The sequence below is a fragment of the Nonomuraea antimicrobica genome, assembly GCF_039536965.1.
Lineage (GTDB): Bacteria > Actinomycetota > Actinomycetes > Streptosporangiales > Streptosporangiaceae > Nonomuraea > Nonomuraea antimicrobica.
The window spans coordinates 1-55,590 of record NZ_BAAAZP010000013.1 but is presented as its reverse complement, the minus strand read 5'-3'; the positions used below and the strand labels follow the sequence as shown (position 1 = coordinate 55,590).

Genomic DNA, 55,590 nt, shown 5'->3' with positions numbered 1-55,590 from the left:
CGCCGATCTCGGCGACGGTCAGCGGGTCATCGGCGATGTTGAGAACCCGCGCGGCAGGGTGCTGCGCACAAAGCAATATCAGCTCGGCGACATTCGCGACCGCCGACGTGGGGAACCGGCTCCGCCCGTCCTGGGCGAGCACGACGTACGGCCGCCCGTCCAGCGCCCGCTTGATGAACGACCAGTGATCCAGCGACTTGCCGTACGGGCCGTGCAGCACGCCCGTCCGCAGGATGCTGACCGGCAGGCCGGGCGTCGCGAGCAGGCGGCGCTCCAGCGCCGCCTTCCCCGCCGGATAGTCGTGGGTGTCGCGCTCGACCGTCGGCCACGTCTCCGGGATCGGCACCGGCAGGCCGGGCGCCTGGTAGACCGCTCCCGACGAGATGACCACCAGCGAGCCGACGCGGCCGGCCAACTGGGCGAGCTGCGCGCCGTGGTATGGCGTGAACGCGACCGTGTCCACGACCAGATCGTGGCCATCGAGGGCCTCGAGCAGCGCCTCGGTGTCGGCCCGGTCGACCTGGACCGAGGCTGCCCCCTCCGGCTCCGCGGCGTCCGGACGGGGCCGGCGATGGCCAAGGGTCACCGCGTACCCGGCCGCCATGAGCCGGGCGGCCGTGGCCCGGCCGATCTGCCCCGTGCCCCCGATGATAAAGGCGCTTCGGCCGTGAACCGTCATCAACCGATCTTAACTCCCGACCGGCAGATGATCACCTGGATGGCGGAGCGTCAGCCCATCGCCGTCAGGTTGTCACGCAACCGGCGCAGGTCCCGCATGCGGGCCTCGTACGTCGCCCCGGCCACCACGAGCAGCAGCCCGCCCACGGCGATCGGCACCCAGCGCGGCACCGTGAGGAGCATCTCCGACACGTACGGAGCCAGCTCCCGCACCGCGACCCCGGCGACCACGAACGCTCCGATCACCGTAGGCGCCTGCAGCCGGACCCGGACCCCGGCGAACAGCACCGCCAACGCCAGCACGCCGAGCGCCAGAGACCGTTGCCATTCCGCGTCCGAGTAGACCGCGACCAAGCTCGGCAGCATCGTGAAAGACAGGCCCGCGCCGTAGGCCGCCCAGGACGAAACCGCCGCGCCGCGCCGCCGCCACCAGCCGACTCCCAGCAGGACCAGCGAGCACGGCACCGTGTACGCCTCGACGACGGTGACCTCGTCGGCCCCCAGCCGCAGCCACGAGGCCAGCAACAGCAGCACGACGCCGGTGTACCTGAGGCCCTTCCCGGCCGTACCCGCCCGCAGCGACATGAGCAGCACCAGCACCCCGGCCACGGCGAACCCCACGCTCATCGCGACCAGGACGCGCAGCCCCAGCGAAAAACCGACCGCCACCGCCTCCAGCCCGAAGAACAGCGCGGCGGAGCCCATCCCCCAGACCCGCAACTCCTTCAGCCCGGCCACCAGCGCCATGGCGGTGGCGGCCACCGCCAGGATCGGCAGCACGATCAGCGTCGCCTGCTCACTGCCGAACGCGTACGCCGCCGCCCGCACCGAGGCAGAACCGGCGACGATCGCACAGGCCACCGCCCACCAGGGCACCCGGCCACCCAGTGTGGCGGCCGCTGCCGTCGCGACGGCCAGCACCACCTGCACCGCCACCGCGGCCGGGTGGGGCGCCGCGAAAGCTTGGGGGGCGACCGCGACCATGAGTGCCCCGGACACCAACGCACCGGACGCCGCCGCCTTCACCGGCGACCCGCCGGTGCCGCGCACAGCCGCCACCAGAAGGGCGGCCGCCACCGTGCCCAGCACCACCACATCCGTCGGCGACGCCATCTCGGACGGCTGCCACTCCCCTCCCGTCCACGTGCCCGTCCAGAGCACGTCCAGCCAGGCGAGCGGCGCCACCAGAGTGGCCGCGAGCCGAGGCGCCGCCGTCAGCGTGGTCAACAGCGCCACCAGTCCGCCGATGGCCATGCCCGCCAGCCGTACCCTCCGCCAGGGCAGCCAACCGGCGGCGAGCGCCACCGCGAGCGCGGGGACGACGTAGGCCAGGGGACGCCAGCCCGTGCCCAGGCCGTCCAGCGCCGGCTGCGCCGGCGCGGCCACCACGGCGATCAGCGTGAGAGCGGTTCCGCCGGCGACCCCGGCGGCCCAGATCTCCCCCTCGGCCTTGCCCGGCCTGGCCAGCAGCCACGTCACGAACCCGCCGAGCAGGGCCAGCGCGACCAGCGGCGCCGACCTGACCAGGGCCTCGCCGACCGACGGAGACCCCAGCGCGTACGGCACGCCGCCCAGCAGGGCGAGGCTCGCGACCCCGCTGCCGACCAGGGCGGCCGTCGCCCTCACCGCTCCCCGGCCGTAGCGGACCAGCGCGACGTCCAGCGTCGCCGTCGCCACCAGCATGGCCACCAGCCAGGTCCCCGGTAAGTCGCCGGCCAGCAGCGGCAGGATCGGCTGCGCCAGCACCACGGCGACCGGAGCGGGTCCGCGAAGCCGGGTGAGCCGGGCATAGGCCGCCAGGATGAGCGCGGTGAGCCCGAGCACCCCCGCCGTGTAGTGCAGCGTGTCGAGGGCGTCGACCCCGAGGAATCCCACCTGCCTGGCCGCGTAGCCGTCGAGCAGCAGCAGCGCGACCGCGAACCCGGCCACGGTCTCGGCCGTCGCGGTGAGCCTACGCCGGATCAGCACGACCGGCGCCAGCATGACCAGCGTGGTGAACGCGGCCAGCACGGCCGCGCGCCCGCCGATGCCCAGCCGCCCCCAGCTCACCACGGTGAACACCACCGCCGCCACCGTCAGCAGCAGGCCACCGAGGATGAGCAGGACATTCTTCGCGGCACCCGAAGACACCTCCCGCCCCGCGCCACCGTGCCCCGCACCTCCAGGCCCCGCAACTCCGGGCGCACCCACATCAGGAGCCGCCGCAACCGCGGCACCCGCGCCTGCGACCCCCTGACCCGCCGCACCGGCGCGCAGGACGCCGAGCAGTTCCGTACGGCGAGCCTGCAGCTCCGCCTGTCGATCCCTCAGCCGGGCGAGAGTCTGGTCCACCTGCCACAGCTCGCGCGCGGCGGCCTCCCGCAGAGGCAGCGCGCACCTCGGGCACCTGGACTCCGGCTCCTGGGGCCCGGTAAATAGCGCACCGCAGTCCGGACATCTCATACCTTCACGCACCGGCACTCCGCTTCAGTCTGTCGAGGAGACCCGTATATCACCGCGGCATCCTTGCGAACCACTGTCGCCGGGAACCACAAGCGACGGCCTGGCCGGGTAAGGGCGTGGCCACCGTGGCGCGAGCGCCTACTCCCGGCTGATCGACCGAGCCGACGTTCCGGGGACGGTGGCGAGGATGTCGCGACAGTCGATCAGGCCGAGTTGGCGGGAGTCCTGCGAACGTGGGTTGTCCCCGACCACCGCCACAAACCCGTCCGGTACGTGCGACACGTCCGGCAGTACCGGCACGAGCCAGTCCGGCAGCGGGTCACCGGCGATCGCGGCGACCCGCTTGATCCGGTGCGGCAGTTGCTCGTCCGCCACCCGGAACACGATCACCTCGTGGCGCCGGGGCGCCCGGCGCCGCCGCCGCGCGAGCAGGCGCTGGCCGTCCCGGAGGGTGGGCGACATGCTGTTGCCCCGCACGGTCACCCTGATCCACCCGATCATCGCACCCTCGCATCCTGGTAGCCGCCGGCCTGGAGGCGGAACAGCCGGGCGTACTCGCCGCCCGCGTCCATCAGCTCGTCGTGACTGCCCTGCTCGGCGATCCGGCCGTCGACGAGCGTGACGATCAGGTCCGCGCCGCGCAGCGCGGACATCCGATGGGAGATCAGCAGCCGGGTACGGCCCTGCGCGTGCCGGAGCAGGGTGCTGTGCACACGGTGTTCGCCCTCGGCGTCCAGCCCCGAGGTCGGCTCGTCGAGCACCATCAGCTCGGCGTCGGTGCGCATCAGGCAGCGGGCCAGGGCCACCCGCTGCCACTGCCCGCCGGACAGCGTCACACCGGCCCGTTCGCCGTCGTCAGTGTGGGTCCTGGACAGCACGGTGTCGTACCCGTTGGGCAGTGCCGCCACCGTGTCATCGGCCCGTGCCGCCCGCGCCGCCGCGACGATCCGCGACCGGTCGTCGAGCTGCTGGACCTGCCCGATGCCGATGTTCTCTGCCGCGGTCAGGTCGTAGGTCATGAACTCCTGGAACACCACGCCGATCCGCGCGCGCAGTGCCGCGAGGTCCAGCTCGCGCAGGTCCACGCCACCCCAGGTGATCGTGCCGCGCTGCGGGTCGTAGAACCGGCACAGCAGTTTCACCAGCGTGCTCTTGCCCGCGCCGTTGACGCCGACGAGGCCCACGGCGGCGCCGGCGGGGATGGTCAGGTTCACCCCCTGCAGCACCCACGGGCCGTCCTCGCCGTACCGGAACCAGACGTCCCGCAGCTCGATGGCCGCCGACGGTGCCGGCGTGCCCGTGCCGGGCGGCAGGTCGTCGCCGGTGTCGAGGACGTCGAGGTAATGCCCGAACAGCCGCACCGCGCGGCTGGCCTCGCCGAGTTGGAGCACCACGGCGGTCAGCCCGTTCTGCACGCCGCCCACCGCGCCGAGGAACAGCACCAGGTCGCCGACCGACGAGCCGCCGGTGACCACGTTCGTGGCGACCACGACCGTGCCCACCCCGGTGACGGCGGCACCGAGCAGCGCGAGCCCGCTCTGCACCAGTGCGCCCCGGCGTGCCACCGACAGCCGCGCGTGCGAGACCGTCGCCAGCGAGTCGATCATCCTGGTGTGCAGCAGCGTGCCGAGGCCGAACAGCCGGATCTCCTTGGCGGCGCGCACATCCGTGAGCAGCGCCCGGTAGAACAGGCGGCGTCGGTCGGTGGCCACCCACGCCTCCTCGGTGGCCGCCTCGCGCCGCGCGGTCGCCAGCCTGGCGAGCACGGCCGTCAGCACCGATGCGAGCAGCAGCAGGCTCATCGGCGGCCACACCACCAGCAAGGCGCCCGCGAAGCTGGTGAGCAGCACCACCGAGCGGACCAGCTCCTGCGCGAACTGCGAGACCGTGCCGGGCGCTTCCTGCGCGGCCTGCTCGGCGAGCCGCAGCCGGTCGTGGAACGCGGGATCCTCGATGTGCCGCAGCCCCGGCAGGGCGGCGACCCGCTGGAACAACCGGCTCTCCACGGTCAGCGTGACCCGCTGCTGGACCACTTCGCCGAGGTAGCCGGCGAGGTAGAGCAGCGCGATGGCGAGCCCACCGGCGACCGCCGAGGCGATGGCGAGGAACACCGCCCGGCCCGTGCTCGGCGCACCCGAGGTGAGCTCGTTGACCAGCAACATCGTCAGCCACGCCCCGGTCGCGGGCGCGGCGCCCGCGAACACGGTGAGCGCCAGGGCGATGGTGGCGCTCACCGGCGCGGACCGGAACGGCAGCGCGAGCGCCGCCACCCCCGCGCGGGAGGCGGATCGGGTCATGCCACCTGTGCCGGGGCGCCGCTGGCGTTCGCGAAGTCGTCGAGCCGGGTGCCGGACGCGGTCACCACGCCGCTGTGCGTGTACAGCAGCGTCGGGTACGCGACGACCTCGAACGAGGTCAGCACGGGGTCGTCGACGCCGATGACCACGACCCGGCCGAGGCCGCCGACCTTGGCGATCAGCCGCTCGGTGGCGTCGGGGGCGTCCGGGTCACCGTTCACGATGGACACGAACCGGGCCTTCGGCGGGGCGCTGACGAGCGCATCGGACAGCATCCGGCACGGCCCGCAGCCGACCTGGAAGAACCCGACCTGGACCGGGCCGTCGAGGTCGGCCTCGGTGATCGTGGCGCCGTCGGTGTCGGTGACCGAGAACGGGCGGACGACCGTCCCGGGCTTCGGCACCTGCGTGTTGTGGACGTGGGCGCCGCCGCCGCCGTTCTTCTGCAGCTCCCGGAGCCTGGCGACCAGCCCGAACGTGAACAGCAGGTGCACCGCGACCACGACGGCCAGCAGGACGACGGCGGTGGTGAGCAGGGTCAACGGTTTCTCCCGGCGGGAACGAGGAGGAACGCGACGTCCTCCCAGCGGGTCGTGAGCAGGCCGAGGAACGCTCCGGTGACCAGGGCCACCAGCGTGGCCTGGGCGGAGGCGGGCACGTCACCGGCGAGCGCGCCGGCGACGGAGACGGCGACCAGCAGGCCGTTGCGGACGAGGTGCTGCGGGCCGAGCAGGCCGCCGCCCGCGCCGAAGCACTGGCAGCGTACGGACTGCCTGGCGAGGACCGCGCGGGCGATACCGGCGCAGAACACAATGAGGAGCAAGGCCGCGAGGGCGTAGCCGGCGAGCCGCGTGCCGGGGACGGCGAGCAGCACCACGGTGGCGGCCTCCCCCGCGACGACCGCACCGGCGGCGGGACCGGCGGGCAGCCACTGCGGCCCGACTGCCGCGACAGAGTCGCGGAACTCGGCGAACCCCTGCCGGGAACGCATCTTCCCCACGACCGCCGCGAAGAAGACGACGGCGAGCAGCACGCGAGCAAGCAGGTCGAGCACGGCAGCCTCCGGGCGGATGTGAAGGTCGGCGGGGCACACGGTGGCCTCCCCGCCGACCACTGCGATCAGTGGGTGTTCACGGGCAGGACGACGACTTGGAGGAACAGCTACCGAGGCAGTTGAAGCGGTAGCCCTTCCTGCAGCACTGGCCGTTCTCCGGCACGCACGCACCGGCCTCCACCTTCGGCAGCACCAGGCCGACGAGCCGCTCACCCGCACGCTGCGCAAACTGCTTCATTCCAGCTCCTTTCGTGATCAACAACTCGGACGCGGACTAGGAGACCACAACGCCACGGCCACGGCAAGAGTTTTGACCGGAATGTCTTACTGCCTCCCCTGGAGGCGTCAACGGGCCCGTCTTGACCCCGCGGACGGCGCCGCGTGGGTCGGGGCCGGGGACCGGGGGCAGCACCCGCAGCGGCGCCACTCGTCGACGACCGACACGCCTGCCTCGAACTGATCGGAGACCTCGTGGGAAAACGGCGATGAGGCTCGCCGGTCATCGGGTTATGTCGACGGCCGGAGATGCCCTTCGTGATGGAGGTCGTGTGCGATACCGAGGGCCGCTTCCCAATCGAGCGATCAGCCGTTTCAACCCGCGTGTCCTGACATTGCGCTCCGCTTCTCGACGGGCCGCGTCACCGTCACCGTCCATCTGCACGGCCAACTCGCCGTACGCCCATGGAGTGGTGGATGTCCCTCCATGGTCAGAGCGCAACTCGGTCGGGCGGTGACGGCGTCGCACTGGAAACTGCGTCGGGAATAGAAGGTGCGCTGCGCCGCCAGACAGCCCGGGAGGCAGCGGCTTATCGTCGGGCCCGGCAACGTCGAACGGGTGGTTCTCGTCGAGCGCCTTCTGCCACAGGGCTCCGGCGATCTGGCCGGCCACCGGAATGCGCAACAGACATGGCCCCGTTCGCGCAGGTCAGGCAGCACGTCAATAGCTGTCGGGGCTTCGCTGAGCCGTGTTCTCAGTGAATATGAAGCGAGAATGGCCAAGAGACGCCGGCCACCCCATGGATGCCCGCCGGAACCCCAACCTGGCACGGCACCGAGCGACATTCCTCGGCATTTGGAAAGCGACATTCGCGGACAGAGCAGCACTTTGCGCCATAGCTACGACTTGGGGCGTGCTGCTCAATCAACTCGAGCTCGTGAGCGCGTTCAGGAGGCGCGACGATGTTTGTCGAGGAACCGGCGGATGGCGGCGCGGACTTCGAGGTCTTCCGGAGTGGCTCCGCCGAACCCGCCGTGCGGCATGGCTTCGAAGACGTGCAGTTCCGTCTCCGCTTGGGCCGCGAGCAGTTTGCGGTGCATGCGGATGGCATTCGACAGGAAAAGGTCGCGGGTGCCCGCCTGTAGGAAGGTGGGCGGGAATCCGGACACGTCGGCGAACAGCGGCGACAGGTAAGGGTCGGCGAGATCGTGGCCGTTCGCGTACAGCAGGTTGACCTGCATCAGACTGGACAGCCCGCTGTCGATGCCGTCGAGGGTGTGGAAGGTGTCGCCGGATTCGGTGAGGTCGATCTCGGGGGTGGTGAGCACCAGTGCGGCAGGCATCGGCAGCCCCTCGTCCTTGGCGCGCACGATCAAGGCCGCGGCCAGGTTGCCGCCCGCCGATCCGCCGCCGACGAAGATGTCGCCCGGATCGCGTAGTTCCAGCGCCGCGCGGTAGACCGCCAGGCTGTCGTCCAGCGCGGCCGGATAGGGGTGCAGTGGAGGCATCCGGTAGTCGACGGCCCAGGTGAGCATGCCGTTGGTCAGCGCGGTCACGCTGCCCATGAGCCGGCACAGGTCGCCGCCGCCGCTGATGAGCGCGCCGCCGTGCAGGTTGATGTAGATCGGTGTGGTGTCGTCGTCGGCGACGCCGTCGGCGCGCACTACATAGGTGCGGACGCCGGCGATCTGCTGTTCGTCGGCCGTGACGGGCAGGTCGAACCCCTCGACCCGCCGGCGGATGGCCGTGTCCGTGGCCTCTACCAGCTTCAGCCACCCTTCGGTGTCGTCGAGGGCGGGGTAACCGATTGCCGGGGCGGGCGGGAGCGCCAGGTATGCGCGGGCCGCTTCGCTGATGCTCGTGGGGATCGGGCGCGCTGGTCGCAGGGTGTCTGTCATGGGTCTCACCTGCCAACTATTTACGAGACAATCTGTCTCGTAAGAGGTCTCAGTGTACGGGCGTTGTTAGGGTTGTCAACATGTCCGAGCCTCGACGTGGCCGGGTCCGCAGCGAGACCGCCCGCCGGGCCATCTTGGAGGCCACCCGCGACCAACTGGCCGAACACGGCTATGACAAGCTCTCCATGGACCGCGTCGCCGCCGCCGCCGGGGTGGGCAAACAGACCGTCTACCGGTGGTGGCCGTCGAAGAGCGCGGTGGTCGCCGAATGCGTGCTGGCCGGTTACGTCCTGGCCGACATGCGCGTCGTGGCCGACACCGGCGACCTCCGGAGCGACGTCCGCGCCTGGTTGATGGCGTTCGTCGACTTCGTCGACCGCGATCCGGCGGCCGGGGGCCTGGTGCGCGCCCTGGCCTCCGCCGCGGCCGAGAGCGACGCGGTGGCCACCCACCTGTACGACCGCTTCACCGCGACCGCCGAATCGCACCTCGCCGCCCGGCTGGCCGATGCGGAGCGGCGAGGGCAACTTCGCGATGGGATACCGGCCGTCATGGTGGCCGAGATGCTCTTCGGCACGGTGCTCTACCGCTTTCTGGTCCGGCAGGACATCACGCCCGAGTTCGTCGACCGCCTATGTGACGCGATCTTCAACGGAATCGCCGCACCGCGATGACGGTGCGCGCACGGCGGCCTCCGGGGGAGTTCTCCAGAGGAGAGCCCGACACCCTGTGGATGGGGGCCACTGAGCGGAAACGCCACCGGCCTGCGACAACGCCCAGACCGTCGCGCCGGACGGCGTGTGGACGGCGCGGCGATGGGGCCGGCGTGGAGGTCCTAACGTGGAGGTCCTGACATGGCGGGCCGCTCTTGTGGGGCGCTCTGCGGTGAGCGGGCTGTAACGTATCCGCATGTGAGTGATTACACAGTGTCACCGCCGGTCGAGGGGAGGTCCCGGCGCCGGTGGGTCGTGCTGCTGCTCTGCTGGGCTTCGCTCACCATGACCTCCGTCGACCGCTCCACCTGGGGCCCGGCCTCGCTCCAGGCGGGGGCGGAGCTGGGAGTGTCGCTGGCGGGTCTGGGAGCGTTCGCGACCGCGTACTACGTCGGCTATGTGCTGTCCAATCTCGGTGGCGGGCTGCTCGGCGACCGGATCGGAAGCCGGGTCGTCCTGTCGGGATCGCTGTTCACGGCCGGCGGGTTCATGGTGGCGTTCGGGTCCGTGTCGTCGGCCGGCGCGGGGATCGCGGTGCAGGCGCTGATCGGGCTGTGCGCGGGGGCCGACTTCGCGGCGGGCGTCAAGCTCGTCGCCTCCTGGTTCGCCGAGCGGGAACGCGGGCTGGCGATGGGCGTGTTCACCATGGCCTCCTCCCTCGGCACGATGATCGCCAACGCGATCGTGCCCCGGCTGATCCAGGTGTACGACTGGCGTGCCTCGTACCAACTGTTCGGCATCGTGTCGATGGGGCTCGCCCTGCTGTGCCTGGCGCTGCTGCGCGACCGGCGCGGGCCGTCGGAGCGGCCACCGCCGCTGCGCCGTCTCGTACGCGAGCGCGACCTGCTGCTGCTCGGCCTGGCCGGTTTCGGCGGGCTGTGGGGCACGTACGGGTTCGTGACCTGGTCCAACGCCCTCATGGTCAACGGGCACGGAATCGACCCGGTGGCGGCGGGGACCGTGGTCGTGGTGTTCGCGGCGGCGGGTGCGGTGGGCAAGCCGGTCATCGGTCTGGCCACGGACCTGGCCGGAGTCGGCCGCAAACGACCGGCGCTGGCGGTGCTGGTGGCTTTCGCCGGATGCCTGCTCGTGTTCGGCGGCCTGACCTCGGAGTCGGCGTTCCTGGTGATGGCGGCGTTCGCGGGGCTGGGGGCCTACCTGTACACGCCGCTGCTGGTCGCCATGGTGGCGGGGCTGTCGGGAACGGCGCTGGCAGGCTCGGCGGCGGGCGCGATGAACGCGACGGCGCAGTTGGGCAGCGTGGCCGTGCCGGTCGTGGTGGGAGCCGTCTACCAGGCCACCGGGTCTTTCGCCGCCGCCTTCGCCACCCTGGCCGCGGGTCCACTCGCGGGCGCCGTGGCCCTGTCGTTCGTCCGCGAGGCCGCGGCCTCCGCCCGCCCCCGCTCCCCGCAGAGCGCCCGCGTCTGACCATCTCGGCGGCCTGGCCGGGTGGACCGCCGTGGGCCTCCTCGACGGGCTTCAGAGCCCGAGCGCGTCGCGGAGCTGCGCCCGCGAGGAGATGCCCAGCTTCGGGAAGATCCGGTACAGGTGCGTGCTGACCGCTGGCCCGCAAACCGGTCATCATCGGCCACTCCTTCGGCGGCCTGCTCACCCAGATCCTCGCCGGCCCCGCGCGCCGCTGTTCCAGGCGGCGGTGGCCACCTTCAACCCGTGGAGGGGCCCGCTGGCGCGGCTCGGTGACAGTCCGCCTCGGCGTCCGGAGGGGTGGGATCCCGCAGCTCGCCTGCTTGGGTGCGGGCGACGTACTCCGCGTAGGCCTTGACCTTGTATCTGATCACGTCCAAGCATTCGTGAAGCTCATGAATCTGCGCCTCGACCCGCTTTTCGTGATCGTGCAGCAACGCCAGGCGCTCGTGTTCGTTGCCGGGCCCCTGCCGCATCAGCTCGACGTACCGCCGGATCGCCGCCAGCGACATTCCCGAGGAGCGCAGTCTGGCGCAGCTCGCCAGCCACTGGAGGTCTTCCTCGCGGTAGATCCGCTGCCCGCCGGGCGTGCGGCGGATGGGGTTGGCGAACAGCCCCTCCTTCTCGTAGAAGCGCAGCGCGTGGACGCTCAGCCCACTGCGCTTAGACACCTCGCCGATACTCAAATCCACGAGCGACTCCCGTCACACCGCCGCCGACACCGCTTGATCTAGAGCCGACTCTAGCTAATAGCGTTGAAAGGTAATCGATCGAGCGGATGAGGGAAGATCATGGGTGTTTGGTTCGTCACCGGAGCGTCGCGGGGCCTCGGGGCGGAAATCGTGCGCGAAGCACTGTCCCGGGGGCACAGTGTCGTCGCCACGGCTCGGGACGGGAAGGCGGTGCTCGGAGCACACCCGCAGAAGCCCGCCGGGCTGCTGGCCGTGACCGCGGACGTCACCTCTCAGGAGCAACTGCAGGCCGCGGTCGACGCGGGGGTGGCCGAGTTCGGCCGGATCGACGTTGTGGTCAACAACGCCGGGTACGGGCTGGTGGGTGCGGTCGAGGAGGTGTCCGACAAGGCGGCACGCGACCTGTTCGACGTCAACGTCTTCGGCGTGCTGAACACGTTGCGCGCGACGCTGCCCACGCTGCGTGCCCAGCGGTCCGGGCACGTGCTGAACATCAGCTCGGTGGCCGGGTTCGCGACAGCCCCGAGCTCGGGCTTGTACGGCGCGACGAAGTTCGCCCTCGAAGGCATTTCCGAAGCGCTGCACGGCGAACTGGCGCCGCTCGGCGTGCGGGTCACCATCGTCGAGCCGGGCGGCTTCCGCACAGACTTCCTCAACGGCGCGAGCCTTCAGGTCCAGCCCGCGTCCATCGCGGACTATGACGCCGGCGCGGGCCCGACCCGCGCGGCCGTGGCCGCCAACGACGGCCGTCAACCAGGCGACCCGGCGAAGGCCGCCACCGCGATCGTGGACGTCGTGGCGGCCGACCATCCTCCGCTGCGCCTGCAACTCGGGGCGGACGCGGTCGAGCGTGTGACGGCCAAGCTCGATCTCGTCCGCCACGAGCTGGACCGATGGCGGCCCATCGCCCTCTCGACCGGCTTCTGAACGCCCTCTCACCAGGGAAATCGAAGCGTCCCTCGATCGCTTTGCGCGCACGCTCGGCGGCACCGATCGCACCGGACGGCGTGATGTCCGATTCGTACAAGACTGCCACCGTCTAGCGGAATACGTTGACGTGAGTGAACGTATCTCCGAGCCGGATCTTCCGGCCTGGCGAGCACGCATATGACGCCGAGCGGATGGGGCTGAACCGGGCCGTGGAGTCGCGGCCCGCGTTCGTGGTCGGCGCGGCCGGCTCGCGGGACGTGGTGGCCGCCGTACGGATGGCCGCGGCACAGGGCCGGGCCGTCGGCGTGCTGGCCGGCGGCCACAGCCCGTCGGTGGCGGCGGACGGCGCCGTGCAGGGCTTCTCGGGCGCCGTTTCGGCTTCGCCGCGGACCACGTACGGCGGCTGCGGGTGGTCACCGCCGACGGCCGTCTGCGCGAGGTCTCCCCCGGCAGTGACCCCGATCTGTTCTGGGCGGTCCGCGGAGGCAAGGACAACTTCGGCATCGTCGTCGGCATGGAGATCGCGCTGTTCCCGGTCTCCCGGCTCTACGGCGGCGGCCTGTACTTCCCCGCCGACGCCACCGCCGACGTCCTGCACGCCTACGCCGAGTGGAGCCGTGCGCTGCCGCGGGAGATGGCCTCCTCGGTGCTCCTGGCCCGCAACCCGGACCTGCCGATGGTGCCGGCGCCGCTGCGCGGCAGGTTCGTCGCCCACGTACGGATCGCCTTCAGCGGCGCCGAAGGCGGTGCGGAGTTGGTGCGGCCACTTCGGGAGATCGGCCCCGCGGTGATGGACACGCTGCGGGACATGCCCTACGCCGAGGTCGGCACCATTCACCACGAGCCCACCGACGCCCCGTACCAGGCGTATGACCGCAACGTGCTCCTGCGCGAGATCGACAAGGATGCGGTCGACACGCTCCTGACCCACGCCGGCCCGGACGCGCAGCCGCCGTTCATCGCGGAGCTGCGGCATTTCGGCGGCGCCTACGCCCGTCCGCCCGAGATCCCCAACTGCGTCGGCGGCAGGGACGCGGACTTCTCCCTGTTCGTCGGCGCGCCGCCCGCCCTCGAGAGCCGTGAGCGGCGCGACCGCATGCCGGCGGACCTGCGCCCCTGGGGCACCGGCGGCATGAACCTCAACTTCGCCGGTGTGGAGGACATCGACCCGGCCTTGGTCCGCACCGCCTACCAGCCCGGCGACTACCTCCGTCTGACCGAGCTCAAGGCCGTCCACGACCCCGGCAACATGTTCCGGATCAACTTCAACATCCCTCCCGAAGAGGACGCCGGCGCGCGCGTACGGCCTTGACGAGCTGCCGCCGAGGCCAGGAGCAGTTTCGGGCCCGCTGGTCGCACTGGCCTCCAGGACAGTTCCGTTGCTTGCTCTCAGGCCGTCGCGTTCGTACTCGTCGGTCTGCCACACGCGCACACCGGATGATCGGCCGACAGGCGACCGTATGAGACCGGTCCACGCGTGTCAGATCAGGCGATCGTCGATGCTTCCCTGGAACATGGCGAGCAGTCCCTCCTCCAGCCCCAGGGTGTGAAACTCGTTGGCGCCGTACAGAAGACCTTCCTGGACGTTTTCCGCCACGGCGAAGTCCTCCTGGTCGAACACGGTGTCGTTGGTGAACTCGAAACGCTTGGCGAGGCCGTCCTGGCCGTTTTCGTCGGCGAAATCCGGCGCACGGTAAAGCATCTCGTGCGTCCAGATCGTACGGTCCGGGCCCTCCGGGTAGAAAATGTTGATGGAAACATAGTCCGGATGCATGATGAAGAACGTGTTCGGGAAGAGCACATAGTACACGGACGCGTATTCGAGGATGCGCCATGACTCGGGGTCGAGGGTTAACGCGTCCTCGATGTTCGTCCTGGCGGCCACCATTCGGATGTGCGGGCCGTGCTCGAAATGCGACAGCACGCCTTTTCTGAACATCTTCGACAACGTGGTGCGATGCAGGTAGGGCACATGATAGCCCTCAAGATAAGTCTTGATCAGGAGCTTCCAGTTGGCCTCCTTGATCACTTTCGTCTTCCGGTACCGCACGAGTTCGTCGACCCGGAAATCGACCAGATCGTTCAGCATGTTGCCGAGATAGGACTCGAGGTCGATCTCGGCGTCGGCCGTCGGGTAAATCCAGACGAGGCCGCCCGCCTCGACGACCGGGAGTTCTTTCAGCCCGTATTCGCTGCGGTCCAGGTCCGGAAAATTGTACTCACGGGTGACCGACAGCAGCGAGCCGTCCAGGTCGTACGTCCAGTTGTGGAACGGGCACACGAACGCTTTGAGCCGCTTCTCGTCGCCCGACACCAGTCGCGCGCCACGGTGGCGGCACTGGTTGAGAAAGCCGCGCAGCTTTCCCTGCTTGTCACGGACGACGACATAGGGGAACTTGTTCCAGTCGCTGAGCAGGTACGAGCCGGGTTCGCGTACGTTCGAGGCATGGCCGGCCACGATGGGGTGGGTCCGGAAGATCCGCGCCATCTCCCGATCGAGGATCTCCTGGGACGTGTAGTTTTCCACCGGCACCCGGACCGTCTTGCCCAGCATTTCTTTGTTGCGGCCCTGTTCCCGTAGCGCGAACAGTTCTTTCATGAGGTCGATCTGTTCCTGCTGTTTCATCGAATGCTCCCACCGAATCAGTGACAATTCGCTACCGGGTGGTCGGGACAACCCCTGAATGCCGGCATCCGGCGCGCCGTCCAGCAGGTCGCCGGGCACACCCCGCTCGTCGCCCCAGTTGTCGCCACATGGGGTTGGACATGGTCAGACATCCCCTGACACTACCGGCCGGTACGGCACGTAGTGTATGATCTTGCGTGATTGAACCATGGTTCGCCGGTCGCCGTCAATGGATATTCCGCGCGCCGCCCCGCGATCATGTGGCCATTGCTTCGACTCCGATCCGAGACCCGGCCCTCACTCACGGGAGTACGAATGGACCTGCAGGAGTTCGCGCGCGGCGTATTCGATTCGCAGCCGTTCAGCCAGTTCATCGGGGCGCAGCTCACCGAAATAGGCGCCACCAGCGCGGAAATAAGAATTCCCATCGCCGACAACCTGAAGCAGCAGCACGGGTTCGTCCACGGCGGCGTGATAAGTTATGTGGCGGATAATTCCATCACTTTCGCCGGCGGACTGGCGCTCGGCGGAAACGCGCTGACGTCCGAGTTCAAGATCAATTACCTGAAGCCGGCGGTCGGCGACGTGCTTGTCGGCCGGTCCTCCGCGAAGAGCGTCGGAAAGCGGCAGGCGGTCTGTCAGTGCGAGATCTACGTCATCGCCGACGGCCAGGAAAAGCTGTGCGCGATCGCCCAGGGCACCGTGGTTCCCTCCGGATCATGAGACGGGCGGCTCCGCGCCCGCCGAAAAGAGTGCGAGCATTCGTGCAGGACTCCGCCGAGGCCGGTCTCGTGCGGTGACGCACGAGCACTGGAGACCGGTTGCATGCGTGCCGGGTTCCCGGATTGGATCACCGGCATGACGGATTCCCCGCCTCCGGCCTGGACCGACGACCTGTTCCGGTTCGCCACACCGTCCGCGTTCGCCGCGCTCGTGGAGATCGCGTGGCAGGCGAACACACAGGACGAGTACTACGACACCTGCATGATGCAGACCCACTACGACTTCATGTTCGATCTGTGGGCGATCCCCCGGCCACCCCAGGGTTGGGAAGACCAGGAGGGCTCGGAGTTCGTCGACGTGCCGCCCGAGCCTCCGTTCTTCGCCACGCCGGAGTTCGTCCCGTTCGGCTCGTTGGGCGACGGGACCTGTATCGGGTGGGCGGTGCCCGCGCCGGAGCTGGGTGGGGCGGATCACCCGGTCGTCCTGGTCGGCCCGGACGAACCCGGAGCCGTCGTCGTCGGCCAGGACACCAGAGCGGGTCTGGAGTTCATGCTCTCGCGCACTCTCAGGAGATGGCGTGAGCGGCCACCGAGCCGCGACGACCGTGAGCTCCTCGACCGGCTCGTCGCCGAAGTCGGCCTGCGGCCGGACCCGGATCGCGAGCTCGCGACGGACGCGCCGATCCCGTTCGAGGTGCCGGCGGGATGGCGGCACGAGAGCAGCGCCGACGGGATCGGCGTGCTGGCCCCGGACGACGCCTTCACAGATGAGGGAGCCGTCGTCGCGGACGTTCCGTGGGGAAAGCCGTGGGCGCTGGAGCCGGTGCTCGACGATGCCTCCCAACTGCTCGACGCGGGCTATCCGGCGACCGCCCTGCTGGGTCTGAGAGACACGTTCCACACGTCGTATCCGTACTTCAGCGAACTGCGGCCGTTGTGGGCCCGCGCCTATCGGGATCTCGGCCGGCCGCAGCTCGCCGAGGACCTCGACCTGATGACGCCGGTGTACGAGCGGGTGAGGTGACGCGGGCCGGTGCGCCGGACGGCTGCGAAGCCGCTACTCCCCCTTGGGCACCTGGTCTTTGACCTCGTCGTAGCCGATCTTGGTGGGTGCCTCGGTCGGCGAGTAGATCACGCGGATCACGCCCGTCGGAAACACCTCCGTCGCCACCACCTTCAGGTGGTACGGCGCATCGCCGTCATCGAACAGCCTGCGGCCCTTGCGCGCCGCCACTGGATGCACGAGCAGGCGCAGCTCATCGACCAGCCCCGCGGCGAGCAGTTGCTGCACCACGGAGATCGAGCCGGGGATCAGGATGCCTTTGATGCCGGCATCGGCCTTGAGCGTGGCAACGGCTCCGAGGAGGTCGCCCTTGATCAGCTCGGAGTTGCGCCAGGAGAACTCCAACGGCTGGCGCGAGACGACCACCTTGCGCACGTCACCGAGTTGCTTGGCGAACGATGCGTCGTCCCCGCCCGCCGCCTCGCGGTCGGGCCACGCTCCGGCGAAGCTGTCGTAGGTCTCGCGGCCGATGAGCAGCACGTCGGAGGTGTCGTAGTCCTCGCTGACGGCGCGGCCCATGTTCTCGTCGAAGTACGGGAAGTGCCAATCGGGGTCGATCTCGGCCACGCCGTCGGCCGAGATGAACAGAGTGGAGATGACCTTTGCCATCGCGATGATCCCTTCGAGTTCGGGTGGTGTCGGTAGGTGGACTGGCGAAGCATCCAAAACTCGTCGCCCGGCTACGGATCCGTCTCAGACGGCGATCCCGGCCACGCTCGGCGGCGGCGCTCAGCGGCGGGAACGGCTCAGGATCGGGTTCAGGATCGGGTTCAGGATCAGGCGAATTTCCGCGCGACACTCTCCAGTCGGCTGCGGTAGCTCTCCCACCAGCCCTGGTCGCCCGGCGGCATGTTGTCGTTGCCGTCGCGCAGCCCAGCGGCTCCGTCGATGAGTTCCCGGACGATGTCGGCATGGCCGGCGTGCCGCTGGGTCTCCGCGGTCATGTGTACGAGGATGCGGTGCAGGGTGACCTCGCTCCGGTCCGCCTCCCACCACGGAACGCGGCCGATCGCGTCCAGCGGCAGCGCGTCGATCGTGGCATCCGAGTGCGCCCAGACACGGTGGTACAGCCCGATGATCTGCTCCCGCGACTCCTCGGCGGTCACCCACATGTCGGCGTTCGGTTCGGCGTCGTCGTCGAACCACGGCAGCGGCTCGCCGAACGGCCGCCCGAACGTCTCACCGAAGTATCCCGCCTCAACGCTGGCCACGTGCTTGACCAGCCCCAACAGGTTGGTGCCGGTCGGCACCAACGGGCGGCGGACGTCGTACTCCGACAGCCCCTCCAGCTTCCACAGCAGTGCCTCCCGAGCAGCCTGCAGGTAGCGACGGAGGTCGGCCTTCGGATCGGATTCGGTCATGTGGGAGATCATCGCATCAACCGCGTCACGGTAACAGCACGGCACCCGGCGATACCCGTGAAGCCCCCGACGTACCGGAGCTATGGAGTTGACTCTCCCACATTGGGAGACCGGCGGACGCGACCGCCGCCGACCGGCTCGCCGCCTACCTGGGACGACCACCGCGCCGGAGGCGGCCTCTGCCACAGAAGTGATCCAGGACGGCACCCCACGCGATCCGCTCAGATCGATGAGCCGTCGGGGGCGGTCTGTCGGAGGTTCTGCTGGTCCAGCCACCTGGAGATCGCTGCGGCGATCGTTTCCGGCTGGTCTTCTGAGGCGTGGTGACCGGCTGGACCGCAGTGCTCGATCTGGAGACCGGCGATGTTGTCCTTGCACCAGGCGGCGACTTCCGGGGTGATGAGCAGGGTCGGTGAGGAGTCGAAGGTGAGCAGGAGTTTGGGGACGTCCTGGCTGCGGGCCAGCCAGGTGCCGTAAGCGCCGACCCGGGCGGTCACGTCGGCGGGGTCGCCGTCGATCGGCAGCGAGCGGGTCCAGTTCAGCAGCGGCCGACGGCTTTCCCGGCTGGGGTACGGCGCCCGGTAGAGGTTGAGTTCTTCCTCGCCGAGCGGGTTCAGCACACCCCCGGTGTAGGCGGTGTCGATGAGGAAGTGCGAATCGAGCACCAGGGACTCGCCCTCGGCGGTGCGCAGCTTCGCCGCACGGGCGCGCGCCTGTTCGGAGAGTTCGTTCGAGGCGATCGGACGCACGATCGTCTCGAAGAAGGCGAGACCGCGCACCCGGTCGGGGTTCCGGGCCGCCCAGTCGAAGGCAAGCGAGCCGCCCCAGTCGTGGCCGACGAGCACAACCTCGTCCAGGCCGAGCGCGTCGAAGAACGCCTCGAGGTAGCGGGCGTGGTCGGCGAAGCGGTAGTCGCTGACGGGTTTGCCCGAGCGGCCCATGCCGATCAGGTCGGGGGCGATCAGCCGTCCCGCTCCGACCAGGGGCAGCACCTTGCGCCACGTGTGGGAGGAGGAGGGATTGCCGTGCAGGAAGACGACGGTGGCTCCGCTGCCGTGGTCTTCGTAGTGAATCGTCGAGTCGAGAACGTCGATCGTGGGCATGAGGGATTCCCTGTGTGAGATGAGGGGTTGGATTCAGGCGTCGCGTGTCCAGGCGGGCGTGATCCGCACCTCGCTGAATCGCCAGCCCGCCCGGGTCCGTACGACGGTGGAGGTCAGCCGCAGGCCGCCGGTGAAGTGGGGTGCTTGGCCATCGCGGTAGTAGTACACGAGCGAGTTCGCCGAGGCGGCCGCCTGGTCGCCCTCGACGTCCACCAGCAGGTCAGTGGTCGCGTGCTGGGCGTGCTGCCCCTCGACCTCACCCTGCCGCATGAAGCCGACCACCTTGTCGATGCCGCGGAGTTCGCCCCCGCGCGGCGAGTGCACCGCCACGTCGTCGGCGAAGACTGTGGCCGCATCCTCCCACCGCTTCTCGTCGAGCAGGAGCGCGAAGCGGGTGAACAGGTCGGCGATCTCGATCCGGTCGGCGATCAGCGTATCCGTGGACATGACGCCCTCTTTCATTCGAAGACCTAACGTTTATCTTCCTAACGTTTATGGCGTGAACGAATCTACATCGTTAGTCGGACTAACGCAAGAGGGTAGGATCACGTCATGACCAGCAGAGCCGAAGCCGCGGACATGCCGTACGACGGCGAGACGACGACGCCGGACAGACTGCGCCGACGGGCCAGCCGCCTGCTGTCAGGGATCTCCGCGCAGTCGGACCGGCTGGTGAACGAGGGACTGGCCCGGGTCAACGCCCGCAAGTGGCACTACGCGGTGCTGGCCTCGTTGCATGAGCACGGTCCGGGCAGCCAGGCGACGCTGAGCCGACGCACCGGCATCTACCGCAGCGACATGGTCGGAGTCCTCAACGAACTGGCCGAGCGCGCCCTCGTCGAGCGGATGCCTGATCCCGACGACCGCCGCCGCAACATCATCACGATCACCGCCCAAGGCCGTCGGCACCTGCGCCGCCTCGACAAGGTCCTGGACGACCTCCACGACGAACTGCTCGCCCCGCTGACCCTCGCCGAACGCGACCAGTTCGTGCGGATGCTCACCCGCCTGCTGGACCACCACACCCAGCAGCCCCCGATCTCCAGCACGTAGCTCTCACCCCTGGCGAACTCCCGCGCCCCCGCCGCCCATCCGAGTAACGGCCCCGGCATCGTGGACACCAGCGCGACCTGCCGGTTGACCAGGCCGCCCGCATCACCGATCGGCGGTATGGCGGGCGTTACGTGGCCGGTCAGAACATACCGCCGCTATACCGCCCCTCTTTACGATCACTCCTCAGACAGCGAGCCAACCGCCACAAAGAGGGCGTCAGGCCACTGGCCACCATCCTGCGGAAGACGGCGCCGGCCAAAGCTGCGGGGCCGGCGGTGTCGATCGCGGGCACCACGGGCGCTTCCCGGGCCAGTGAGACGACGATCACAGAACGCTTGGCATGGCCAAGGCCCGTTGGCGGGAATCGATTGACCTCGGCCGATTCGGCCTCGACAGGAAGTAGTGATCACAAACATGCGTAAGATCGCACGCCGCGCCGCGAGTCTGGGTGCCACTGCGGCGACGGCGGCGGCCATTGTCCTGGTAGCGGCGCCGTCCGCGAACGCCGCGACCTGGTACAACGACCCGCCCACGAAAGCCTCGGGCGTGACGACCGTCGCCAGCGCCCCTCTGCCGGGCGGCGGCACCGTCCAGATTCGTCAGGGCAAGTACGGCAACTACATGTACGTCTGGGGGCGGGTCTCGTCCCCGGCGTCGAAGTACAACAGCGGCCACACCATGACGTTCGTCGTCGGCGGATGCGATGGGTCCATCGATTCGAAGTCCAAGGACATCAACCGCACGACCTACACCGCCGCCGCCCGGCGGAACAAGGACTGTACGTACTACACACGCGTCCAGACCTCCACCACGAGCAAGGTTGTCGCTTCCACCAGCTACAACCCGTGACCGGCGGCCGCCCTCGATAAGCGCCACCTGATTCCGGCTCCTCTCGCGCCGTCCCGCTGCCGCGGGGCGGCGCTTGCGCACGCGCTGCCGTCCACCGCGAACGACGACAAGCGCCGGCGGCATCGCCGCCGAAATCAGTCCCTGCTCAAGCCGATGGAGCGGCTACGGGAGCGCGGTTCTGCTCGTAAGGTGAAATCGGGTGAAATGCCGGTGACCCTCTCGACATGTATGGGGTGTTCCAACCCCGAGACCGAGGAGGCCGACCATGGGGACCGCCCGTGGATGACGACCGGAAGCACCGGTTCGAGGCCGTCTACCGCCAGACGTACGAGTCCATACTCGGCTACGCCCTGCGCCGCTGCGAGTCCCCCGAGGACGCGGCGGACGTGGTGGCCGAGACGTTCACGATCGCCTGGCGCCGCTTCGACGCGCTGCCGCCGGGCGGCGAGGCCAGGCTCTGGCTGTACGGCGTGGCCAGGAATGTGCTGGCCAACCACCGGCGCGGCCTGGCCAGGCACCGGCACGCCAACGTCGCGCTCGACACCGACCTCGCCGACCTGTCCGCCCACTCGCCCGAGGGCAGCGTCGAGCTGAGCGCCATCGCGCGCGCGTTCCGCGAGCTGTCCGAGAGGGACAGAGAGCTGATCTCGCTGGTCGCCTGGGAGGGACTGGACCACGAAGAGATCGCCGAGGTGCTGGGCTGCTCGCGCAACGCCGTTCGCATCAGGCTCTACCGGGCGCGTCAACGCCTGTCCAAGGCGCTGGCCGAGACCGGCGTCCTCGTCGCTCATCTTGTCGTGGAGTCAGCATGAACGAAATCCAGCAGATCGCCAGGGTCCGCGACGAGGATCTGGCCGGCCAGGCGTCCGGGGCGGGGGCGCGGACGCTGCTCGCCTCCATCACCGCCGAGGAGCCGCAGTTCGAGGCCAAGGTGGTCAGGGTGAGCCGGACGCGCCGCGTGCTCATCGGCGCGGCAGCCGCCGGAGGGCTCGCCGCGGCGGCCGTGATCGGCCCCGCCGTCCTGGGCGGCAGCGGCACCGCCACCTCCTACGCCAACTCGGCCATCGACATCCGGCTCCAGGGCGACTACTACGTGGCCGTCATCAAGGACCCGCTGGCCCACTTCACCGAGTTCACCGACGGGTTCACGGCGGTGGGCCTGAACGTGCGGCTGGAGACGGTGCCGTCGTCCCCGAGCCAGGTCGGCAAGATCACCACGGTGAGCGCCGGACCCCGCCTGCCCGTCAACCACCCGAACGAGGACGCCAGGATCAACACCGGCACCTCCCCCGCCGGCTGCCGGCTCGGACAGCCCGGATGCGCGATGACGGTGATGGTGCGGCGCGACTACACCGGCGACGGCTCCGTCGGCCTGGGACGGACCGCCCAGCCGGGAGAGAAGTACCAGAACCTCGCGCCCGCCACCCGCGAGGGCGAGATGCTCGAAGGCTACCGGGCCGACGAGAAGACAGTGGGCGAGGTGCTCACCGAGGTCCGCAAGCGGGGACTGAAGGCGAACTTCGAGGTCATCACCCCCGCACCCGGCAACAACGGCTGGCGCGTCGACCCCGGCGAGCAGTCCGCCCAGGTGGGCGACGACTGGATCGTCTGGGAGGCCCGATCGGAACAGGCCGGCGTGGTGCTGCTGCAGGTGACCAAGGAACGCCTGCCGCAGAACCCGGTCTACGGCGGCCCCAAGCCGGCCGACCTCAACGGCTGAGCGCCCCGGGCTCAGCCTGGAGACCCGAAGCCGTCCCCCTGTTCATGGGTTGGATGGGAGCTGGGCGGGCTCTTCGCCCGGCTCCTTGGCGAGCGGCACGCCACGCAGGCTGAGCAGCACCAACGCGACGCACCCGCAGGTGAGCGCGATGTCGGCGACGTTGCCCACGAACGGGCCGTAGTCGATGAAGTCCACGACATGCCCGCGGGCGAAGCCGGGCTCACGGAAGAGCCGGTCGCCCAGGTGGGACACCGCGCCGCCGAGCAGCGCGCCGAGCGCGAGCGCCCAGCCCGTGGAGGCCAGTCGGCGTGCGGTGTAGAGGATGCCGGCCACCGCCGCTGCCGCTACCAGGGTGAACACCCAGGTAGCGCCGGTGCCGATGGAGAACGCGGCGCCGGGGTTGTACAGCAGCCGGAAGTGGATCAGCGGGGGGATCACGGCGACGCGTTCGGTCTCGGACAGCGCGGAGACCGCCCACAGTTTGGTGAGCTGATCCGCGAGCAAGACCACTGCGGCCAGCATGAGCATCATGCTGTAGAGCCGACTCGAACCCCGCTCCAACCGCATCGTCCTGGCCTCCGTGCTGTAGCGACATCCAACGAGGATTTCCCCGAGACTACCGGCCCCTTCTGAAGCGGTTCGAGTCCGCCGGGGTGTGCTCCCGGCGGTCGGACAGGAGAGCGGGTACGGCCGCCCTGCGGGGTCGAGTTGCTCGATCAGCGGCGAGATGTCCATGGCCGACACGTCTACTCTGAGCAGGAGGTGATCGGCAGCCGTTCAGCTCGCCATGGCGGCGTTGGCGGCCGAGGGGTCATCGGCGATGTGCTCCGGGCGGACGCCCATGCCGATGAAGCGGCCCATGAGGTGGCGCAGCGGCGGCAGCGTCCGGAACGCGGTGAAGATCGGCGGCACGTGCCGGGTCGTGTCGTCGCCCAGGTCCTTGGGATAGAGGTCCCGCAGGATCCCGAGCTGGAACGCCTGGGTCACCCGCGCGGCGCGTTGTCTGCGCGCTTGCACCCGGGCCAGATCGGCGTCCTCCGGGATGCCGCCTCTGGCGAGCAGCGGGCCCAGCAGGTTGGCGGTGGCGACCGCGTCCTGCACGGCCAGGTTGATGCCGACGCCGCCCGCGGGGGACATGGCGTGGGCGGCGTCGCCGATGCACAGCAGTCCTGGCCGATGCCATTGGGTGAGCCGGTTCACCTGGACGGTCAGTTGGTGCACCATCTCCCAGCCGTCGATCCGCTGGGCGCGGTCGCGCAGGGCGGGCGCCAGCTCCGCCACCCTGTCCCGGAAGGCGGGCAGCCCCGCGGCCTTGAGCTCGGCGAAGGCGGCCGCCGGAATCGCGTAGGCGATCTGCCAATAGTCGCCCCGGTCGATCGAGATCAACGCTCCCTTGCCGCCTTGGAAGAAGGGCACCCGATCCTCCGCCCGGCGCGGCAGGTGGAACCACAGCACGTCCATGGGCGGCGAGTCGTTCACGGGAGCCAGGTCCGCCCGCGCCCGTACGGTGGAGTGGCGGCCGTCCGCCCCGATCACCAGATCGGCCTGGATCCGCACGGGCCCGTCCTCGGTGTCGGCGAGGACGCCGGTCACCCTTCCCCGCTCGGTGAGAAGCTCGGTCGCCTGGGTACGGCGCAGAAGGCGGAAGGAGGGGTAGGCCGCGGCCTTGCCCGCAAAGAAGTCCAGTACGTCCCACTGCGGCATGAACACGATGTATGGGCAGCGCACCTTCAACCGGCTGAAATCGGCGAAGGTGACGTCCTCGCCGCCCATGTTGACCGTCACGCGGGGCATCTTGGTGTGCGGGAGGCCGAGAAACTCCTCGATCCATCCCAGCTCGGCGATCAGCTCCAGGGTGGAGGGATGGACGGTGTCGCCGCGGAAGTCCCGCAGGAAGTCCGCGTGCTTCTCCAGCACGATCACGTCCACGCCCTGGCGGGCCAACAGCAGCCCGGCCATCATCCCCGCCGGGCCGCCCCCGACGACACAACACTGTGCACGCACTGTCATCCTTCTCCCGGAAACAGCAGCCCGACCAGGGCCGCGATGTCGATGGGGGTTCCCAGCCGCCGGTTGACGGCCACGGTGGCGAACAGGGTCCTGGCGGCCGTGGCGGTGTCGTGGGCACGCAGCTCACCGGCATCGACCCGCTCGGCCAGGAAGCCGCCGATCAGCCGGTGCCCCTCGCTCACCAGCGCCGCCAGCGGCGCGCGGGCCTGGCCGGCGCTGAAGAACAACGCCATCAGCTCGGCGTGGTCGACCAGTAGCCGGTCGAACGACTCCAGCAGCTCGGTCAGCACTTCGGTGGCCGGCCGGGGGTCGTTCGGCTCGGCGCGCAACTCCCGTAGCCGGGGCAGGAAGCCTCGCTCCGACAGGAGCGTCTCGACCATCGCCTCCTTGCTGTCGAAGTAGCGGTACAGCAGGCCGGGGGTGACGCCGGCCGCCTGCGCCACGTCCTTGACCGTCGCCCCGTCCACGCCCTTGTCGGCGAACACCGTCAGCGCCGCGTTCAACAGTTGCTCCCGGCGCCACACCGCCTGCTCGCTTCGAGTCCTGGCCATCGCATCCCCGCATCGTTGAGTAAACGTTTATTCAACGTAGCACAGGGCTCTCACCCGTGGTTGCGAGTGCCGAAAACGAGGGGTGCCGCGATTCGGCGAGCGGACCGGGAGCGTCCCGGCCGGTCCATGGGTTCGGACAGCGCGGGCGACGCGCTGTCAGTCGTCCCAGCCGCCGGCGGCGAGGAAGTCCTCCCAGGTGGTGTAGGGAACCTCGGGGTGGCGCTGGGCGTCGGGTTCCACCGTGACGCGCGGGAACCGGGACGCCAGGTCGGCGCAGGCGGCCCAGTGCGTGGTGGCCCGCCGACCGTCGAACAGGCCGGCCTCGGCCAGGAGGAGCGCGCCCGTGCACACCGATACCACCCGGCGCGCGCGGGCGGCGACGTCACGTCCAGCAGCACCATCCGTCGTAGACGGCCACCACCAGATCTTTCACACCGTCGATGCTCGCGGCCATGGCGAGAGGTTCACAAGGACCACCAGCCCACAGATCCGGACATCACCCATCGCCGCCACGTTCTCCGCTACCTGCGCGCCGGTGCTCGCAGCCAGACCACGATCAGGACGGAGGCCGCGACGGGGCCCAACCCCCATGCCAGCGGCGCGACCGCGCCCAGGAGCCCGGTGGAGTTGACGAAGAGCCCGAGTGCGCCGCCCAGGCTGAGCACGCCCATGGTCGCGAAGATCGCGGAGATTCCGCGTTCGAGTCCGTGCGCACGGAACGCCGGAGCCAGGAAGAGGCAGGCCAGGGCGAAGAACACCCCCCAGCCGAGCACCTCGAAGGCGAAGGTCAGCGACGGCCAACCATAGGGCTGGAACCACTCCAGCCCAGCCGTACGCCCCAGGCCGGGGCTCTGCCTGACCATCGTCAGCGCCACGAACCGGTTGGCGCAGACGACCACGGCCAGCATGACGATGAACGCCAGCGAGATGAGCGTGAACAGTTGCCGGTCCGGCGGTGTGGCGAAATGGACGGCGCACCACAGCGGCACCATGATCAGGACGGCCAGCATCATGATCGCGTGGAAGGTGGTCGTGAACGGCTCCTGGGGCGGAAACGGCAACCCTCGCGCCATCATCACCGTGAGAACCACCAGGTAGACCAGCGACAGGGCGGCGAAGCCGCCGCCGGCCCACATCCCCACCGACGCCGCCGATGTCCGTGCGCGCATGCCCTACTCCGTTCCAGTGGCGTATTGCGTTCACCATAGTGGCGAATGAGATTCGCCACAATAGACTTGCCGGAGGCACGGGCGACTCAGAGAGAAGGCCGCGATGGGCGAGCAGCACAGGACCCGCACGCCGGCGGGCGTCGAACTCGCCTGGCGCGCCTCCGGTGACGCGACCCGCGGCCGCGCCCAGGCGGCCGACGAGCGCAGGCCCGGTCCGCGACCGGGCCTCACGTTGGAACGGATCGTCACGGCCGCGATCGACGTCGCCGACAGCGAAGGGCTCGGCGCGGTGTCGCTGGCTCGCGTCGCCTCCGCCCTCGGCTCCGCGACGACCTCGTTGTACCGGCATGTCCGTTCCAAGGACGACCTGGTGATGGTGATGCGCGACGCCGCCACCGCGCCGCCCTCCGACATTGCGCCCGTTTCCGGAGGCTGGCAGGAGTCCCTTGCCGACCTCGCCTGGCGGATCTACGACCTCCACCGGCGGCATCCGTGGGTCCTGCAGGTGCCCACGTCCGGCCCGCCGAGCATGCCGAACGAACTGCTGTGGGGAGAGCACATGCTCAAAGCGCTGTCCCGTACCGCGCTGACCTCCCACGACCGGCTCCGCGCCGTCACCCTGATCGCCGGCTACGTCCGCGAGCAGGCCCGTCTCGCCCTGGATCCGATCATCGCCGACGGCGCCGAGACCGGCGCGGACGACTACTTCCGCTTTCTCGGGAGGGTCATGACACCGGATCGGTATCCCATGTTCTGCCGGCTCTTCGGCGATCAGGCGAACACCGGCTCGATCGGCTACACCGCCGAGGATTTCCAGTTCGGCCTGGACCGCATTCTGGCCGGACTGACCGAACTCGATCGAAACGGCCGCACAGGCTCTCCCAGTCTCTGAGGTCCTTTGACGGTAGCCCGATTAAGGGTGGGGTGACGCGGTGTCGATCCGCGTCATGTCCATCGGCTCGTCATTGATGCGATCGGCGCGCAGCAGGTGTCGGCCTCCCCACCCGGAACGATCGCCGACCTGCCCGCCTGCACTCGGCGCTCGGTTACCGGCCACCACCCCGAACAACCGCATGGGCTACGCCCATAACACGGCTCTCCGGAATCACCGTGGACCCTCAGCTTTCGGGAGTGCGAGCATCACGAGTGCCGTGATCAGGTAGAGCGCGGCTGAGACGATCAGGACGATGCTGAGCGCGTGACTGTAGTCGGGCAGCGCCGGTGCTCCGGTGGCTGAACCGGTGACGGTGGTGAAGAAGATCGTGCCGAGAACGGCGATGCCGACGGCACCGCCGATCTGGTTGACGGTGGAGAGCACCCCGCCCGCGGCGCCCGCGTTGCGTCCGGGGACGCCTGCGAGGACGACGTTGACGAGAATGGGAGCGGCGAGACCCAGCCCGAGGCCGCCGATGAAGAGTGCCATGGCGAGGAGCCAGTATCCGGGATCGTCTCCGTCCTTGACGATGAGCCACAGGACGAGCTGAGCTGCCGCGACGGTGAGCGAGCCGATGATCAGGAGCGTTCTGCCCGCCTTGGCGGCGAGAGCGACGCCGAGGCCGGAGGTGATGATCGAGCCGAGCGCGTACGGGAGGATCACCAGGCCGGTCTCCCATGCGGTTCTGCCGGTTCCGTTCTGGAGGTAGAGGGAGAGGGTGAGGAAGTACGACCCGATGCCGCCGAAGAAGAGCGCCGAAGCGCTCAGGCCGACCGCGAAGGCGCGGATTCTCAGCAGAGCCGGGTCGAAGACAGGTTCGTTTCCGCGTCCGGTGAGGCGGCGCTCGTGGGCGAGGAAGATCGCGAGCATGATGATTCCGGCTGCGAGGAGGGCGACGCTGCCCCAGGTCCATCCCCATGTCTCGGTCTGGATGATCGGCAGCAGCAGGAGAAGGATGCCCGTGGCCGCGAGGAGCGCGCCGGGGAGGTCGAGTCGCGCGGTCGAGGCAGAGCGGGACTCCGGCAGGACCTTCGCGCCGATGATGAGCGCCAGGATCGAGACGGGCACGTTGATCCAGAAGATCGTACGCCAGCCCAGGTCGAACAGGTTGGCGTCGACGAGCAGCCCGCCCAGCAGCGGGCCGGCGACGGAGGCGAGGCCCTGGACCGCTCCGTAGGCACCGAACGCCTTGGCACGCTCGCCCGGAGCGAATGACGCCCGGATGATCCCGAACACCTGCGGGACCATGATCCCGGCGGTCAGCCCCTGCCCGGCCCGCATGCCGATGAGCATCCCCGGATCGACGGCCAGCGCGCACAGCGCCGAGGTGACCATGAACCCGGCCAGCCCGATCATGAACAGCCGTTTGCGGCCATACTGGTCGCCGAGCCGTCCGCCGGTGATCAGGCCCGCGCCCAGGGCGAGGACGTAGGCGGCGATCGTCCACTGGATCTGGGCGTCGCCGGCACCCAGGTCCTGGGCTATCGCCGGGGCCGCGACGGTGACGATCGTGGCGTCGAGAAGGTCCATGAAGGAGCCGAAGAGCACCACCAGCAGCGCCGTGGTCGCGCCGGCGCCGGCGATGAGTGTCGGGGACGCCTCAGGTGTGCGGGTGCTCATTCGGAGGCTCGGTGAATCGGTCATGTCGGCCACCATCGCGGACGTAGTTGCCATCGAGTGACCGCTATCGGTGAGAGAATTGGGGAATCATGGCTGCCACCTCCGCGCGGGCGCTCAAGCTGCTGTCGATCTTCGGGATCGGCGCGACCCTGACCGCCGAGGAACTCGCCGCTCGACTCGGGGCGTCGGTGAGAACCGTGCGCCGCGATATCGATACGCTCCGGGACCTCGGGTACGAGATCGAGGCCGTCCGCGGAGCAGGCGGCGGATATCGACTCGGTCGCGCCACCCGCCTGCCGCCGGTCGTCTTCGACGAAGACCAGGCCGTCGCCACGGCCGTCGCGCTCCAGACCGTGCCGGCGGTCCTCTCCGGCATCCGCGAGAACGCGGCCCGTGCTCTCGCCACCCTGCACCAGGCAATGCCCGCGCGCAGCCGCCTGCACGCAAAAGCGTTCACCGTCTCCTCGGCCCGCAACTACTGGGAGTTCCCCGCGCCACCGATCGACGCCGAGATCGTCCGCGCCGTCGGCAGCGCGATCAACCGGCGGCACCTCGTTCGCGTGGACTACACCGGTGACGGCGAGCCCGTCACGCTCACGCTGGAACCGCACGACCTCGTGGTCTGGGCCGCCCGCTGGTACCTGGTCGCCTTCGACCCGGACGCGGACCGGTGGCGCGCGATGCGCGTGGACCGCATCACACCACACATGCCCACGCACACCCCCTTCGACCGGCGTGACATCCCGCACGGCGATCCCGTCGCCTTCGTCATGACCGCGCACGACCGCGGAGACGCCGCCGCCGAGTGGGAATGCCGCGGCTCAGCCATCGTCGCCCTGCCCGCCTCCACCGTCGCCCGGTTCGCCCCCGGCGGATCAACAGTCGAGTACGACACCGAAACCACCTGCCGACTCACACTCGGCGCATGGTCGTGGCCAGGACTGGCGGGACTGCTCCTCACCTTCGACGCCGACATCACCGACCTCGAACCGGCCGAACTCCGGCAAGCCCTGCACTCCCTGCGCACCCGAATCACCAAGGGACTCGGACCCGACCGACCTCACCGGTGACCTGCACCTTCCGGCGTCCGCGCGCCCCATCAGCCGCACGTGGTGGGGACGAGGCCAACGGTCACGCGCCATCCCGGAGAGCCGGTCGCGTTCACGCGGAGACCCAACCGGGAGGCGCAGCGGGACAGCCTTACCAGCGCTCCATCAGATGCTCGCGACCGGACGGCGGATCGTACGGCTCCGGCCAGAAATCGGTGATCCGGCTGATCAACCCCTGATCGGAGACCTCGAACCACGCGCATGCGTCCTGACCCTCGGCGCCGACGCGCGCGTCGAGCCATGCCGCCGCATGGCGGCCAGAGACGACAGCGGGGGCTTGTCGTTCGTCCTGGGACCTGTCTCAGGCGCCCGTGTCAGCCGAGGTTGACCTTGATGTAAATGGGCTTGTGGTCGGAGGAGGCGGCACCCTGAGCTACGAGGCACCGGGTCACGCTTCCCTTGGGGGCGAAGAGGTAGTCGAGCTTGCGCTTCGAGACGCTGCCGTCCTCTCGGACGTGCTTCTCGGTCCACCGTCCGTCGCGGCTGCCGTTCTGGTCGCACTCGGTGTAGGCCGCGTACACAGGCGCCAGAATGCGTCTTTTCGTCCCGGTGCTCTGCCCGCTGTCCGGCGGGGCCAGGTTGAGGTCTCCGCCGAAGACGGCACGGTATCCGGGCTTGGCCGCCGCCGCCAGCAGCTCCTGGACCTGCCTCGTCCGGAAGGGCGCGTCGGGTTTCTTGTCGTCGTAGGACAGGCCGGCGCTGAGGTGGGTGCCACAGACGTTGAGCCTCCTGGCCGGGATCGCGGCGCAGAGCGCCATGCGCCTGGCGTACCACGGCGGGGAGGTCAGTCCGTGGGCCTGGAAGATGGCCGCATCGTCGGCGACCGCGACGGTGACGGCTATGTCGCCCCGCGGACGCCCCTGCCGGTCAGGTGCGCAGACCTTCGGCGAGCCGTCCTTCAACGTGAGGATCGACGACCGCGTGGTCCAGGCGCGCTGGGTCTTCTGTTCCAGCAGGCTCTCCAGTGTGGCCGTCCCACCCGCGCAGAACTCCTGGAGGAAGATCACATCCGGCTTGATCGGCTGGGTGATCGCGTACCAGCCGACCTGCACGGCCACCTCCTGCATGCTCCTGCCGTAGAAGAAGCAGCCGGGATTGGTGCCCGCGCAGACATTCCAGCTCATCACCGAGGTGGCGGAGGACGACGTCCGCGCCTGGGCCAGCCCCGCGTGGAGAGGGACCGTCACGACCGCCAGAGCGGCCGTCACCATCAGCTTCCTCGCGATCATGACTGGTCATTGAAGCATCGGTGCTTCCTGCGAGCCACTCGCCAGGCAGGAAGTGTCGGGAAACGATCGTCTGCCGACACTTTGTGGTGACCGCCCCCTCCCCGCGATCAACCGCTGAGGTCTCCATCTGAGCCGGGGCGGGTCACGACAGCCGTCCGGTCACGTCGGGCACCAGGGTCTCCACCCGGGGCGGCCGCCGGTAGCCGCTGGAGGCGGGCCGCGGCGGGACCTCCAGCGGTGCCCGCCGCACCTCCCGGTACGGGATCGTGGACAGCAGATGGGAGATCATGTTGATCCTGGCCCGGCGCTTGTCCTCGCTCTCCACCTCGTACCACGGCGCCTCGGGAATGTGGGTGTGGATCATCATCTCGTCCTTGGCCCGCGAGTACTCCTCCCACCGCGTGATCGACTCCAGGTCCATCTCCGACAGCTTCCACTGCCGCATCGGATCCTCCAGCCGCGCCCGGAACCGCCGCTCCTGCTCGGCGTCGCTCACCGAGAACCAGTACTTGCGCAACAGGATCTCGTCCTCCACCAGCAACCGCTCGAAGATCGGGCACTGGTGCAGGAAACGGGTGTACTCCTCCTGCGTGCAGAACCCCATCACCCGCTCCACCCCGGCCCGGTTGTACCAGCTCCGGTCGAACAGCACGATCTGTCCCGCGGCCGGCAGGTGCTCCACGTACCGCTGGAAATACCACTGTGTCCGTTCCCGCTCGGTGGGCACGGGCAGCGCCACGATTCTGGCCACGCGCGGATTGAGGTATTCGACGACCCGCTTGATCGCGCCTCCCTTGCCCGCGGCGTCCCTCCCCTCGAAGACCACGACCACCCGCTGCCCCTCGGTCTTGACCCACTCCTGCAGTTTCACCAGCTCCGCCTGCAGGCGGAGCAGTTGCTTCTCGTACGGCCTGCGCCGCAGCCTCTCAGTGGTCATGAGAGAACCCTGCCATCCGCGAACGGGATGCGCCCGGCGTGTCCGCCGAGCGTCGACGCTCACCGCTGGTCCCCCGAATTGAAGGAGTGCCGCAAAGGGCCCGTGATCGGGGCGACCTGACCGCGCAGGTCACCTTCCCCTTCTGTGGATGCGGCTCGTCACCAGGCGGCCGCCGGGGCGCCGGGGATGACGTCGTGCCCCACGCTTTGGGGACGGTAGACGGCGAGCTGCCGCACCTGGCCGGTCTCCACGTTCACGGCGTAGGTGATGTGACGGTTCTCGTCCGGGCGGTCCGACGGGACGGCGGCGAGCGTGACCTCGGACGCGTTCAGCCAGGCGCCGAGGGTGAGCGAACGACTGCCCTTCGGCAGGCCGCGCATCGTCACCGCCTTCCCGGCGCGACCTGTCCTGGCATCGAGCACAGTGATCGTGCCGTCATGGCTGTACGGGTTCCGGCTCTGGTCCCGCCGCAGTGCGGCCAGGCCGGAGCCGTCCGGGGCAAGCCCGCTGAAGCGGGTGTACGCCTCCCCCACCGCGACGGGGGAACCGCCGCCCGTCAGAGGCATCAGCCAGATGCCCGGCTGCTGGCCGTACTGCGCGTTCCGGGTCAAGGTCACGGTGGCGCCGTCGATGCTCCTGGGGTCCCACCCCATCGGCAGGGGCAGCGTGGTCCTCGCTCGCAGGTCGATGATCAGGCCGTCGTCCTTTCTGGATGGATAGCCGGTGAAGGCGAGGTACCGTCCGTCGTCGGACAGCTCCAGGCGCGCGTTGCCGCCCAGTTCCGCTTCCGTGACGGCGACGGGCGCGGTCTGCTCGGCGCCGCTCGCCAGGTCTCGTACCTTGAACGTCCTGGCCGTCCGGCTGTAGTAGGCGATGAGGCGCCCGTCGCGGCTGATCGCCAGCGGGTAGAAGTTCGGTCCGCTCTTGTTGCCCAGCGCTTGTGGCACGTGGTACGTCTCGCCGGCTCGGGTGACCACACGCCACCCACCGTTCCTGCAGTCGGTGAGGGCGGGGGCACCGGCGTGGCAGAAGGTCCGGTAGGCGTGGCTGAGCGGACCGACGCCCCGGCTGGGCAGGTCGGCGATCTTGCCGGTCGCCGCCGCGACGATGAGCTTGTCGGACGTCGACGGCGCGATGCCGGGAAAGACGCCCAGCACGACGCCGGTGAGCACTGCCAGCCCCGTCACGCCGGCCGCGCCGGCGGCGGCCATCCGATTCCGCCGTCTGCGCCTGCTGCCGGCGATCGCCCAGTCGGCCAGGTCGATGGCCGGAGCATCGACTGCCACGTCGTCCAGCGCCTCGCGCAGCCTGTTCATCGGCGTACCTCCTCGGTCTCGGTGAACAACTCGGACAGCTCGGGCGCGAGCGTGCGCAGGCGGCCGAGCGCATGGTGGGTCTGGCTCTTGACGGTGCCAACAGAACAGCCGAGGATCTCCGCGGTCTCCCGCTCGCTGAGATCTTCGTAGAAACGCAGGACGATCACAGCGCGTTGCCGGGGCGTGAGCCTGGTCAGCGCCGTGCGCAGGATGATGCGATCGACCGTGGCGTCGTCATGGGCGTTGCCGCGCTCCGGTGGGTCGGCGCCGGGCGACTCCCGCCGTTTGCGCCGCTGCCACGAGATGTACTGGTTGATCAGTGCCTTGCGCGTGTACGCCTCGGGGGTGCCTTGCCGGATCAGCCTGGGCCAGTGCCCAGCGACCTTGAGCAGGACGCTCTGCATCAGGTCCTCGGCGAGGTGAGCATCTCCCGTGAGCAGGTACGCGCTCCGCACCAGCGCCTCCTGGCGGGCGAGCACGAACTCGCGGAAGCCGTCATATCTATCCAAAATGGCGATCTCCTCTCACCGGTACTCACGCCCGCGAGCGGCGGATAGGTTGGAACCCCTGCCCAGCGAGAAAGCGCCGACGGCTTCCGAAGCTTCCCACGCGGCCGATTTGCCGAGGCGAGCAGCGGTCACCGCAGTCCACGCCATCGGGTCCTGGACATCGACAGGCTGGCGCAGGTCCACCGGCACAGCCTGGGCTGGGTCTGCGCCCGAGTCAGTGACCGGGAGCACCGGAAAACGATTCGACGTGTGGGGCGGAATGCGATCAGATATCTCAGGTGGATGACGTGGAGCTGAATGCGCTTGCCAACCAGTTGGTGAAGATCCCCGGAGTGGTCGCGGTCGCGCTCGGCGGCAGCCGGGCCCGCGGCACCCACCGCCCCGATTCCGACATCGATCTGGGCCTCTACTACCGGGGCGAGCTGGACGTCGCCGCGCTGCGGGCACTGGCCGTGGAGTTGGCCGGTGAAGGAACCGAGGTGACCGCGCCGGGCGGCTGGGGGCCGTGGGTCAACGGCGGCGGCTGGCTGACCATCGACGGCTGGCGAGTCGACTGGATCTATCGCGACCTCGACCGCGTCCACCGGATCTGGGACGACTGCCAGGAAGGCCGCTACGAGATCGGTGTCCAGGCCGGGCATCCGCTGGGCTTCTACTCCCACGCCTACGCCGGGGAGGTCGCCATGTGCCGGGTCCTGGCAGACCCCAGCGGGGAGCTGTCCGACCTGCGGGAACGGGCCGGCGCCTACCCCGCAGCCCTGAGCGCCGCACTCGTCGAAGGGCTGTGGGAGGCCGACTTCGCCGTGCAAGTGGCGCACTACGGGGCGGTCGGCACCGACCCCGCCTACGCGGCCGGATGCCTGTTCCGTGCCGTGGGTGTCGTCTGTCAGGCGCTGCACGGGCACGCGGGCCAGTGGCTGATCAACGAGAAGGGCATGGTGGCCTCGGCGGGCCGGCTCTCCATAGCCCCGCCGGACTTCGCCGTACGTGCTCAGCGGCTGCTGGGTGACCTCGGCGAGTCGACGCGGCGGATCGAGGAGACCGTCGCCGACGCGGCCGCCCTCGTGCAAGAGGTGAAGACGGCCGTAAGCCGCTAGGGCCGCGACCTGATCGCGGCCGCCCTCGACCAGAGCACGACGCGATGACCGCAGCTCAGGCGGCGAGGGTGCCGAGGTCGGCGGCGACTCGGGCGAGGGCCCGGACGAGGTCGTTCTCGGTCTCGGTACGCCACACCAGGGCGTACGGCAGGGCGTCGACGTCACTGATGGGCAGGTAGGCGATGTCGGGCCTATTCCAATAACGCCGCATGTGGGCGGGAAAGACGTTGACGAGTTCCCCGGTGCTGGCCAGGGTGAGGACCTCATCGGCGTTGCGAACCACGGGACCGCGCTCGATTCGGCGCCCCGAGCGGGTATGGGGCGGGATGTAGCCGTCGAACCAGTAGTCCGGCCGCGCCGGGGTGTCGGCATGCTGGAAGTCGGCGAGCGTGTCCAGTGAGATGGCGATGCGCCGGGTGAGTTCGTGGTCGGCGGCCACGGCCAGCACCCGCGGGTCGGTGAACAGGACCGGGCCCACCGTCAGGTCGGGTTCCTCGACCGGCAGCCAGCAGACCAGGACGTCGAGGTCGCCGCGGCGCAGTCCGGCGAACGGATCGACGAAGGATGCCTGCTGGATCCGCAGCCGCCACTGGGGATGTCTCGTGCGGAAGGTGTCCCAGTAGGGGCGCAGGTCGTGGACGTTGAAGGGAAGCATGCCGACGCGCAGCACGGCGGTGATGCCCTGGGCGGCGAGCTTGGCCCGGCGCATGCCGTCCCGCAGGCCGGTGTAGACGGGCCACAAGTCGTCGCGGAGTTGCCTGCCGAGCGGGGTCAGCCGGACCGTGCGGTTGGTGCGCTCGAACAGCGGAGCGCCGATCTGGCGTTCCTGTTTCTTGATGGCCTGGGTGATGCGGGCGGGGCTCACGCGCAGCCGTTCGGCGGTCCGGCCGAAGTGCAGCTCTTCTGCCAGGGTCAGGAAGATCTCCATGTCGCGAAGCTCCACGATCCTCCTTGATATTAACTCGGGGGTTAATACGACCTTGCGTACTTTGTCGTTGTTTCGGGTGGTTGTTCGCGTCGATCCTTGTGGCCGGACGGTTCAGACACTCTGGAGTGACGGGATGACATCGTTCTTGGGCAAGACGGCGTTGGTGACCGGAGCCTCACGAGGGATCGGCCGGGCCATCGCGCGGCGCCTGGCGGCCGACGGGACGCTCGTGGCCGTGCACTACGGCAGCAACGAGGCAGCCGCCCGCCAGACCGTGCACCTGATCGAGCAGGACGGCGGCCGGGCCTTCCCGATCCGCGCCGAACTGGGCGTGGCAGGGGACGTGGACACCCTGTTCACGGGCCTGGAGGCGGGCCTGCTCACGCGGACCGGCCAGGCGCGGCTGGACATCCTGGTCAACAACGCCGCCATCACCGCCGACTCGATCGAGACGATCACCCCGCAGGCGTTCGACCGCCTGATCGCGATCAACACCAAAGCACCACTGTTCATCATCCAGCGGGCCCTGCCCCTGCTCAACGACGGCGGCCGCATCGTCAACCTGTCCACCGCGGCCACCAGAATCGCGACACCCGAACAGCCGTACGCGATGAGCAAGGCCGCCATCGAAGCGCTCAGCCGCTCCCTCGCCCAGGCCGTCGGCGAACGGGGCATCACCGTCAACGCCGTGGCCCCCGGCCCGACCGCCACCGACATGAACCCATGGATGCTCGACAACCCCGAAGTCCAGCAAATGGTCGGCAGCGGCAACGCCATCCCCCGAGCCGGCCAACCCACCGACATCGCCGACGTCGTGGCCTTCCTGGCCGGCGAGGCCGGCCGCCGGGTCACCGGGCAGACCATCGACGCCTCCGGCGGCTGCTTCCTCGGCCCCCGCATCTGAGCCGACAGCCACCCGGCCGCCGTACCCGCGAACGTCATCGCCCTGCGGGGACGTGTCAGCGGCGGCGTCAGGGCGGCGACGGTCCGGTGTCAGCGCGGTCGGCGATGGTTGACGCCATGAACGGTTCAGCGATCGCGACCCCGGGTCGCGAACTGGGCCAGGACCGAGCCCCCCGGCCTCGCGCGGCGCGCATGGATCCCCATGAGCGCCGACGCCAGGACGGGGCTTCACAAGATCGAACACTGTAGGCAAGGAGATTCATGATGGGACACGGCAACAGCGGCTTCTCCGCGACGGGACTGCGCAGGCTGCGTGAGGTGCTGGCGCGGCATGTCGAGTCCGGGAAGATCCCCGGCCTGGTCGCCCTGGTCAGCCGGAACGGTCAGACGCACGTCGAGGCGCTCGGCACCATGCAGCATGACGGTGGCGCGCCGATGCGCCGCGACACGATCTTCCGGATGGCCTCCACGTCCAAGCCGCTGTCGATGGCGGCGGCGATGGTGTTGCTGGACGAGTGCCGGCTGCGGCTGGACGACGTGGTGGACGAGTGGCTGCCGGAACTGGCCAACCGTCAGGTGCTGACGCGGCCCGACGCCCCGCTCGACGACACCGTGCCGGCGCGCCGGCCGATCACCGTACGGGACGTGCTGAGCTCCACCTTCGGGCTCGGCATGGACATGACGTCGCTGGGCACCCCGGTCATGAACGCCGTCTTCGAGCAGAACCTCACGCCCTCCGGGCCGGAGCCGCAGCCCGAGCCGGATGAGTGGATGCGCCGCCTGGGCGAGCTGCCGCTGCAGTACCAGCCCGGCGAGCGCTGGCAGTACCAGATCAGCAACGACCTGGTCGGCGTGCTGGTGGCCCGGGTCACCGGCCAGTCGTTCGAGGAGTTCCTGCACGAGCGCATCTTCGAGCCCCTCGGCATGAAGGACACCGGCTTCCACGTCCCCGCCGACAAGATCGACCGGCTGCCCACCCTGTACGCGCCCGACCCGGCCACCGGCGAGTTCCTCGTATGGGACGAAGCCAAGGGCGGGCGGTGGAGCCGGCCCCCGGCGTTCCAGGGCGGTGGCGGCGGGCTGGTCTCCACCGCCGACGACTACCACGCCTACTTCCAGATGCTGCTCGACGGCGGCACCCACAAGGGCAAGCGGATCCTGTCCCGGCCCGTGGTCGAGCTGATGACCACCAACCGGCTCACCCCCGAGCAGAACGCCGCCCGCAACGCCATGGCCACCAACAGCGTCCACATCTCCTTCGGCCAGGGCCAGCAGGGCGGCTGGGGCTTCGGCATGGCGGTGCGCACCTACCGCGGCGACTACGCGCCCATCGGCCAGTTCGGCTGGGACGGCGGCAGCGGCACCTCCAGCTACGCCGACCCGGCCAACCAGCTCACCGGCATCCTGCTCTGCCAGCTCGGCTACTCCGTCCCGAGCCCGGCGCACCTGATGAACGACTTCTGGACCACCCTCTACCAGGCCATCGACGACTGACACTAAACCCACCCCGAGCCCGCCCGTCCCACCGCATTCGAAGGAGTACACCACCATGTCCATCACCCTCACCGACCAGGACAAGCTCACCCTGCGCACCGCCGCCTACGGCGCCGTCACGCTGATGTCCGCCGCCGATGCCGCCGGCAAGCCCCACAAGGCCGCCACCGAGGGCTCCATCGCCCTGGGCTCCGCCACCGGCCCGGTCGGGCACGTGCTGGCCACCTACCCCAAGGACATGAAGCTGGACGGCAAGTCGGTAGCCGCGATCGCCGACCAGGTGCTGCCCGCCCTGACGGCGGCCATGAGCCTGCTCAAGCAGCAGGATCCGGCCGAGGCCGGCAACTTCCGCAGCACCGTCCTCGTCGCCGTCGAAGCGGCCGCCCGCACCCACCAGGGCCCGCCCAGCCCCACCGTGGCGGACATGTCCCGCAAGATCACCGAAGCCCTCGACGCCGCTTGACCACATGCCCGCCCACTGGGCTTCGGCTTGAAACGGCGAGGGTTCCTCGCCGCGGTCGCGACCGCAGTCGGTCGCGACCGTGGGCACGACGTCCCGAGCGGCGACCGGGCCAGTCCCGGATCGACCCCCTCCGAGCTGCGCCCCCCGTTCCGGACGGAGGGGGGCGTCCTCGATGTCCAGCCCGATAGACTTTCTATGTGCAAGCCAGCAGGAAGGAGGCGGTGATGGATACCGGTCAGGGCACGGGTAACAGAATCCTGGTCGTCGGCGCCGGCGCGACCGGGGGGTTCTTCGGCGGCAGACTCGCCGCGGCCGGTCGGGACGTCACCTTCCTGGTGCGCCCGCACCGGGCCGCCACGCTGGGTGAGCGAGGGCTGCGGATCACCGGTCTCGGCGAGCGGACACTGATCGAACCGAGACTGATCGGCGCGGGAGAGATCACCCAGCCCTATGACGTCGTCCTGTTGTCGGTGAAGGCCACCGGGCTGGCGCAGGCGATCGAGGACGTCGCGCCGGCGGTCGGCCGGGGAACCTCGATCGTCCCCTTCCTCAACGGCATGGCGCACCTCGACGCACTCAACGCGCGGTTCGGCGCGGAGTCGGTGCTGGGCGGGGTGGTCAAGGTCGCCACGACCGTCGACGCGGACGGTGACGTCGTCCGTCTCGCCCCGATGGCCGAACTGACCATCGGAGAGCAGCACGGCCAGCCGTCCCAGCGACTCCGGGAGGTCTGCGGCCTGCTGTCCGCCCCTGGCTTCGAGACCGCCGTCACGGCGGACATCATCACCGCCATGTGGCACAAATGGGTCTTCATTGTCACCGTCGGCGCGTTGACCTGCCTGGCCCGCGGCTCGGTCGGGGAGATCGTCGGCGTCCCAGGTGGAGCGAGGCTGGGCCCCGGCATCCTCGCCGAGGCGGCGGCGGTGTCAGCCGCGGCCGGCCACCCGCTTCCGGCCGGCGAACTCGACTGGATCACCGAGATGGTCACGCGGCGGGGTTCGGATTTCACGTCGTCGACGTATCGCGACGTCGTCGCCGGTCAGTCCACGGAGGTCGAGCACGTGTTCGGCGACCTCGTGGGGCGCGCCCGGGCTCTGTCGGTGGACACTCCGCTGCTCGACCTGGCCACTCTCCAACTGCGGGTGCACCAGCACAGGACCGCTACGGCGTTGTGACGAGGCCCGGGTCAGCCGCCGGTCTCCACGCGCTCGCGAGCGCGGTGGGTTCGGGGGACAGCCAGGGCCGGACCCACGCCTCCTCTTCACGCCGGACGGGCTCGCCGCAGTGGTCACACACCGGGCCCGGAAGCGTGACCTGCCCGCACCGCTGGTGGATCACCCGCATCGAGGCGGCCGGCTCGGCCGGCTCGGTGTGCTCCTGACCCCAGACGGCCAGGGCATGCAGCACCGGAAGCACCTCGGCCCCCGCCGTGGTGAGCCGGTACTCGTACCGGGTACGCCCGGCGCCGCGGTAGGGCACCCGTGCGAGCAGCCCGGCCTCGACCATCCGCGCCAGCCTGTTGGACAGGATGTTGTCGGCGATCCCCAGCTCCGCGCGGAAGGAGTCGAAGCGGGTCGTGCCCAGGTTGGCGTTACGCAGGATCAGCAGTGTCCACCGCTCCCCGAGCAGGCCGACGGCGCGTCCGATCGGACAGGGAACGGACACCTGTGGCCGTAGCTCCGTTGTCACATCAGCCTCCGTTCGAGCACACACTGGCTTGCATCGAGCAAGTTTACCCGAGGAGGGCAGAATTCGGGCCGACTTATCGCCCCAGGGCGCTCTCATGCCGCGTATCGTGCGATCGCCTCCTCGTTCCAGGTGATCCCGAGCCCCGGCCCGGTCGGCGTGATGCGGCCGTCGACAGGCCGGCACGGGTCCTGGAGGATCGCGCCCGCGAGGTCGAGGTACTCCATCCAGTCGCCGGTGGGCGTCACGGCCATGGCGTGCGCGCTCGCCTCGACGAAGAGATGGCTGGACACGGGCAGTGAGGCCGCGTACGCCTGTCCCGCCGCGAGCATCCAACCGGTGAACCCGCCGATCTTCATCAGGTCGAACATCGCGAAGTCGCTCGCCGACGCGGAGATCGCCGCCCGGCAGCCCTCGGGGAACCACCAGTTCTCGCCGGTCTGGATTCGCGCCCGTGTCGTCCGCCGTACGAGGGCATGGCCGGCGAGATCCTCGGCGGCGACGGGCTCCTCCACCCAGTAGAGATCGAACTCGCACAGCCGCTCGATCCGCCGGCACGCCTCCGCCGGGTCGAGCGCCTGGGTGTAGTCGACCATGAGTTCGATGTCGTCGCCCACGATCTCCCGAACCCGCCGAACGACCGCCACGTCCTGGGCCGCGTCCGGATAACCGATCTTGATCTTGACGGCCCGGAATCCCGAGGCCACCGACTCCCTGATGGCCGCCTCGTCCCGTGGCAGGTCGAGCAGGCCGTAGCTGTCGTAGGCCCGCAGCGCGACGGCCTCGCCTCCGAGAAGGCGGGCGACGGGCTGGCCGAGTTCCTTGCCGAGAGCGTCCCAGAGCGCCATCTCGATCCCCGAGATGACCATGCCGAGCAGTCCCTGCGTACCGAGCAACCGGAACCGGCGCCGCATGTCGTGCATCCAGCACACGGGAGAGACGGACCTGCCGGCCAGCTCCGGGGCCAGCTCGCGGACGATCGAGGTCATGGCCGGCAACATCAGCCGGCTGTACGCGAAGAGGTACGAGTGTCCGACGACGCCGCTTTCCGTGACCACGTCGAGCAGGAGAAGCGGCGCCGCGCAGGTCGATCCGGACGCGGTACGCAGGGGTCGGGCCATCGGAACGTCCACCGGCCGGGCCCGGACCGCCGAAACCGCCGGGAGCGTCGTCATACGGCGTCACCTCCAGATCGGAGAGCGGCCATCCCTTCCAGCCCGGGACCTGGGCGACGATCGCGCCCATCCGGGCGAAGCGGAAGCGATCCTCTGTGCGGACCACCTCCTGGCTTGCATCTGAAAAGTATAAGAAGTAACGTCGCAGATAGCGAGTAGCTTTCACTTCGAAAGCCAGATGAGGCTTGACCAAGGGGGAATCGACCAAGGGGGAACCGCCATGACGACCATCCAGACCGGGCGTGTCGAGGACGTGGCACGCGAGGCACATCGGCTGACCGTGGACACGGGCATGCCGTTCGCGGTCTTCAGGGAGAAGTACGAGCGGGCGGTGCCACCGATCGACCTGGCGCGGCAAGAACGCCTGCGCGACTCCGGCGCCGACTGGCCCACGGTCCTGCGGGCCGTCGCGGAGAACGCGCCCCATGACTTCATGATCTTCTGGAGTCTCGACAGCACGGCGCTCCCCCGACCGTCCGGTGAGCGGTGGCGCGGCGTGCAGTATCTGATGGGCAACCACACCATCGCCCAGCGCATGTTCCACCGCGATCACGGTGTCCAGCTCTACGCGCCCCTGCGCACCGCGATCTACGAGGACGCCCGCGGGGTGACGCGGTTCTCCATCGACCAGCCGAGCGCCCAGTTCGCCTCCTTCGGCGATCCCGAGATAGCGGCCGTCGGCGTCGAACTCGATCGCAAGGTCGCCGCCCTCCTGGACCACCTCGGTGTGCCCGTGCCCGAACGGCTCGCCCCGGACCGTACGAGGTAGGCGTCATGACCGGATTCGCCGACTACCAGAACGAGATCTACCGCGACGGGCTCGACAACAGGACACCGATCCTGCCCACCGAGCTGACCGCGCTGGAAGGGCTCGCGCGCGAACGGCTCGACCCGCGCGCGTTCGGCTACGTGGCCGGATCCGCGGGCACGGAGTCCACCGCGCGCGCCAACCTGGAGGCGTTCCGGCGATGGCGGATCGTGCCGCGGATGCTACGTGACGTGGCCGTCCGCGATCTGTCCGTCGAGCTGTTCGGCCGGCGGCTGCGCTCGCCGCTGCTGCTCGCCCCGGTCGGCGTCCTGACGATCATGCATCCCGAGGGCGAGCTGGCGGTGGCTCGTGCCGCGGCGGCCGAGCAGGTGCCGATGGTCCTCAGCACGGCCTCGTCCCACTCCATCGAGCAGGTCGCGCAGGCCGGCGGCGCGGGCCACCGGTGGTTCCAGCTCTACTGGCCCGATGACCGCGATCTCGCGGCGAGCTTCGTCCAGCGCGCGCACGACAGCGGCTACGAGACGCTGGTCGTCACCTTGGACACCCACACGCTCGGCTGGCGACCGCGCGACCTGGACCAGGCGTACCTGCCGTTCCTGGGCGGTGCCGGGGTCGCCAACTTCTTCACCGACCCGGTGTTCCAGAAGATCGTCGGGGATCCGATCGACGAGACCAACCGGGACCGCGCGATCGGGATCTGGTCGCGCCTCTTCGGCAACCCGTCGCTCACCTGGGACGACCTGCCTTTCCTCCGCGAGCGCTGGGAGGGTCCCATCGTGCTCAAGGGCATCCAGCACCCCGACGACGCGCGCCGTGCGGTCGACGCCGGCATGGACGGCGTCGTCGTCTCCAACCACGGTGGCCGCCAGGTCGACGGCGCGGCCGGGGCGCTCGACGCGCTGCCCGCCGTGGCGAAGGCCGTGGGCGACCGGCTCACCGTCCTGTACGACAGCGGCATCCGCTCCGGCTCTGACGTGATCAAAGCGATGGCGCTGGGGGCCAGGGCCGTGCTGCTGGCCCGGCCGTACGCCTACGGGCTGGGGCTCGCCGGGCAGGCAGGGGTACGGCACGTCATCCGCTGCCTGCTGGCCGACCTGGACATCACGATGGCCACCAGCGGCAACGCCCGGGTCGCAGATCTTTCGCCGGACCTGCTCACGACCGCTCCCGGGCATTGACCAAGGATTTTGGGCCTTTCGTCCTTGATCGTCTCCTGTTACGGTCATGGCATTGGCAGGTCCGGACCCGTACCACAACCATCGCGCTCGACCGGAACCCTGGCGTCGCACCCGCCAGGCTTCACCATCGGCGGACCCCCAATGATCCGCTCCCTCAACAAGCTGGGCGACCGCCTGCTCGGCAAACTTCTGCCCTCCGCCACTGCCAGCGCCGACACCTGCCGGACCACGCCGTACGGCCACAGGTGCCGCATCGTCGGGGGTTACACCATCTGCGGCCCGTGAACGACAGCACTCGCCCACTGATCCTCTGCGGTACGTCGCTCTGGCGGGGCGCTGTGCTTTAGGTCTCGTCTTCCCGCCGGCCGTGTTCTGCGAGGTGTCGCAGCCGGACCGCCTTCCGGGTGTTCCGTTCGTCGGTGCCTGATCTTGTCCCGCTGCCGCCGGCCATGGCTTCGTCCGTGCTGGCGGCAGCGGTGGCCATCGTCGAAGGTCGGATCCGCTTGGGCCGACCGTCGTCAGGTGAGGCTCGTACGCGGGGCCGGCCGCAGCTCGGACAGCACCGAGGCGAGAGAGTCGCGGCCGGACAGCAGCTCCGGCGTGGGGGCCACGTAGATCAGGACGGAGGTCACCCCCTCCCGCGCGAACTCCGCGATCCTCTCGCGCAGCTCCGGCGCGGGACCGCTCAACCACAGGGCGTCGACCAGGTCGTCCGGCAACGCCAGGCCTGCCGCCCGCCTGTCACCGGCGTCGAACAGCTCCCGCGACCGCGCCAGCACATCACCGCGGCCGAGCCAGTCGTGGAAGGCCCGGTAGGGAGGCTGGTTCAGGATCCAGCCCAGGAAGGCCCGCCCGGCTCGGCGAGCGTAGGCGAGATCGCGGGTGGGACAGACGAAGACCTTCGCCACGACCTCCTTGCCCTCCTGGACCGGCCCGGCCTCGGCCAGGACCCGCGACAGGTCCGCGGCGGTCAGGAGGTTGGTGACGAAACCGTCGCCCTCCTCCAGCGCCAGGCGCACCATGCGTGGCCGCAGCGCGCCGAGCACGACCTTGACGCCGGTGGCAGGGATCTGGAAACCGCGTACGGCGAAGGTCTCGTACTCGGTGTCGACAGGTTCGCCGCGCAGCGCACGGGTCAGGAACCGCAGCGTATCCCGCAGGCGGGCGACCGGCCGGTCGAACGGCACCCCGTTGAGCGCCGACACGTGCGTGGGGACCGAGGTGCCGATGCCCAGCATGACCCGCCCTTCCCCGCCGACCCCGTCGGCACCGGCCAGATCGGCGAGCGCCACGGCGGTCTGGGCCAGGACGCCGGGTCCCCGGGTGAGGACCGGGACCACCCCGGTCCCCAGACCCAGCCGCGGCTGCCAGGCCGCGGCGGCGGCCAGCGGGGTGAACGCGTCCAGGCCGCCGCCCTCCCCGGTCCACACGTCGCGGTAACCCAGATCGGGCAGGGCCGTCACGATTCGGCGGTGCTCGCGCAGGGACAGGCCGGGCAGGGGCAGGTTGACCGCCCAGCGTACGGTTTCGAGGCTCATGGCCGGATCACCCCTATCGGTTGGCGACGTTGACGGTGGTGAGGTCCACGAACCAGGACTTGGGCTGGATCAGCCCGCTGACGCCCGCGGCGAGCATCCTCGGGTTGCGGTCGCTGAGGACGAAGAGGTAAGGGGCCTCCTCGCTGACGACCTTCTCCGCCTGGTGGAACAGCGTCGCGCGCTTGGCCGGGTCGAGGGTGCGCTCGGCCTCGGCGGTGAGGGCGTCCACCTCCTTCGAGTACCAGTTGCCGGTGTAGACGGGCGTGCCCTTGGCCCAGTAGGCCCGGACCAGCGACTCGGCCTGGTAGGTGACGGTGGAGGCGCACTGCATGTCGGCTCCGGCGGCGGGCTTGCCCGCGTTCAGGTCCGCGAGCAACGTCGACCACTCCACCTTCTGGATGTTCACGGTGATACCGACCTTGGCGAGCTGGGACTGGATGGCGGTGGCGATGGGCACGGGGATCAGGTTGCCCGAGCCGCCGGTCGGCACCGCGAGCGTGGTGGTGAACCCGCCGCCGACGCCGGCCTCGGCGAGCAGCGCCCGGGCCTTCGCCGGGTCGTGGGAGTACAGGTCGTTGGCCTGGTCGTACGCCTCCGTCGAGGCGGGGGCGTGCTGGTACGCGGGCGTGGCGGTGCCCTTGAGCAGGTCGCGCGCGATCGCCTCGCGGTCGATGGCGTAGTTCGCCGCCTGACGTACCCGGACGTCGTTCCAGGGCGTCTTGGCCTGGTCGAACGTGCAGTACCAGAGATGGTCGTACTCGCCGGTGTGCAGGGAGTAGCCCGACTGCTCCAGCGACGGGATGTCGTCCGGGTTGGGGTACTCGATCCAGTTGACCTCACCCGAGCGCAGCGCGGCCGTGCGGGCGGAGGCGTCCGGCATCGGGCGCAGCACCAGTTTGTCCAGCTTGGGCGGGCCGCCCCAGTAGTCCTTGTTCGGGCGGAGCACGAGTTGCTGGCCCGGCTGGAGCGATTCGAACACGAACGGGCCGGTGCCGACCGGGTTCTGGGCGAAGCCCTGGTTGCCGTGCTTCTTGACCGCCGTCGGGCTGGGGAAGGTGAGGAAGGTCAGATCGGTGAGCAGGTGACCGCTGGGCTGCGCCGTGGTGATGCGGACCGTGGCGTCGTCCACCTTCTCGTACGACTTGATCTGCCCGGTCCACAGGTCCGCGGCGCCGGCGGCGGCCGGGTAGTAGAAGGGGCTCTCCTTGTTCAGCAGCCGGTCGAAGGCGAACACGACGGCGTCGGCGTCGAACGGGGTGCCGTCGGCGAACTTCACGCCCTGCCTCAGGTGGAAGGTCCAGGTCAGGCTGTCCTCGCTGGTCTCCCACGAGGTGGCCAGGCCGGGCACGACCTCGGGCGTCTTGGCCGACTGCCTCAGGTCGTAGCGGGTGAGGCCGTCGTAGAGCTGGAAGTTGACGAACCTCTCGCCCTCGAAGCCCTGGGTGAACGACAGCACCGTGTCGGTGCCGGGGATGTCGGCGGCGGTCATGCCGATGACGAGGGTGCCGCCGGAGGAGCCGGGCGCGGCGGCGGGGGCTCCGGAACCGCAGGCCGCCGTGGCCAGTACGGCGCCGAACGCCACCGCGAGCAGGGAGCGGGTGGGGAAGAGGCGGGTGAAGGACGGGTGGTTGGGCGACACGGTGTCTCCTGGGGGTGGGTCGCGGTCAGCCGAGCGGAGGAATGGAGGACAGCAGCTCACGGGTGTAGGGGTCGTGCGGGGCGGTCCACACCTGGTGGACGTCCCCCTCCTCGACCACCCGCCCGTGGCGCATCACGGCCACGCGGTCGGCGATGTGCTCGACGACCGCGAGGTCATGGGAGATGAACAGGACGGCGACACCGGTGTCGCGCTGGAGCGCTGCCAGCAGGTTGAGCACCTGGGCCTGGATGCTCTTGTCCAGGGCCGAGACGGCCTCGTCGCAGACGATCAGCTCGGGGTCGGTGGAGAGGGCACGGGCCAGCGCCACCCGCTGCACCTGACCGCCGGACATCTCGTGGGGGTAACGGCCGGCGTCGCCCGGCGGCACGCCAACGCGGTCGAGCAGGGCGGCGACCCGCGCGGGGACGGCCGCACGGGGGCAGCCGTGCGCGCGGAGGTTGAACGCGATCGCCTGGCCGATGGTCAGCCGCGGGTTCAGCGAGGTCTGGGGAGACTGCGGGACGAGCTGAAGCCTGGCCCGCAGCGCGCGCAGCTCCGCGCCCCTGACCGTGGCCAGGTCGCGCCCGGCGAAGATCACCTGCCCCGCGTCGGGACGCAGCAGGCGCAGGATCATCTTGGCGGTGGTGGACTTGCCGCTGCCGGACTCCCCGACCAGGCCGAGGATCTCACCTTTGCGCAGGTACAGGCTGACGTCGTCCACGGCGGCGACGCCGTTGGGGTAGCGCTTGCACAGGCCGGTGGCCGACAACAGCGCGGACGACGGCGGTTGCGAAGGCAGCGGAGGTGTCGGTCGCGGAGGTGTCGTCATCTCGATCCTCCCTTTCTCGGTCATCTCGTCCTCGCCCCGGCACCGGGCGCGGCGACCGGGTCTGGCCAGGGCACAGGGCAGGCCGCGGAGCCGCCCGCGGCCACCGGCGCGAGCAGAGGCGGCTCGGCCGAGCAGGCGGCGACGGCGTACGGGCAGCGGGGCACCAGGGCGCAGCGGCCCTCGATCTCCGCGGTGGCGGAGGGCGGCAGGCCGGGAAGCCCGGCCAGTTCGCCGCGCGGGATGCCGGGACGCGGCTGGGCGGCGAGCAGCGCGGCGGTGTACGGGTGGGCGGGCCGGTCCAGCACGCGCGCGGCGGGCCCCTCCTCCACCACCCGCCCGGCGTACATGACCACCACGGTGGACGCCATGAGCCTGGCCACGCCCACGTCGTGGGTCACCAGCAGCAGCGCCATGCCCAGCTCGCGCTGGAGCCGCTGGAACAGGGCCAGGATCTGGGCCTGCACGGTCATGTCCAGCGCGGTGGTGGGCTCGTCGGCGATCAGGAGCCGGGGGCCGCACGCCACGGCGGCGGCGATCGCGACCCGCTGCCGCAGCCCGCCGGACAACTCGTGCGGATAGGAGCGGGCGACGCGTCCCGGCTCCGGCACGCCCGCCTGGCTGAGCAGTTCCAGGGCCAGCTCCCGCCTGGCGGCCCGGGAGTTCCGCACCCGATGCGCACGCAGCACCTCGGCGATCTGCCCGCCGACCCTGCGCAGCGGGTCGAGCGAGCCGCCGGGGTCCTGGGGGACGAGCCCGATGTCGCGCCCGCGCCGGGCCGACATGGCGCGCTCGTCCAGGCCGAGCAGCGATTCGCCGCCGAGCCGCACGTCGCCGCCGACCCGGGCGTTGCGACCGAGCAGTCCGAGCACCGCGCGGGCGGTGACGGACTTGCCGCTGCCCGACTCGCCCAGCACCACGGTGGTACGGCCGGTGTCGGCGGACAAGGTGACGCCGCGCACCGCGTGCGCCGTGCGCTCGCCCGCCGTGAAGGCGACGGTGAGGTCCTCTATCTCCAGCAGCGGGCTCACGTGGTGTACCTCGACTTCACGTCGAAGTGCCGGCGCAGTCCCTCGCCGAGCACGTTGAACGAAACCGAGGCGAGGAAGATCGCCGCGGCCGGGAGCAGGGCGAGCAGCGGCGCGGTGAACACGTACTGGCGCAGGTCGTCCACCATGGCCCCCCATTCGGCGTGGGGCGGCGCCACTCCGAGCCCGAGGAAGGACAGTCCCGCGCCGAGCACGACGCACAGCCCGACGAGCGCCGAGCAGTAGACGCTGACCGCGGGCATGATGTTCGGCAGCACGTGCCAGCGGGCGATGAACGGCCATCCGGCGCCGCCGGCGCGCGCGGCCTGCATGAAGTCCAGCTCGCGTAGCCGGGCGACCTCGGTGACGACGACCCGGGCGACCGCCGGCACGAGGATGACCGCCAGGGCGGCCATCATGCTGACCAGTCCGGCGCCCAGCGAGGCGGCGATGGCGATGGCCAGCAGCACCGAGGGGAAGGCGAAGAGCACGTCCAGCACGCGCATCACCGCGTTCTCCACGGCTCGCGCGCCCAGTCCCGCGACGACGCCGAGCAGGGTGCCGAGCACGCTGGCGACGGCCACCGGGACGACGCCCGCGAGCAGCGATGCCTGCGTGCCCCACACCAGCCTGCTGAGCACGTCGCGGCCCTGCCCGTCGGTGCCGAACGGATGGCCGGGACTTCCCGGGGGCAGCAGCCGGTTGGCCAGGTCGCCCAGCGCGGGGTCGGGCAGCGGCAGCAGCGGAGCGAGAGCCGCGGTCAGTGCGAGGGCGAGGACGGCCAGCGCGCCGGCGGTCAGCGCCGCGGGCGGCCGTCGCCGCGGACGGCCTCGCGGTCGCTCCGTGGAGGGTGGGGGTTCGGGCCGTGCCGCCATGGGCTACCTCCGTACGCGGGGGTCGATGAGGGCGTGCGCGCCGTCGACCACGAGATTGATCAGGACGAACGAGACCGCGATGACCAGCACCCCGCCCTGGATGAGCGGCAGGTCCCTGGCGGCGATGGCGTTGTAGAGCGCCTGGCCCAGGCCCGGCCAGGAGAAGATCGTCTCCACGAAGACGACCCCGCCCAGCAGATAGGCGATCTGCAGGCCGGCGATGGTGAGCAGCGACGGCAGCGCGTTGTGCAGCGCGTGCAGGGCGATGGAGACGCGGCCGAGCCCGCGGGCCCGCATGGCGTCGATGTGCTCGCCGGCCAGCACGTCGGCGAGCACGGCGGACAGCATGCGGGCGATCACCCCCATCGGGATCATCGCCACGGCGGCGGCCGGGAGGATCAGGTGCCGCAGCACGTCGCCCGCCCCTCCCCCGGCGATGGGGTCGCGCATGCCGCCCGCGGGAAGGACGGGGTACTCGACGGCCAGCAGGACGACGAGCAGCAGCGCGATCGAGTACTGCGGCACCGACATCGCGAGGAAGGACAGCCCGGAGGCCAGCCAGCGCGGCGGGCGCCGGGACGCGAACGCGCCGGTCACACCGAGGGCCAGCCCACCCCCGAACGCGATCAGGGCCCCGGCGGCGGCGAGCAGCGCGGTGTTGCCGAAGGCGCCCCACACCAGGTCGAGCACGTCGCGCTGGAGCTGGATGGAGGTGCCGAGCTGCCCTTGGGCGACGTTCCACAGCCAGGTGCCGAACTGCACGGGAAGCGGCTCGTCCAGGCCGAGCCTGGCGCTCAGTTCGGCTCGCGCGGCCGGAGTGGCGAGCGGGCCGAGCAGGCTGGCCAGGGGGTCGCCGGGGACGAGCTTGGTGGTGACGAAGACGACCAGGCACACGCCGAACACGGTCGGCACGGCGAGCAGCAGCCTGCGTACGAGGAAGGCGGTCACGCCGGGGCCTTCGCGGTCACCGGCGCGGCGATGTCGGGTTCGAGGTTCACAGGGTCGTCTCCAGGTGTGGGGGTGTCACGGGAGCCCCGGATGGTCGGTGCGACCGGCCCCGGGCGACGGGTGGGCAGAAGGACGGCAAAGGGTGGGCGACCGACAGCGGCCTGCCGAGTGCGGGCGATGAATTCGCCTCTATGTGATGTGCACGATGCGCACGCTTGTGCGCATGGTAATCACCAGGTGCAGTGCCACGCAATCCCCTGGGCATAGTTGCGCGCATAGCGCACAAGTGTGCACTATGGTAACGTCCCAGCTCGGCGGCTCCCAGAGAGCGCGCCCGGATACCTAGACGAGGGGAGTTCGCATGGCGGAGACACCCACAACGGCCGGCGACGGCGGATCGCCGCCAACGCTGGTGCTGGTGCACGGGGCGTGGCACGGCGGCTGGTCATGGGACCCCGTCCTTCCCGCGCTCGCCGCCCACGGAGTCCCGGCCCACGTGGTGGATCTGCCCGGCGTCGGCCGCGCCCCCGGCGGGCACGACCTGGCGGGACACGCCGCGTACCTGCGGGAGGAGGTGGCCCGGCTGCCCGGCCCCGTGGCACTGTGCGGCCACTCCTACGGCGGAGCCGTCCTCACCGAGGCCGCGCCGGCGGACGCGGTCGTGCTGATCTACCTGGCGGCGTTCCTGCTCCGCCCCGGGGAGTCGTGCGTCGATGCCAACGCGGCGACGCCGCCCCCTGACGATCCCGCGCTCGGCCCGCACCGCGAGGGCGACTACCTGCACGTCTCCCCCGTCGCGGCGCGCCACCTGTTCTACGACGACTGCCCGGCGGAGCCGGCCGAGGCGGCGATCGCCCGGCTGACCCCCGAGCACGTCGCCACCGTCGGCTCTCCCGTCACCCGCGCGGCGTGGACCGAGGCGCCTTCCGCGTACATCGTGACCGCGAAGGATCGGGCGATCTCCCCCACGGCGCAACGCGCGATGGCCGAGCGCGCGGGACGGCGCTACGAGATCGACTCCGGCCACTCACCGACGCTCACCCGCCCGGACGAACTGGCCGCGCTGCTGGCCCGCGCGATCCGCGAAGCCGCCCCCCATGGCTGAACCGGCCTCCCGCCGCGCGGCGTATCCTAAGGGCGCCGCGGCACTCCCCACGGAGGGGACGCACGCGGGACCAGCTCATCGGACACCGGACAGGGGGCAGAACAGCGGTGGTGGGGACCCGCGCGGGCAAGGCCGACCAGGGCGGCGAGAGCGAGCCGGCGGGACGCCCGCCCTACTTCGTGCAGTCGCTCGAACGCGGTCTCGCCGTGATCAGCGCCTTCGACCACACCAGGCCCAAGCTCACCTCCACCGAGGTCGCCAAGATCACCGGGCTGGACCGTGCGGCGACGCGCCGCTTCCTGCTCACGCTGGTCGACCTCGGCTACATGATGACCGACGGCCGCCTGTTCTCACTGCGGCCACGCGTGCTGGAGCTCGGCTACGCCTACCTGTCCAGCCTGAGCCTGCCCGACATGGCGCTGCCGCACATGGAACGGCTGGTCGGGGAGGTCCACGAGACCTGCTCGCTCGGCGTGCTCGACGGCCGCGAGGTGGTGTTCGTGGCCCGCGTGCCCACCAAGCGCCTCATGGCCATCCCGATCCTGGTCGGGAGCCGGTTCCCGGCCTACCCGACCTCGATGGGACGGGTGCTCCTGGCCGGGCAGCCACGCGAATGGCTCGACGATTACTTCTCCTCGGTGCAGCCCGAGCCGATCACCGACCGCACCGTCACCGACCCCGGCGAGCTGCGCGAGATCGTCGAGGAGGTCCATGCCCAGGGCTGGGCGATCATCGACCGCGAGATCGACGACGGCTCGTGCTCGGTCGCGGTGCCGATCCACGACGCCTCCGGCCGGGTGGTGGCCGCGCTCAACCTGTCGATGCCGTCGGGCCGCGGCAGCGTCGAGACCATGCGCGACCTGCTGCCCGCGACCAGGCGGGCGGCGGAACAGATCGAAGCGGACCTGCGTCCCAGTTCGCGCGGCCAGGAGAACGGCCTCGCCTGACGGGTAGGCGACGGGTCCGGAGAGGACATCCGTGACCGTCACCTCCCACTTCTGCGGCCCCACCCACTACCGCCGCTGCGGCTCCGGCGACCGGCTGCTGGTGCTCCTGCACGGCTGGCCCCAGACCGGCCACTGCTGGCGGCACCTGATGGAACCGCTGGCGGAACGCTACACCGTCGTCGCCCCCGACCTGCGCGGATACGGCCGCTCCGAGGCGCGGGGCCCCGGCCGTGACAAGCGCGCCGCCGCCGCCGACCTGTCGCGCCTGCTCGCCGAGCTCGGCTTCGACCGCGCCGACGTGGTGGGGCACGACCGGGGCGCGCGAGTGGCGCACCGCTGGGCCCTCGACCGGCCGGACGAGATCGGCCGGCTCGCCCTGCTGGACGTCCTGCCCACGCGGGAGGTCATGCGCTCGGTCGACAAGGACTCGGCCGGGTTCCTGTGGCACTGGTTCTTCCACCTCCAGCCCGATCTGCCGGAGCTGCTGATCGGCGGCGATGTCGAGGCGTACCTGAGGTTCTTCTTCGAGCGGCAGGCGCTGCACCCCATCGAGGAGGAGGCCGTGGCCGAGTACGTCGCGGCGTTCAGCGACCCGCGGGTCCTGCGCGCCTCGCTGGAGGACTACCGCGCCGGCTTCCACGAGGATCTGGCCGCCGACGAGGCGGACTTCCAGGCGAGGCGCCGTCTCACCCAGCCGCTCCTCGTGCTGTGGGGGGAGCAGGGCGGCCTGGGAGGCGCCGACGTCGCCGGGATCTGGTCCCGGTACGCCGAGCGCGTCACCACGGCGGCCATCCCCGACTGCAAGCACTTCCTGCCCGAGGAGCAGCCCGGACGGGTGCTCGCGGCGCTGCGCGCCTTCCTCAAGGAACAACCCACCTGCAACAGCTCAGAAGGAGCGTCCCCGTGACCCGAGCCCGGCACTTCGACCTGGTCGTCATCGGCGGCGGCCTCGGCGGGATCGCCGCCGCCCTGGCCGCGGCCCGGCTCGGCCTGCGCAGCGTGCTGGTGAGCGAATGCGACTGGCTCGGCGGCCAGGTGTCCAGCCAGTGCATTCCCCCCGACGAGCATCCCTGGATCGAGTCGATCGGGTGCACCCGCTCCTACCGGGAGTTCCGCGACCGGGTACGCGCCTTCTACCGGCGCAACTACCCGCTCAGCGCCCGCGCGCGGGCCGCCGCGCACCTCAACCCGGGATCGGGCAACATCGGCCCGCTCAGCCACGAGCCCCAGGTCGCACGGCTGGTGCTGGAGGAGATGATCGCGCCGTGGCTCAGCCGGGGCCTGATCACCGTGCTGCGCGAGCACCACGTGGCCCAGGCGGCCGTCGTCGGCGACGAGGTGCGGGCGGTGGCCGTCCGCGGCCCGCAGGGGGAGGAGACGGAGCTGACCGGGTCGTACTTCCTGGACGCCACCGACCTCGGCGACCTGCTGGAACTCGCCGGGGCCGAGCACGTCTTCGGCGCGGAGAGCGCCGCGGAGACCGGCGAGCCGCACGCGCTGCCCGGCCCGGCCGACCCCTTCGACCAGCAGGCGATCACCTGGGCGATGCTGCTCAGCCTGCACCCGGGCACCGACAACACCATCGAGCGGCCCGAGCAGTACGAGACGTGGCGGGAGCACCGGCCGGCCGTGTGGCCAGGACCGCTGCTGAGCTGGGTGGTCAGCGACCACGTCACCCACCGGCCCCGCCAACGGCCGCTGTTCGCCGAGCACCCCTCCACCGGCGGGATCCGCTACGACCTCTGGCACGCCAGGCGGGTGCTCGACGCGGGCCACCTCGGCTCCGGCTGGGCCGACGTGACCGCGGCGGCCTGGCCGATGATGGACTACTGGAGACTGCCCCTGCTGGGCGTGGACGACGAGACGCGCGCGCTGGCCCTGCGCGAGGCCCGCCAGCTCTCGCTGTCCTTCCTGTACTGGATGCAGACCGAGGCGCCCCGCCCGGACGGCGGCGTGGGCTACCCGGAGCTGCGCCCCCGCGGCGACCTGACGGGCACACCCGACGGGCTGGCCAAGATGCCCTACATCCGCGAGAGCCGCCGGATCCGGGCCGAGTTCACGCTGCTGGAGCAGCACATCGGGGTCGAGGCGCGGGGCGATCTCGAAGGGGCGGAGCGTTTCGCCGACAGTGTCGGCATCGCGGCGTACCGGATCGACGTGCACCCCTCGACGGCGGGGCGCGACACGATCGACATCGACACCTGGCCGTTCCAGATCCCCCTGGGCAGCCTGATCCCGGTGCGGCTGAAGAACGTGCTGCCCGCGGCCAAGAACATCGGCGCCACCCACCTGACCAGCGGGGCCTACCGGGTGCATCCGGGCGAATGGACGACCGGCGAGGCGGCCGGGGCACTGGCCGGATTCTGCGCCGCGCGCGGAAAGCGGCCCTCCCAGGTACGCGCGGACGAGTCGCTGCTCGGCGAGTTCCAGGCGCTGCTCACCGGCACGATCGGCATCGACCTGGAGTGGCCGAGATACGAGGCGCTGGCGCCGCGGCACCGCTTCGGCTACGTCGAGGCGGGCCGCTGATGCGCGACGAGCGGGTACGCCAGGCCCTGGACCGGATCGCCGGGCTCGACGGCGCGCTGCACGCCTTCACCCAGGTGTTCGTGGCGGACGCGACCGGCTCAGGACCGCTGGACGGCATGACCGTGGCGGTGAAAGACAACATCGACGTCGGCGGCCAGGTGACCACGCTGGGGCGGCCCGCGTCCGAGCGCGCCCCGGCCGCGCGCGACGCCGAGGCGGTGGCGCGGCTGCGCGG

General features: G+C 70.3%; 57 protein-coding genes and 1 pseudogene (1 of these 58 only partly in view). 25 read left to right on the top strand and 33 right to left on the bottom strand.

What is annotated here, in order from left to right:
- The 8 genes from ABD844_RS04840 to ABD844_RS04805 form a co-directional block, all read right to left on the bottom strand.
- Positions 1–679, bottom strand: the 5' portion of a protein-coding gene (locus ABD844_RS04840) for an NAD-dependent epimerase/dehydratase family protein (protein ID WP_344873357.1). It extends 329 nt beyond the left edge of the window; the window shows 679 of its 1,008 coding nt (coding positions 1–679); its start codon is at positions 677–679; its stop codon lies beyond the left edge, outside the window.
- 50 nt (positions 680–729) lie between these two features.
- Positions 730–2,808, bottom strand: coding sequence for an SCO7613 C-terminal domain-containing membrane protein (locus tag ABD844_RS04835; RefSeq protein ID WP_344873356.1), 2,079 nt, complete (start codon positions 2,806–2,808; stop codon positions 730–732).
- A 450-nt stretch (positions 2,809–3,258) separates the two neighbouring features.
- Positions 3,259–3,621, bottom strand: a complete 363-nt coding sequence (locus ABD844_RS04830) for a S26 family signal peptidase (RefSeq protein ID WP_344873355.1) — start codon at positions 3,619–3,621, stop codon at positions 3,259–3,261.
- Complete coding sequence (locus ABD844_RS04825; protein WP_344873354.1) at positions 3,618–5,417, bottom strand: ABC transporter ATP-binding protein; 1,800 nt, start codon at positions 5,415–5,417, stop codon at positions 3,618–3,620. Before ABD844_RS04825 ends, ABD844_RS04830 begins: the two co-directional genes overlap by 4 nt.
- Positions 5,414–5,959, bottom strand: coding sequence for a TlpA family protein disulfide reductase (locus ABD844_RS04820; RefSeq protein WP_344873352.1), 546 nt, complete (start codon positions 5,957–5,959; stop codon positions 5,414–5,416). The genes ABD844_RS04825 and ABD844_RS04820 overlap by 4 nt, the downstream gene beginning before the upstream one ends.
- Positions 5,956–6,471 (bottom strand): MauE/DoxX family redox-associated membrane protein, encoded by a 516-nt coding sequence (locus ABD844_RS04815; protein WP_344873351.1) that lies wholly within the window; start codon positions 6,469–6,471, stop codon positions 5,956–5,958. Before ABD844_RS04815 ends, ABD844_RS04820 begins: the two co-directional genes overlap by 4 nt.
- 76 nt (positions 6,472–6,547) lie before the next feature.
- Positions 6,548–6,709, bottom strand: a complete 162-nt coding sequence (locus tag ABD844_RS04810) for a hypothetical protein (protein WP_344873349.1) — start codon at positions 6,707–6,709, stop codon at positions 6,548–6,550.
- 926 nt (positions 6,710–7,635) lie between these two features.
- Complete coding sequence (locus ABD844_RS04805) at positions 7,636–8,586, bottom strand: alpha/beta hydrolase (protein ID WP_344873348.1); 951 nt, start codon at positions 8,584–8,586, stop codon at positions 7,636–7,638.
- 80 nt (positions 8,587–8,666) lie between these two features.
- Between ABD844_RS04805 and ABD844_RS04800 the strand changes: the two genes are divergently transcribed.
- Together ABD844_RS04800 and ABD844_RS04795 are read left to right on the top strand one after the other, a co-directional pair.
- Positions 8,667–9,260, top strand: coding sequence for a TetR/AcrR family transcriptional regulator (locus ABD844_RS04800; protein WP_344873347.1), 594 nt, complete (start codon positions 8,667–8,669; stop codon positions 9,258–9,260).
- A gap of 237 nt (positions 9,261–9,497) precedes the next feature.
- On the top strand, positions 9,498–10,727 hold the full coding sequence (locus ABD844_RS04795; RefSeq protein ID WP_344873346.1) for an MFS transporter: 1,230 nt from the start codon (positions 9,498–9,500) through the stop codon (positions 10,725–10,727).
- A 236-nt stretch (positions 10,728–10,963) separates the two neighbouring features.
- On the opposite strand, the gene ABD844_RS04790 is transcribed toward ABD844_RS04795, so the two are convergent.
- A complete protein-coding gene (locus ABD844_RS04790) occupies positions 10,964–11,395 on the bottom strand; it encodes a MerR family transcriptional regulator (protein ID WP_344873344.1) in 432 nt (143 codons plus the stop codon).
- A gap of 120 nt (positions 11,396–11,515) precedes the next feature.
- Here ABD844_RS04790 and ABD844_RS04785 point away from each other — a divergent pair, with 120 nt between their 5' ends.
- Both ABD844_RS04785 and ABD844_RS04780 read left to right on the top strand, forming a co-directional pair.
- Entirely contained in the window at positions 11,516–12,343 is an 828-nt protein-coding gene (locus ABD844_RS04785; protein ID WP_344873342.1) for an oxidoreductase, read from the top strand.
- A 412-nt stretch (positions 12,344–12,755) separates the two neighbouring features.
- Positions 12,756–13,658 carry an FAD-binding oxidoreductase gene (locus ABD844_RS04780; protein WP_344873340.1) on the top strand — a complete coding sequence of 301 codons (903 nt, stop codon included), beginning with the start codon at positions 12,756–12,758 and terminating at the stop codon, positions 13,656–13,658.
- A gap of 168 nt (positions 13,659–13,826) precedes the next feature.
- On the opposite strand, the gene ABD844_RS04775 is transcribed toward ABD844_RS04780, so the two are convergent.
- Positions 13,827–15,071, bottom strand: coding sequence for an aromatic ring-hydroxylating oxygenase subunit alpha (locus ABD844_RS04775; RefSeq protein ID WP_344873339.1), 1,245 nt, complete (start codon positions 15,069–15,071; stop codon positions 13,827–13,829).
- 216 nt (positions 15,072–15,287) lie between these two features.
- On the opposite strand from ABD844_RS04775, the gene ABD844_RS04770 reads away from it, so the two are divergent.
- Positions 15,288–15,695: a PaaI family thioesterase gene (locus tag ABD844_RS04770; protein ID WP_344873338.1), complete on the top strand. Its 408-nt coding sequence runs from the start codon at positions 15,288–15,290 to the stop codon at positions 15,693–15,695.
- Positions 15,696–15,830: 135 nt separating this feature from the next.
- Complete coding sequence (locus ABD844_RS04765) at positions 15,831–16,718, top strand: hypothetical protein (RefSeq protein ID WP_344873336.1); 888 nt, start codon at positions 15,831–15,833, stop codon at positions 16,716–16,718.
- Positions 16,719–16,751: 33 nt separating this feature from the next.
- Here ABD844_RS04765 and ABD844_RS04760 read toward each other — a convergent pair whose 3' ends face one another.
- The 4 genes from ABD844_RS04760 to ABD844_RS04745 all read right to left on the bottom strand — a co-directional run bounded on the left by ABD844_RS04760 (position 16,752) and on the right by ABD844_RS04745 (position 19,668).
- Positions 16,752–17,366: a dihydrofolate reductase family protein gene (locus ABD844_RS04760; protein ID WP_344873334.1), complete on the bottom strand. Its 615-nt coding sequence runs from the start codon at positions 17,364–17,366 to the stop codon at positions 16,752–16,754.
- 167 nt (positions 17,367–17,533) lie between these two features.
- Positions 17,534–18,118 (bottom strand): DinB family protein, encoded by a 585-nt coding sequence (locus ABD844_RS04755; protein ID WP_344873333.1) that lies wholly within the window; start codon positions 18,116–18,118, stop codon positions 17,534–17,536.
- Positions 18,119–18,339: 221 nt separating this feature from the next.
- Complete coding sequence (locus tag ABD844_RS04750) at positions 18,340–19,221, bottom strand: haloalkane dehalogenase (protein ID WP_344873331.1); 882 nt, start codon at positions 19,219–19,221, stop codon at positions 18,340–18,342.
- Between the two features lie 33 nt (positions 19,222–19,254).
- Complete coding sequence (locus ABD844_RS04745; RefSeq protein ID WP_344873329.1) at positions 19,255–19,668, bottom strand: nuclear transport factor 2 family protein; 414 nt, start codon at positions 19,666–19,668, stop codon at positions 19,255–19,257.
- Between the two features lie 105 nt (positions 19,669–19,773).
- On the opposite strand from ABD844_RS04745, the gene ABD844_RS04740 reads away from it, so the two are divergent.
- The 4 genes from ABD844_RS04740 (at position 19,774) to ABD844_RS04725 (ending at position 22,843) form a co-directional block, all read left to right on the top strand.
- On the top strand, positions 19,774–20,274 hold the full coding sequence (locus ABD844_RS04740) for a MarR family winged helix-turn-helix transcriptional regulator (RefSeq protein WP_344873327.1): 501 nt from the start codon (positions 19,774–19,776) through the stop codon (positions 20,272–20,274).
- 414 nt (positions 20,275–20,688) lie between these two features.
- Positions 20,689–21,123: a hypothetical protein gene (locus tag ABD844_RS04735; RefSeq protein WP_344873326.1), complete on the top strand. Its 435-nt coding sequence runs from the start codon at positions 20,689–20,691 to the stop codon at positions 21,121–21,123.
- Positions 21,124–21,401: 278 nt separating this feature from the next.
- On the top strand, positions 21,402–21,935 hold the full coding sequence (locus ABD844_RS04730) for an RNA polymerase sigma factor (protein ID WP_344873324.1): 534 nt from the start codon (positions 21,402–21,404) through the stop codon (positions 21,933–21,935).
- Entirely contained in the window at positions 21,932–22,843 is a 912-nt protein-coding gene (locus ABD844_RS04725) for a hypothetical protein (RefSeq protein ID WP_344873322.1), read from the top strand. The genes ABD844_RS04730 and ABD844_RS04725 overlap by 4 nt, the downstream gene beginning before the upstream one ends.
- A gap of 42 nt (positions 22,844–22,885) precedes the next feature.
- On the opposite strand, the gene ABD844_RS04720 is transcribed toward ABD844_RS04725, so the two are convergent.
- The 5 genes and pseudogenes from ABD844_RS04720 to ABD844_RS04700 form a co-directional block, all read right to left on the bottom strand.
- Positions 22,886–23,365: a signal peptidase II gene (locus ABD844_RS04720; RefSeq protein WP_344873320.1), complete on the bottom strand. Its 480-nt coding sequence runs from the start codon at positions 23,363–23,365 to the stop codon at positions 22,886–22,888.
- 255 nt (positions 23,366–23,620) lie between these two features.
- Positions 23,621–24,853 carry an FAD-dependent oxidoreductase gene (locus ABD844_RS04715; protein WP_344873318.1) on the bottom strand — a complete coding sequence of 411 codons (1,233 nt, stop codon included), beginning with the start codon at positions 24,851–24,853 and terminating at the stop codon, positions 23,621–23,623.
- Entirely contained in the window at positions 24,850–25,404 is a 555-nt protein-coding gene (locus tag ABD844_RS04710) for a TetR/AcrR family transcriptional regulator (protein ID WP_344873316.1), read from the bottom strand. The genes ABD844_RS04715 and ABD844_RS04710 overlap by 4 nt, the downstream gene beginning before the upstream one ends.
- 228 nt (positions 25,405–25,632) lie before the next feature.
- Positions 25,633–25,782 (bottom strand): annotated as a pseudogene (locus ABD844_RS04705) (DJ-1/PfpI family protein); the annotation flags it as partial.
- A 143-nt stretch (positions 25,783–25,925) separates the two neighbouring features.
- Complete coding sequence (locus ABD844_RS04700; RefSeq protein WP_344873315.1) at positions 25,926–26,573, bottom strand: hypothetical protein; 648 nt, start codon at positions 26,571–26,573, stop codon at positions 25,926–25,928.
- Between the two features lie 103 nt (positions 26,574–26,676).
- On the opposite strand from ABD844_RS04700, the gene ABD844_RS04695 reads away from it, so the two are divergent.
- The gene (locus ABD844_RS04695; RefSeq protein WP_344873314.1) at positions 26,677–27,465 is read left to right on the top strand and encodes a TetR/AcrR family transcriptional regulator; all 789 of its coding nucleotides are present in this window, start codon (positions 26,677–26,679) and stop codon (positions 27,463–27,465) included.
- Positions 27,466–27,678: 213 nt separating this feature from the next.
- Here the strand turns inward: ABD844_RS04695 and ABD844_RS04690 are convergent, their stop codons facing one another.
- Positions 27,679–29,151 (bottom strand): MFS transporter, encoded by a 1,473-nt coding sequence (locus tag ABD844_RS04690; RefSeq protein WP_344873313.1) that lies wholly within the window; start codon positions 29,149–29,151, stop codon positions 27,679–27,681.
- A 65-nt stretch (positions 29,152–29,216) separates the two neighbouring features.
- Here ABD844_RS04690 and ABD844_RS04685 point away from each other — a divergent pair, with 65 nt between their 5' ends.
- Positions 29,217–30,197, top strand: coding sequence for a helix-turn-helix transcriptional regulator (locus ABD844_RS04685; protein WP_344873312.1), 981 nt, complete (start codon positions 29,217–29,219; stop codon positions 30,195–30,197).
- A gap of 353 nt (positions 30,198–30,550) precedes the next feature.
- Here the strand turns inward: ABD844_RS04685 and ABD844_RS04680 are convergent, their stop codons facing one another.
- From ABD844_RS04680 to ABD844_RS04665, 4 genes are all read right to left on the bottom strand, one after another.
- Complete coding sequence (locus ABD844_RS04680; protein WP_344873310.1) at positions 30,551–31,465, bottom strand: endonuclease/exonuclease/phosphatase family protein; 915 nt, start codon at positions 31,463–31,465, stop codon at positions 30,551–30,553.
- A 142-nt stretch (positions 31,466–31,607) separates the two neighbouring features.
- Positions 31,608–32,402 (bottom strand): polyphosphate kinase 2, encoded by a 795-nt coding sequence (ppk2, locus tag ABD844_RS04675; RefSeq protein WP_344873309.1) that lies wholly within the window; start codon positions 32,400–32,402, stop codon positions 31,608–31,610.
- Positions 32,403–32,560: 158 nt separating this feature from the next.
- Complete coding sequence (locus ABD844_RS04670; protein ID WP_344873308.1) at positions 32,561–33,718, bottom strand: TolB-like translocation protein; 1,158 nt, start codon at positions 33,716–33,718, stop codon at positions 32,561–32,563.
- Complete coding sequence (locus ABD844_RS04665; protein WP_344873306.1) at positions 33,715–34,227, bottom strand: SigE family RNA polymerase sigma factor; 513 nt, start codon at positions 34,225–34,227, stop codon at positions 33,715–33,717. Before ABD844_RS04665 ends, ABD844_RS04670 begins: the two co-directional genes overlap by 4 nt.
- Before the next feature lie 287 nt (positions 34,228–34,514).
- Between ABD844_RS04665 and ABD844_RS04660 the strand changes: the two genes are divergently transcribed.
- Positions 34,515–35,324, top strand: coding sequence for a nucleotidyltransferase domain-containing protein (locus ABD844_RS04660; RefSeq protein ID WP_344873304.1), 810 nt, complete (start codon positions 34,515–34,517; stop codon positions 35,322–35,324).
- 55 nt (positions 35,325–35,379) lie between these two features.
- Here ABD844_RS04660 and ABD844_RS04655 read toward each other — a convergent pair whose 3' ends face one another.
- Positions 35,380–36,267 (bottom strand): LysR family transcriptional regulator, encoded by an 888-nt coding sequence (locus ABD844_RS04655; protein WP_344873302.1) that lies wholly within the window; start codon positions 36,265–36,267, stop codon positions 35,380–35,382.
- Positions 36,268–36,385: 118 nt separating this feature from the next.
- Here ABD844_RS04655 and ABD844_RS04650 point away from each other — a divergent pair, with 118 nt between their 5' ends.
- The 4 genes from ABD844_RS04650 (at position 36,386) to ABD844_RS04635 (ending at position 40,287) form a co-directional block, all read left to right on the top strand.
- On the top strand, positions 36,386–37,156 hold the full coding sequence (locus tag ABD844_RS04650) for an SDR family oxidoreductase (protein WP_344873300.1): 771 nt from the start codon (positions 36,386–36,388) through the stop codon (positions 37,154–37,156).
- A gap of 260 nt (positions 37,157–37,416) precedes the next feature.
- Positions 37,417–38,649 carry a serine hydrolase domain-containing protein gene (locus tag ABD844_RS04645; protein WP_344873298.1) on the top strand — a complete coding sequence of 411 codons (1,233 nt, stop codon included), beginning with the start codon at positions 37,417–37,419 and terminating at the stop codon, positions 38,647–38,649.
- A gap of 55 nt (positions 38,650–38,704) precedes the next feature.
- Entirely contained in the window at positions 38,705–39,112 is a 408-nt protein-coding gene (locus ABD844_RS04640) for a hypothetical protein (protein WP_344873296.1), read from the top strand.
- A gap of 224 nt (positions 39,113–39,336) precedes the next feature.
- Positions 39,337–40,287 carry a 2-dehydropantoate 2-reductase gene (locus ABD844_RS04635; RefSeq protein WP_344873294.1) on the top strand — a complete coding sequence of 317 codons (951 nt, stop codon included), beginning with the start codon at positions 39,337–39,339 and terminating at the stop codon, positions 40,285–40,287.
- Here the strand turns inward: ABD844_RS04635 and ABD844_RS04630 are convergent.
- Entirely contained in the window at positions 40,274–40,777 is a 504-nt protein-coding gene (locus ABD844_RS04630) for a winged helix-turn-helix transcriptional regulator (RefSeq protein ID WP_344873292.1), read from the bottom strand. The two genes, ABD844_RS04635 and ABD844_RS04630, sit on opposite strands and share 14 nt — an antisense overlap.
- A 116-nt stretch (positions 40,778–40,893) precedes the next feature.
- The gene (locus ABD844_RS04625; RefSeq protein WP_344873290.1) at positions 40,894–41,973 is read right to left on the bottom strand and encodes an enolase C-terminal domain-like protein; all 1,080 of its coding nucleotides are present in this window, start codon (positions 41,971–41,973) and stop codon (positions 40,894–40,896) included.
- Between the two features lie 220 nt (positions 41,974–42,193).
- Between ABD844_RS04625 and ABD844_RS04620 the strand changes: the two genes are divergently transcribed.
- From ABD844_RS04620 to ABD844_RS04610, 3 genes are all read left to right on the top strand, one after another.
- Positions 42,194–42,742 (top strand): DUF302 domain-containing protein, encoded by a 549-nt coding sequence (locus ABD844_RS04620; RefSeq protein WP_344873288.1) that lies wholly within the window; start codon positions 42,194–42,196, stop codon positions 42,740–42,742.
- A gap of 5 nt (positions 42,743–42,747) precedes the next feature.
- Positions 42,748–43,920: a lactate 2-monooxygenase gene (locus tag ABD844_RS04615; protein WP_344873286.1), complete on the top strand. Its 1,173-nt coding sequence runs from the start codon at positions 42,748–42,750 to the stop codon at positions 43,918–43,920.
- A 141-nt stretch (positions 43,921–44,061) separates the two neighbouring features.
- Complete coding sequence (locus ABD844_RS04610; RefSeq protein WP_344873285.1) at positions 44,062–44,205, top strand: hypothetical protein; 144 nt, start codon at positions 44,062–44,064, stop codon at positions 44,203–44,205.
- Positions 44,206–44,438: 233 nt separating this feature from the next.
- On the opposite strand, the gene ABD844_RS04605 is transcribed toward ABD844_RS04610, so the two are convergent.
- The 6 genes from ABD844_RS04605 to ABD844_RS04580 are packed head-to-tail and all read right to left on the bottom strand — an operon-like array spanning position 44,439 to position 50,774.
- Complete coding sequence (locus tag ABD844_RS04605; protein WP_344873283.1) at positions 44,439–45,458, bottom strand: LLM class F420-dependent oxidoreductase; 1,020 nt, start codon at positions 45,456–45,458, stop codon at positions 44,439–44,441.
- 13 nt (positions 45,459–45,471) lie between these two features.
- Positions 45,472–47,097, bottom strand: coding sequence for an ABC transporter substrate-binding protein (locus ABD844_RS04600; RefSeq protein ID WP_344873281.1), 1,626 nt, complete (start codon positions 47,095–47,097; stop codon positions 45,472–45,474).
- Between the two features lie 25 nt (positions 47,098–47,122).
- Entirely contained in the window at positions 47,123–47,926 is an 804-nt protein-coding gene (locus ABD844_RS04595) for an ATP-binding cassette domain-containing protein (protein ID WP_344873279.1), read from the bottom strand.
- A gap of 20 nt (positions 47,927–47,946) precedes the next feature.
- The gene (locus ABD844_RS04590; RefSeq protein ID WP_344873277.1) at positions 47,947–48,954 is read right to left on the bottom strand and encodes an ABC transporter ATP-binding protein; all 1,008 of its coding nucleotides are present in this window, start codon (positions 48,952–48,954) and stop codon (positions 47,947–47,949) included.
- Positions 48,951–49,826: an ABC transporter permease gene (locus ABD844_RS04585; RefSeq protein ID WP_344873275.1), complete on the bottom strand. Its 876-nt coding sequence runs from the start codon at positions 49,824–49,826 to the stop codon at positions 48,951–48,953. Before ABD844_RS04585 ends, ABD844_RS04590 begins: the two co-directional genes overlap by 4 nt.
- 3 nt (positions 49,827–49,829) lie before the next feature.
- Positions 49,830–50,774, bottom strand: a complete 945-nt coding sequence (locus tag ABD844_RS04580; RefSeq protein ID WP_344873273.1) for an ABC transporter permease — start codon at positions 50,772–50,774, stop codon at positions 49,830–49,832.
- Between the two features lie 361 nt (positions 50,775–51,135).
- Between ABD844_RS04580 and ABD844_RS04575 the strand changes: the two genes are divergently transcribed.
- From ABD844_RS04575 to ABD844_RS04555, 5 genes are all read left to right on the top strand, one after another.
- Positions 51,136–51,879 carry an alpha/beta fold hydrolase gene (locus tag ABD844_RS04575; protein WP_344873271.1) on the top strand — a complete coding sequence of 248 codons (744 nt, stop codon included), beginning with the start codon at positions 51,136–51,138 and terminating at the stop codon, positions 51,877–51,879.
- 110 nt (positions 51,880–51,989) lie between these two features.
- On the top strand, positions 51,990–52,826 hold the full coding sequence (locus ABD844_RS04570) for an IclR family transcriptional regulator domain-containing protein (protein WP_425568504.1): 837 nt from the start codon (positions 51,990–51,992) through the stop codon (positions 52,824–52,826).
- 31 nt (positions 52,827–52,857) lie between these two features.
- Positions 52,858–53,733, top strand: coding sequence for an alpha/beta fold hydrolase (locus ABD844_RS04565; RefSeq protein WP_344873269.1), 876 nt, complete (start codon positions 52,858–52,860; stop codon positions 53,731–53,733).
- Positions 53,730–55,355 (top strand): FAD-dependent oxidoreductase, encoded by a 1,626-nt coding sequence (locus tag ABD844_RS04560; RefSeq protein ID WP_344873267.1) that lies wholly within the window; start codon positions 53,730–53,732, stop codon positions 55,353–55,355. Before ABD844_RS04565 ends, ABD844_RS04560 begins: the two co-directional genes overlap by 4 nt.
- A partial coding sequence (locus ABD844_RS04555) for an amidase family protein (RefSeq protein ID WP_344873265.1) occupies positions 55,355–55,590 on the top strand: 236 nt, incomplete at its 3' end. The genes ABD844_RS04560 and ABD844_RS04555, both read left to right, overlap by 1 nt.

Bases quoted from the DNA above. Each gene is read 5' to 3' on its own strand.
- ABD844_RS04805 (WP_344873348.1), bottom strand. From the start codon at position 8,586: ATGACAGACACCCTGCGACCAGCGCGCCCGATCCCCACGAGCATCAGC.
- ABD844_RS04770 (WP_344873338.1), top strand. From the start codon at position 15,288: ATGGACCTGCAGGAGTTCGCGCGCGGCGTATTCGATTCGCAGCCGTTC.
- ABD844_RS04725 (WP_344873322.1), top strand. From the start codon at position 21,932: ATGAACGAAATCCAGCAGATCGCCAGGGTCCGCGACGAGGATCTGGCC.
- ABD844_RS04715 (WP_344873318.1), bottom strand. From the start codon at position 24,853: ATGACAGTGCGTGCACAGTGTTGTGTCGTCGGGGGCGGCCCGGCGGGG.
- ABD844_RS04595 (WP_344873279.1), bottom strand. From the start codon at position 47,926: ATGACGACACCTCCGCGACCGACACCTCCGCTGCCTTCGCAACCGCCG.
- ABD844_RS04690 (WP_344873313.1), bottom strand. From the start codon at position 29,151: ATGACCGATTCACCGAGCCTCCGAATGAGCACCCGCACACCTGAGGCG.
- ABD844_RS04695 (WP_344873314.1), top strand. From the start codon at position 26,677: ATGGGCGAGCAGCACAGGACCCGCACGCCGGCGGGCGTCGAACTCGCC.
- ABD844_RS04750 (WP_344873331.1), bottom strand. From the start codon at position 19,221: ATGCCCACGATCGACGTTCTCGACTCGACGATTCACTACGAAGACCAC.
- ABD844_RS04810 (WP_344873349.1), bottom strand. From the start codon at position 6,709: ATGAAGCAGTTTGCGCAGCGTGCGGGTGAGCGGCTCGTCGGCCTGGTG.
- ABD844_RS04735 (WP_344873326.1), top strand. From the start codon at position 20,689: ATGCGTAAGATCGCACGCCGCGCCGCGAGTCTGGGTGCCACTGCGGCG.
- ABD844_RS04785 (WP_344873342.1), top strand. From the start codon at position 11,516: ATGGGTGTTTGGTTCGTCACCGGAGCGTCGCGGGGCCTCGGGGCGGAA.
- ABD844_RS04755 (WP_344873333.1), bottom strand. From the start codon at position 18,118: ATGACCGAATCCGATCCGAAGGCCGACCTCCGTCGCTACCTGCAGGCT.
- ppk2 (WP_344873309.1), bottom strand. From the start codon at position 32,402: ATGACCACTGAGAGGCTGCGGCGCAGGCCGTACGAGAAGCAACTGCTC.
- ABD844_RS04685 (WP_344873312.1), top strand. From the start codon at position 29,217: ATGGCTGCCACCTCCGCGCGGGCGCTCAAGCTGCTGTCGATCTTCGGG.
- ABD844_RS04800 (WP_344873347.1), top strand. From the start codon at position 8,667: ATGTCCGAGCCTCGACGTGGCCGGGTCCGCAGCGAGACCGCCCGCCGG.
- ABD844_RS04680 (WP_344873310.1), bottom strand. From the start codon at position 31,465: ATGATCGCGAGGAAGCTGATGGTGACGGCCGCTCTGGCGGTCGTGACG.
- ABD844_RS04610 (WP_344873285.1), top strand. From the start codon at position 44,062: ATGATCCGCTCCCTCAACAAGCTGGGCGACCGCCTGCTCGGCAAACTT.
- ABD844_RS04720 (WP_344873320.1), bottom strand. From the start codon at position 23,365: ATGCTGGCCGCAGTGGTCTTGCTCGCGGATCAGCTCACCAAACTGTGG.
- ABD844_RS04585 (WP_344873275.1), bottom strand. From the start codon at position 49,826: ATGGCGGCACGGCCCGAACCCCCACCCTCCACGGAGCGACCGCGAGGC.
- ABD844_RS04575 (WP_344873271.1), top strand. From the start codon at position 51,136: ATGGCGGAGACACCCACAACGGCCGGCGACGGCGGATCGCCGCCAACG.
- ABD844_RS04615 (WP_344873286.1), top strand. From the start codon at position 42,748: ATGACCGGATTCGCCGACTACCAGAACGAGATCTACCGCGACGGGCTC.
- ABD844_RS04625 (WP_344873290.1), bottom strand. From the start codon at position 41,973: ATGACGACGCTCCCGGCGGTTTCGGCGGTCCGGGCCCGGCCGGTGGAC.
- ABD844_RS04740 (WP_344873327.1), top strand. From the start codon at position 19,774: ATGACCAGCAGAGCCGAAGCCGCGGACATGCCGTACGACGGCGAGACG.
- ABD844_RS04760 (WP_344873334.1), bottom strand. From the start codon at position 17,366: ATGGCAAAGGTCATCTCCACTCTGTTCATCTCGGCCGACGGCGTGGCC.
- ABD844_RS04635 (WP_344873294.1), top strand. From the start codon at position 39,337: ATGGATACCGGTCAGGGCACGGGTAACAGAATCCTGGTCGTCGGCGCC.
- ABD844_RS04640 (WP_344873296.1), top strand. From the start codon at position 38,705: ATGTCCATCACCCTCACCGACCAGGACAAGCTCACCCTGCGCACCGCC.
- ABD844_RS04620 (WP_344873288.1), top strand. From the start codon at position 42,194: ATGACGACCATCCAGACCGGGCGTGTCGAGGACGTGGCACGCGAGGCA.
- ABD844_RS04700 (WP_344873315.1), bottom strand. From the start codon at position 26,573: ATGCGCGCACGGACATCGGCGGCGTCGGTGGGGATGTGGGCCGGCGGC.
- ABD844_RS04710 (WP_344873316.1), bottom strand. From the start codon at position 25,404: ATGGCCAGGACTCGAAGCGAGCAGGCGGTGTGGCGCCGGGAGCAACTG.
- ABD844_RS04825 (WP_344873354.1), bottom strand. From the start codon at position 5,417: ATGACCCGATCCGCCTCCCGCGCGGGGGTGGCGGCGCTCGCGCTGCCG.
- ABD844_RS04830 (WP_344873355.1), bottom strand. From the start codon at position 3,621: ATGATCGGGTGGATCAGGGTGACCGTGCGGGGCAACAGCATGTCGCCC.
- ABD844_RS04670 (WP_344873308.1), bottom strand. From the start codon at position 33,718: ATGAACAGGCTGCGCGAGGCGCTGGACGACGTGGCAGTCGATGCTCCG.
- ABD844_RS04645 (WP_344873298.1), top strand. From the start codon at position 37,417: ATGATGGGACACGGCAACAGCGGCTTCTCCGCGACGGGACTGCGCAGG.
- ABD844_RS04650 (WP_344873300.1), top strand. From the start codon at position 36,386: ATGACATCGTTCTTGGGCAAGACGGCGTTGGTGACCGGAGCCTCACGA.
- ABD844_RS04745 (WP_344873329.1), bottom strand. From the start codon at position 19,668: ATGTCCACGGATACGCTGATCGCCGACCGGATCGAGATCGCCGACCTG.
- ABD844_RS04605 (WP_344873283.1), bottom strand. From the start codon at position 45,458: ATGAGCCTCGAAACCGTACGCTGGGCGGTCAACCTGCCCCTGCCCGGC.
- ABD844_RS04765 (WP_344873336.1), top strand. From the start codon at position 15,831: ATGACGGATTCCCCGCCTCCGGCCTGGACCGACGACCTGTTCCGGTTC.